At 59.8% G+C, this 55,546-nt stretch carries 55 protein-coding genes and 3 pseudogenes (1 of these 58 only partly in view); 26 read left to right on the top strand and 32 right to left on the bottom strand.

Translation table 11 applies throughout. The features are described 5' to 3' along the window. The 7 genes from E3W21_RS19050 to E3W21_RS19020 form a co-directional block, all read right to left on the bottom strand. On the bottom strand, nt 1–639 hold the 5' portion of the coding sequence (locus E3W21_RS19050) for an ABC transporter substrate-binding protein (RefSeq protein ID WP_134421447.1). The gene continues 414 nt to the left of window position 1, outside the view; 639 of the gene's 1,053 nt are visible here — the first part of the coding sequence; it begins with the start codon at nt 637–639; its stop codon lies beyond the left edge, outside the window. An 18-nt stretch (nt 640–657) separates the two neighbouring features. Next, nucleotides 658–1,773, bottom strand: a complete 1,116-nt coding sequence (locus E3W21_RS19045; RefSeq protein WP_134421446.1) for an FAD-binding oxidoreductase — start codon at nt 1,771–1,773, stop codon at nt 658–660. After that, the gene (locus E3W21_RS19040) at nt 1,770–3,125 is read right to left on the bottom strand and encodes an NAD(P)/FAD-dependent oxidoreductase (RefSeq protein ID WP_134421444.1); all 1,356 of its coding nucleotides are present in this window, start codon (nt 3,123–3,125) and stop codon (nt 1,770–1,772) included. The genes E3W21_RS19045 and E3W21_RS19040 overlap by 4 nt, the downstream gene beginning before the upstream one ends. Nucleotides 3,126–3,246: 121 nt before the next feature. Beyond that, complete coding sequence (locus E3W21_RS19035; RefSeq protein ID WP_134421442.1) at nt 3,247–3,537, bottom strand: (2Fe-2S)-binding protein; 291 nt, start codon at nt 3,535–3,537, stop codon at nt 3,247–3,249. A 7-nt stretch (nt 3,538–3,544) separates the two neighbouring features. Next, complete coding sequence (locus tag E3W21_RS19030) at nt 3,545–4,339, bottom strand: ABC transporter permease (RefSeq protein ID WP_134421440.1); 795 nt, start codon at nt 4,337–4,339, stop codon at nt 3,545–3,547. A 6-nt stretch (nt 4,340–4,345) separates the two neighbouring features. Continuing rightward, nucleotides 4,346–5,215, bottom strand: a complete 870-nt coding sequence (locus E3W21_RS19025; RefSeq protein WP_134421438.1) for an ABC transporter permease — start codon at nt 5,213–5,215, stop codon at nt 4,346–4,348. Next, entirely contained in the window at nt 5,212–6,231 is a 1,020-nt protein-coding gene (locus tag E3W21_RS19020) for an ABC transporter ATP-binding protein (RefSeq protein ID WP_134421436.1), read from the bottom strand. Before E3W21_RS19020 ends, E3W21_RS19025 begins: the two co-directional genes overlap by 4 nt. Before the next feature lie 244 nt (nt 6,232–6,475). On the opposite strand from E3W21_RS19020, the gene E3W21_RS19015 reads away from it, so the two are divergent. Then, nucleotides 6,476–7,312, top strand: a complete 837-nt coding sequence (locus tag E3W21_RS19015) for an IclR family transcriptional regulator (RefSeq protein ID WP_134421434.1) — start codon at nt 6,476–6,478, stop codon at nt 7,310–7,312. Nucleotides 7,313–7,421: 109 nt separating this feature from the next. Here the strand turns inward: E3W21_RS19015 and E3W21_RS19010 are convergent, their stop codons facing one another. Next, complete coding sequence (locus E3W21_RS19010) at nt 7,422–8,174, bottom strand: anti-sigma factor (protein WP_134421432.1); 753 nt, start codon at nt 8,172–8,174, stop codon at nt 7,422–7,424. After that, on the bottom strand, nt 8,171–8,677 hold the full coding sequence (locus E3W21_RS19005; RefSeq protein ID WP_134421463.1) for an RNA polymerase sigma factor: 507 nt from the start codon (nt 8,675–8,677) through the stop codon (nt 8,171–8,173). Before E3W21_RS19005 ends, E3W21_RS19010 begins: the two co-directional genes overlap by 4 nt. A 317-nt stretch (nt 8,678–8,994) precedes the next feature. Between E3W21_RS19005 and E3W21_RS18995 the strand changes: the two genes are divergently transcribed. Next, nucleotides 8,995–10,080, top strand: a complete 1,086-nt coding sequence (locus tag E3W21_RS18995; RefSeq protein WP_134421430.1) for a catalase family peroxidase — start codon at nt 8,995–8,997, stop codon at nt 10,078–10,080. Beyond that, entirely contained in the window at nt 10,077–10,622 is a 546-nt protein-coding gene (locus tag E3W21_RS18990; protein WP_134421429.1) for a cytochrome b, read from the top strand. The genes E3W21_RS18995 and E3W21_RS18990 overlap by 4 nt, the downstream gene beginning before the upstream one ends. Before the next feature lie 96 nt (nt 10,623–10,718). Here the strand turns inward: E3W21_RS18990 and E3W21_RS18985 are convergent, their stop codons facing one another. After that, nucleotides 10,719–11,870 (bottom strand): M14-type cytosolic carboxypeptidase, encoded by a 1,152-nt coding sequence (locus E3W21_RS18985; protein WP_134421427.1) that lies wholly within the window; start codon nt 11,868–11,870, stop codon nt 10,719–10,721. A gap of 483 nt (nt 11,871–12,353) precedes the next feature. Beyond that, nucleotides 12,354–12,695, bottom strand: a complete 342-nt coding sequence (locus tag E3W21_RS18980) for a DUF6124 family protein (protein ID WP_134421425.1) — start codon at nt 12,693–12,695, stop codon at nt 12,354–12,356. Nucleotides 12,696–12,824: 129 nt separating this feature from the next. Here E3W21_RS18980 and E3W21_RS18975 point away from each other — a divergent pair, with 129 nt between their 5' ends. After that, nucleotides 12,825–13,475 carry a LexA family transcriptional regulator gene (locus tag E3W21_RS18975; RefSeq protein ID WP_134421423.1) on the top strand — a complete coding sequence of 217 codons (651 nt, stop codon included), beginning with the start codon at nt 12,825–12,827 and terminating at the stop codon, nt 13,473–13,475. A gap of 39 nt (nt 13,476–13,514) precedes the next feature. Here the strand turns inward: E3W21_RS18975 and E3W21_RS18970 are convergent, their stop codons facing one another. The 4 genes from E3W21_RS18970 to E3W21_RS18955 all read right to left on the bottom strand — a co-directional run bounded on the left by E3W21_RS18970 (nt 13,515) and on the right by E3W21_RS18955 (nt 19,184). After that, complete coding sequence (locus E3W21_RS18970) at nt 13,515–15,470, bottom strand: acetyl/propionyl/methylcrotonyl-CoA carboxylase subunit alpha (protein WP_129437000.1); 1,956 nt, start codon at nt 15,468–15,470, stop codon at nt 13,515–13,517. After that, nucleotides 15,470–16,285: a gamma-carboxygeranoyl-CoA hydratase gene (locus E3W21_RS18965; protein ID WP_129436999.1), complete on the bottom strand. Its 816-nt coding sequence runs from the start codon at nt 16,283–16,285 to the stop codon at nt 15,470–15,472. Before E3W21_RS18965 ends, E3W21_RS18970 begins: the two co-directional genes overlap by 1 nt. A 115-nt stretch (nt 16,286–16,400) precedes the next feature. Continuing rightward, a complete protein-coding gene (locus E3W21_RS18960; protein WP_134421422.1) occupies nt 16,401–18,008 on the bottom strand; it encodes a carboxyl transferase domain-containing protein in 1,608 nt (535 codons plus the stop codon). Nucleotides 18,009–18,020: 12 nt separating this feature from the next. Then, nucleotides 18,021–19,184: an isovaleryl-CoA dehydrogenase gene (locus E3W21_RS18955; protein WP_129436997.1), complete on the bottom strand. Its 1,164-nt coding sequence runs from the start codon at nt 19,182–19,184 to the stop codon at nt 18,021–18,023. A 293-nt stretch (nt 19,185–19,477) separates the two neighbouring features. Between E3W21_RS18955 and E3W21_RS18945 the strand changes: the two genes are divergently transcribed. Then, entirely contained in the window at nt 19,478–21,175 is a 1,698-nt protein-coding gene (locus tag E3W21_RS18945) for an AMP-binding protein (RefSeq protein WP_134421420.1), read from the top strand. Nucleotides 21,176–21,857: 682 nt separating this feature from the next. Here the strand turns inward: E3W21_RS18945 and E3W21_RS18940 are convergent. The 3 genes from E3W21_RS18940 to E3W21_RS18930 form a co-directional block, all read right to left on the bottom strand. Beyond that, nucleotides 21,858–22,757 (bottom strand): hydroxymethylglutaryl-CoA lyase, encoded by a 900-nt coding sequence (locus E3W21_RS18940; protein WP_134421418.1) that lies wholly within the window; start codon nt 22,755–22,757, stop codon nt 21,858–21,860. Nucleotides 22,758–22,900: 143 nt separating this feature from the next. Then, nucleotides 22,901–23,302 (bottom strand): MerR family DNA-binding transcriptional regulator, encoded by a 402-nt coding sequence (locus tag E3W21_RS18935; protein ID WP_134421417.1) that lies wholly within the window; start codon nt 23,300–23,302, stop codon nt 22,901–22,903. A gap of 210 nt (nt 23,303–23,512) precedes the next feature. Next, on the bottom strand, nt 23,513–24,442 hold the full coding sequence (locus E3W21_RS18930) for a LysR family transcriptional regulator (RefSeq protein ID WP_046047541.1): 930 nt from the start codon (nt 24,440–24,442) through the stop codon (nt 23,513–23,515). 165 nt (nt 24,443–24,607) lie between these two features. On the opposite strand from E3W21_RS18930, the gene E3W21_RS18925 reads away from it, so the two are divergent. After that, complete coding sequence (locus tag E3W21_RS18925; protein WP_134421416.1) at nt 24,608–25,837, top strand: acyl-CoA dehydrogenase; 1,230 nt, start codon at nt 24,608–24,610, stop codon at nt 25,835–25,837. A 134-nt stretch (nt 25,838–25,971) separates the two neighbouring features. Here the strand turns inward: E3W21_RS18925 and E3W21_RS18920 are convergent, their stop codons facing one another. Next, nucleotides 25,972–26,778, bottom strand: coding sequence for a TatD family hydrolase (locus E3W21_RS18920; protein WP_129436991.1), 807 nt, complete (start codon nt 26,776–26,778; stop codon nt 25,972–25,974). Nucleotides 26,779–27,013: 235 nt separating this feature from the next. On the opposite strand from E3W21_RS18920, the gene E3W21_RS18915 reads away from it, so the two are divergent. The 3 genes from E3W21_RS18915 to E3W21_RS18905 all read left to right on the top strand — a co-directional run bounded on the left by E3W21_RS18915 (nt 27,014) and on the right by E3W21_RS18905 (nt 29,529). Next, a complete protein-coding gene (locus E3W21_RS18915) occupies nt 27,014–28,435 on the top strand; it encodes a transglycosylase SLT domain-containing protein (protein ID WP_134421415.1) in 1,422 nt (473 codons plus the stop codon). 103 nt (nt 28,436–28,538) lie between these two features. Continuing rightward, nucleotides 28,539–28,973 (top strand): DoxX family protein, encoded by a 435-nt coding sequence (locus E3W21_RS18910; RefSeq protein WP_129436989.1) that lies wholly within the window; start codon nt 28,539–28,541, stop codon nt 28,971–28,973. 247 nt (nt 28,974–29,220) lie between these two features. Further along, nucleotides 29,221–29,529, top strand: a complete 309-nt coding sequence (locus E3W21_RS18905; protein WP_046056997.1) for a hypothetical protein — start codon at nt 29,221–29,223, stop codon at nt 29,527–29,529. An 18-nt stretch (nt 29,530–29,547) separates the two neighbouring features. Here the strand turns inward: E3W21_RS18905 and greB are convergent, their stop codons facing one another. From greB to E3W21_RS18890, 3 genes are read right to left on the bottom strand one after another with little or no spacing between them, the layout of a single operon-like run. After that, nucleotides 29,548–30,045 (bottom strand): transcription elongation factor GreB, encoded by a 498-nt coding sequence (gene greB, locus E3W21_RS18900; RefSeq protein ID WP_134421414.1) that lies wholly within the window; start codon nt 30,043–30,045, stop codon nt 29,548–29,550. 34 nt (nt 30,046–30,079) lie between these two features. After that, nucleotides 30,080–32,584 (bottom strand): ABC transporter permease, encoded by a 2,505-nt coding sequence (locus tag E3W21_RS18895; protein WP_134421413.1) that lies wholly within the window; start codon nt 32,582–32,584, stop codon nt 30,080–30,082. Next, nucleotides 32,584–33,267, bottom strand: coding sequence for an ABC transporter ATP-binding protein (locus tag E3W21_RS18890; protein ID WP_033057202.1), 684 nt, complete (start codon nt 33,265–33,267; stop codon nt 32,584–32,586). Before E3W21_RS18890 ends, E3W21_RS18895 begins: the two co-directional genes overlap by 1 nt. Before the next feature lie 10 nt (nt 33,268–33,277). On the opposite strand from E3W21_RS18890, the gene E3W21_RS18885 reads away from it, so the two are divergent. The 3 genes from E3W21_RS18885 (at nt 33,278) to E3W21_RS18875 (ending at nt 35,307) form a co-directional block, all read left to right on the top strand. Then, nucleotides 33,278–33,883: an arylesterase gene (locus E3W21_RS18885; RefSeq protein ID WP_129436986.1), complete on the top strand. Its 606-nt coding sequence runs from the start codon at nt 33,278–33,280 to the stop codon at nt 33,881–33,883. A gap of 56 nt (nt 33,884–33,939) precedes the next feature. Further along, nucleotides 33,940–34,233: a hypothetical protein gene (locus E3W21_RS18880; RefSeq protein WP_003226812.1), complete on the top strand. Its 294-nt coding sequence runs from the start codon at nt 33,940–33,942 to the stop codon at nt 34,231–34,233. Between the two features lie 102 nt (nt 34,234–34,335). Next, on the top strand, nt 34,336–35,307 hold the full coding sequence (locus E3W21_RS18875) for a L,D-transpeptidase family protein (protein ID WP_056740322.1): 972 nt from the start codon (nt 34,336–34,338) through the stop codon (nt 35,305–35,307). Nucleotides 35,308–35,431: 124 nt separating this feature from the next. On the opposite strand, the gene oprI is transcribed toward E3W21_RS18875, so the two are convergent. Beyond that, a complete protein-coding gene (oprI, locus tag E3W21_RS18870; RefSeq protein WP_002553018.1) occupies nt 35,432–35,683 on the bottom strand; it encodes an outer membrane lipoprotei OprI in 252 nt (83 codons plus the stop codon). 639 nt (nt 35,684–36,322) lie between these two features. On the opposite strand from oprI, the gene E3W21_RS18865 reads away from it, so the two are divergent. Continuing rightward, a complete protein-coding gene (locus E3W21_RS18865) occupies nt 36,323–36,610 on the top strand; it encodes a GNAT family N-acetyltransferase (protein WP_008057026.1) in 288 nt (95 codons plus the stop codon). 71 nt (nt 36,611–36,681) lie between these two features. On the opposite strand, the gene E3W21_RS18860 is transcribed toward E3W21_RS18865, so the two are convergent. Both E3W21_RS18860 and E3W21_RS18855 read right to left on the bottom strand, forming a co-directional pair. After that, nucleotides 36,682–37,758, bottom strand: coding sequence for a 3-deoxy-7-phosphoheptulonate synthase (locus E3W21_RS18860; RefSeq protein ID WP_056740324.1), 1,077 nt, complete (start codon nt 37,756–37,758; stop codon nt 36,682–36,684). A 182-nt stretch (nt 37,759–37,940) separates the two neighbouring features. Next, nucleotides 37,941–38,384, bottom strand: a complete 444-nt coding sequence (locus E3W21_RS18855) for a PilZ domain-containing protein (protein WP_129436984.1) — start codon at nt 38,382–38,384, stop codon at nt 37,941–37,943. Here E3W21_RS18855 and E3W21_RS18850 point away from each other — a divergent pair. The 5 genes from E3W21_RS18850 to cysB all read left to right on the top strand — a co-directional run bounded on the left by E3W21_RS18850 (nt 38,383) and on the right by cysB (nt 42,337). Continuing rightward, nucleotides 38,383–38,769 (top strand): thioredoxin family protein, encoded by a 387-nt coding sequence (locus E3W21_RS18850; protein WP_134421412.1) that lies wholly within the window; start codon nt 38,383–38,385, stop codon nt 38,767–38,769. The two genes, E3W21_RS18855 and E3W21_RS18850, sit on opposite strands and share 2 nt — an antisense overlap. Beyond that, nucleotides 38,766–39,722, top strand: coding sequence for a putative 2-dehydropantoate 2-reductase (locus E3W21_RS18845; protein ID WP_134421411.1), 957 nt, complete (start codon nt 38,766–38,768; stop codon nt 39,720–39,722). The genes E3W21_RS18850 and E3W21_RS18845 overlap by 4 nt, the downstream gene beginning before the upstream one ends. Nucleotides 39,723–39,746: 24 nt before the next feature. Then, nucleotides 39,747–40,652: a 5'-nucleotidase gene (locus tag E3W21_RS18840; RefSeq protein WP_008148545.1), complete on the top strand. Its 906-nt coding sequence runs from the start codon at nt 39,747–39,749 to the stop codon at nt 40,650–40,652. 94 nt (nt 40,653–40,746) lie between these two features. Then, nucleotides 40,747–41,250, top strand: a complete 504-nt coding sequence (locus E3W21_RS18835; protein WP_134421410.1) for a universal stress protein — start codon at nt 40,747–40,749, stop codon at nt 41,248–41,250. Nucleotides 41,251–41,362: 112 nt separating this feature from the next. After that, nucleotides 41,363–42,337, top strand: coding sequence for an HTH-type transcriptional regulator CysB (gene cysB, locus E3W21_RS18830; RefSeq protein ID WP_008148549.1), 975 nt, complete (start codon nt 41,363–41,365; stop codon nt 42,335–42,337). Between the two features lie 9 nt (nt 42,338–42,346). Here the strand turns inward: cysB and E3W21_RS18825 are convergent, their stop codons facing one another. Beyond that, on the bottom strand, nt 42,347–42,829 hold the full coding sequence (locus tag E3W21_RS18825) for a GreA/GreB family elongation factor (protein WP_129436979.1): 483 nt from the start codon (nt 42,827–42,829) through the stop codon (nt 42,347–42,349). Between the two features lie 14 nt (nt 42,830–42,843). Beyond that, complete coding sequence (locus E3W21_RS18820; RefSeq protein WP_129436978.1) at nt 42,844–43,251, bottom strand: hypothetical protein; 408 nt, start codon at nt 43,249–43,251, stop codon at nt 42,844–42,846. A 124-nt stretch (nt 43,252–43,375) separates the two neighbouring features. Between E3W21_RS18820 and earP the strand changes: the two genes are divergently transcribed. Continuing rightward, the gene (gene earP, locus E3W21_RS18815; protein ID WP_134421408.1) at nt 43,376–44,518 is read left to right on the top strand and encodes an elongation factor P maturation arginine rhamnosyltransferase EarP; all 1,143 of its coding nucleotides are present in this window, start codon (nt 43,376–43,378) and stop codon (nt 44,516–44,518) included. Nucleotides 44,519–44,566: 48 nt separating this feature from the next. Continuing rightward, on the top strand, nt 44,567–45,136 hold the full coding sequence (locus E3W21_RS18810) for an elongation factor P (protein ID WP_028619992.1): 570 nt from the start codon (nt 44,567–44,569) through the stop codon (nt 45,134–45,136). Nucleotides 45,137–45,303: 167 nt separating this feature from the next. Here E3W21_RS18810 and E3W21_RS18805 read toward each other — a convergent pair. Then, nucleotides 45,304–45,948: pseudogene (locus tag E3W21_RS18805) on the bottom strand (alpha/beta hydrolase); the annotation flags it as partial. Nucleotides 45,949–46,144: 196 nt separating this feature from the next. Continuing rightward, nucleotides 46,145–46,607, bottom strand: a pseudogene (locus E3W21_RS18800) (MarR family winged helix-turn-helix transcriptional regulator). Here E3W21_RS18800 and E3W21_RS18795 point away from each other — a divergent pair. Both E3W21_RS18795 and E3W21_RS18790 read left to right on the top strand, forming a co-directional pair. Continuing rightward, nucleotides 46,593–46,967: pseudogene (locus E3W21_RS18795) on the top strand (LysR family transcriptional regulator); the annotation flags it as partial. The pseudogenes E3W21_RS18800 and E3W21_RS18795 overlap by 15 nt on opposite strands. Nucleotides 46,968–47,019: 52 nt before the next feature. Then, a complete protein-coding gene (locus E3W21_RS18790; protein WP_129436972.1) occupies nt 47,020–47,769 on the top strand; it encodes a sulfite exporter TauE/SafE family protein in 750 nt (249 codons plus the stop codon). Here the strand turns inward: E3W21_RS18790 and E3W21_RS18785 are convergent. After that, nucleotides 47,759–48,613 (bottom strand): LysR substrate-binding domain-containing protein, encoded by an 855-nt coding sequence (locus E3W21_RS18785; protein WP_129436971.1) that lies wholly within the window; start codon nt 48,611–48,613, stop codon nt 47,759–47,761. The two genes, E3W21_RS18790 and E3W21_RS18785, sit on opposite strands and share 11 nt — an antisense overlap. Before the next feature lie 95 nt (nt 48,614–48,708). Between E3W21_RS18785 and E3W21_RS18780 the strand changes: the two genes are divergently transcribed. Then, on the top strand, nt 48,709–48,924 hold the full coding sequence (locus E3W21_RS18780) for a DUF1127 domain-containing protein (RefSeq protein ID WP_129436970.1): 216 nt from the start codon (nt 48,709–48,711) through the stop codon (nt 48,922–48,924). Between the two features lie 64 nt (nt 48,925–48,988). After that, complete coding sequence (locus E3W21_RS18775) at nt 48,989–50,218, top strand: winged helix-turn-helix domain-containing protein (protein ID WP_134421407.1); 1,230 nt, start codon at nt 48,989–48,991, stop codon at nt 50,216–50,218. A 123-nt stretch (nt 50,219–50,341) separates the two neighbouring features. On the opposite strand, the gene E3W21_RS18770 is transcribed toward E3W21_RS18775, so the two are convergent. Beyond that, nucleotides 50,342–51,688 (bottom strand): class II 3-deoxy-7-phosphoheptulonate synthase, encoded by a 1,347-nt coding sequence (locus E3W21_RS18770; RefSeq protein ID WP_129436968.1) that lies wholly within the window; start codon nt 51,686–51,688, stop codon nt 50,342–50,344. 149 nt (nt 51,689–51,837) lie between these two features. Between E3W21_RS18770 and E3W21_RS18765 the strand changes: the two genes are divergently transcribed. Then, a complete protein-coding gene (locus E3W21_RS18765; protein ID WP_046053999.1) occupies nt 51,838–52,593 on the top strand; it encodes a spermidine synthase in 756 nt (251 codons plus the stop codon). Nucleotides 52,594–52,699: 106 nt separating this feature from the next. Here E3W21_RS18765 and E3W21_RS18760 read toward each other — a convergent pair whose 3' ends face one another. Further along, the gene (locus E3W21_RS18760; RefSeq protein ID WP_134421406.1) at nt 52,700–53,491 is read right to left on the bottom strand and encodes a crotonase/enoyl-CoA hydratase family protein; all 792 of its coding nucleotides are present in this window, start codon (nt 53,489–53,491) and stop codon (nt 52,700–52,702) included. Nucleotides 53,492–53,913: 422 nt separating this feature from the next. Here E3W21_RS18760 and E3W21_RS18750 point away from each other — a divergent pair. Then, nucleotides 53,914–55,546 (top strand): DEAD/DEAH box helicase (locus E3W21_RS18750; RefSeq protein WP_134421462.1); only part of this gene is annotated, 1,633 nt, incomplete at its 3' end.

Here is a 55,546-nt window from a genome sequence, read left to right as displayed (position 1 = left end):
AATGTACTCCAGCACGTTGCGCCCGACGGTGTTCGGCCACGCCTTGAAACCTGGCTCGACGTCGGTTTCGCTGCCGCCCTGAATCCGGTTGAACATCAGGAACCCGTGCAGGCCAAAGGTCGAAGACGCCATCGACTGGAACACCAGTTTGTCCTTGAAACGCGGGTCGGCCATGTCCATCCACGAAGTCGGTGCGGTCCAGCCTTTCTCCTTGAACAGACGCGTGTTGTACGCCAGCCCGGTCACGCCGAGGCTGACCGCCACCGCTTGATCCTTGATGCGGCCCTTGGCCGGAATCTGCGCCAGCGGTGCGCTGTCTTCGAGTTTGTCGCACAGCCCCATGGCGATGGCGCGGTACATGATGCCGTCGTCGAGGAACATCACATGCATCTGCGGGTTGCCTTTGCTGGCCTGGACCTTGGCCAGGATATCGGCGGAGGTGCCGGGCACGATCACCACTTTGACGTTGTTGGCCTTCTCGAAAACCGGCAGCACCTTGTCGGCGTAGAGCCGCTCCATAGTCCCGCCGTTCATGCCCAGGTAAAGCGTCGGTTCGGCCTGGGCCTGGGCCTGGGTGACCGTGAGCAGGGCGCTCAAGCAGGAGATACCGAGCAGAGCATTGCGTTTGACGTTATTCATTGGCGCGACCTTCCTCTATCAAGCAACGGAGATGGAGTGAAACCGGGTGATGGAAAACGCATCCAGCGACGCTTTTGAGGCGCCGCTGCAGATGATTTCGGTGAGCGCCTGGCCCACCGCGGGGCCGATCTGAAAGCCCGCACCGGCAAAGCCGAACGCGTGCAGCAGACCGGGTTGAGTGCCACTGTGGCCGATCACCGGTTGGCGATCGGGCAGGTAACCTTCGGTGCCGCTCCAGGTGCGAATCGCCTGGGCGCCTTCAAGAAACGGATAAAGCTCGACGGCCTGACGCAGGATCTCGATCACGGCGTGTTGACCGGGCCGGGCGCGGGCGCCGTCGAGGGCAAAACCCTGACCGCCACCCAACACGCAATTGCCGCGCGCGACCTGGCGCGCATAAATGCCACCGCCCTCGACCCCGGTGCTGGCGTTCATCACCAGCGGCAACGGCTCGGTGACCAGCATCGCCGGGTGCCCGGCGTGCATCGGCACCCCCTCACCGAATTGCTCAGCCAGGGTGCCGGCCCAGGCGCCGGCGCAATTCAGCAGCCAGGGCGCCTGCAACTCCAGACCGCTTTGCGTGCTGATGCGAAAGCGTTGCCCGTCGTGTTCCACCGCCGTCACTGGGCATTGTTCATGGACTTGTGCTCCATGTCGCCGCGCCGCCCGGGCGAACGCCGGGGAGACCAGTCGCGGGTTGGCGTGACCGTCATCGGGGCAAAACGAGGCACCGACCGCCACCTCGCCGACCCACGGAAAACGTGCGCGTAATTCACTGCGATCGAGTACCTGCAAATCGAGGCCAAAGCCCCGACTGCTGGCGGCATAGTCTTGCAAGGCGTGCAGGTCGTTGAGGCTGCGGGCCAGTTTCAGATGACCGCTACGCTGATATTCACCGTCGATGCCAATCAGCTGCGGCAGTTGCCCCCAGATGTCGTGGGCCCGCTGCGACAGCGGCAGTTGCGACAACGGTCGCCCCTGACGCCGTACGCCGCCGTAGTTCACGCCGCTGGAATGCGAGCCACAGAAGTCCCGCTCCAGCAGCGCCACGCGACGCCCGGCCTTGCTCAGAAAAAGCGCGGCGGAGGCACCGACAATTCCGCCGCCAATGATGACGGCATCGACTTCGATCATGACTCGACCTCCAGACCAAACGGTAGGGGTTTGATGGGGGCCTGAGCCCGAAGCCTGCCGATGTCGGACACGCCGCGCTGGCTTTCGCAGGCAATGATTTCCGCGGCGGCGGCGCCACACATCCGACCCTGGCAGCGACCCATGCCGACCCGGCAATGCGCCTTGACCCGATTGATCTCCCAATGGCCCTCGCGCACCACTTGGCGGATGTCGCCGGCCCGCACTTCTTCGCAGCGGCAGATCATCACGTCATTCGGGGCATCGGCGGCCCAATTCTCGGGAAAGATGAAGGCCCGTTCCAGACTTTGGCGGAAGGTATCGATCCGTCCCAGCGCCTGCTCCAATTGCGTCCCACGTTGCGGCGGGATCAGGTAACCGATGTCTTCGAGCAACGCCAGAGCCGCGCGTTCGCCGGCCATTTCGGCCGCGTCGGCGCCCATGATGCCGGCACCGTCACCAGCCAGGTAGACCTCGGCGACACTGCTGCGACCGGCGCTGTCACGTTGCGGCAGCCAGGCACGGTTGAGCGGGTTCCAGGTGAATTCACAGCCGAGCAAATCGGCGAGTTGGGTTTCACTGCGCAGGCCGTGGGCGAAGGCGACGGCGTCGCAATCGAGTTGCTGTTCACCCACTGAGTTGGACCAGTTCAGCGATTGCACACGTTGTTCGCCATTGATGCGTTTCAGGCTGGCCCCCTGATGCACCGGGATGCCGTAGGCGGTCAGCCAACTGCGGTAATAGATGCCTTTGGCCAGGGTGGCGGGCTGCGAGAGCAGGCCGGGCAGGGCGCGGGCCTGAGCGCTGAACGGCGAACTGTCGAGCACTGCGACGACATTCGCACCGGCTTTGGCGTATTGATACGCCACCAGGTACAGCAACGGCCCGCTGCCGGCGAACACCACACGTTCACCGATGGCGCAGCCTTGAAACTTGAGGGCGATCTGCGCTGCACCGAGGCTGTAGACCCCCGGAAGGGTCCAGCCCGGTACCGGCAGAATCCGGTCGGTGGCGCCCGTGGCGACGATCACACGGGAGAACGCCAACCGCGCGGCGCGGCCCTCATGCAAGGTGTCGAGCGCACCGTCCTCGGCGTTCCATACCAGGGTCTCTGGGCGGTAGTCGAGTTGCTTGCACAGCGTGTCGATCGTCTGGTGCAACGCGCTGGCCTTGCCAGCTTCGAAACCATACAGCTTGACCGGTGAACGCTTGAAGTTTGCCGGTTGGCGGCGATAAATCTGCCCGCCACCGCGTGCTGCTTCGTCCAGCAGCACCGGGCGAACGCCGTGGGCGACCAGGGTTTGTGCTGCACGAATGCCGGCCGGGCCTGCACCGATGATGATCACGGAATTCATATAGACCCCATGAAATTCAAGATCAAAAGATCGCAGGCTTCGCCAGCTCCTACAGGAGACCGCGTTCGGCGTAGGAGCTGCCGAAGGCTGCGATCTTTTGGGCGCACCGGATAAATGACCGTCATATGCTGCGCCCCGGTTCGCGGCTGACCTGTTGCCCGGCTTCGAGCAACGTCGAGCAGGCGCGCACGCGCCGGCTATCGCCCAGTCGAACCCAGCAGTCCTGACAGGCACCCATCATGCAAAACCCGGCGCGGGGTTCGGCGCTGAAGTCGCTACCGCGCAAGTGTTCGCTGCAGGTCAGCACCGCCGTCAGCAAGGTGTCGCCGAGCAGGCCGGTGGCAGGTGTGCCGTCGAGGGTAAAGTCCAGGGCCGGGCGGTCGCCTTCGGCCAGTCGTTTCAGCAGAGCCATGGCGCCCTCATTGTTTGCCCACCAGAACCCGATCGAGGCCGTAGACCCGGTCGAGCAAAATCATCGTCAACGCGGTCAACCCAATCACCAGTGCCGACACCGCCGCCATCATCGGATCGATGGATTCGGTGGCGTACACGTACATCCGCACCGGCAGGGTTTGCGTGGCCGGAGAGGTGACGAAGATCGACAGCGTGACCTCATCGAAACTGTTGATGAACGCCAGCAGCCAGCCACCGGCGACCCCCGGCAGAATCATCGGCAAAGTAATTTCCCGGAACAGCGTGAAGCGCCCGGCACCGAGCGATTGCGCGGCGTGTTCAGCGCTGCGATCCAGGCCGATGGCCGACGCCAGCACTAGCCGCAGCACGTACGGTGTGATCACCAGCACGTGGGCGAAGATCAGCCAGGCGAAGCTGCCATTCACGCCCATCAGCGCAAACAAGCGCAGCAACGCAACACCCAGCACCAAGTGCGGAATGATGATCGGCGACAGGAACAGACCGTTGAAAAAGTCGCGTCCGGGGAACTCGAAGCGCGTAATCGCCAACGCCGCCGGCACCGCAATCAGTGTCGCCAGACTGGCGGCGCTGAAGGCCAGGATCAGGCTGTTGTAGAACGCATCGACAAAGTCAGCACGCTCGAACACCGCGCGGAACCAGCGCAGGGAAAACTCCGTGGTTGGCAGGCTCAGGGTGTTTTCCGGGGTGAAGGCCACAAGGCAAACCACCACCAGCGGCGCCAGCATGAACAGCACTACGAGGGTATGGAACAGCAGGGCGAAAGGACCGTTCTTGGACATGACGAGTTATCCCAATGACTTCTTGTAGCGGCCTTCGATCATCCGGTTCCACGACAGCATGATCAGCAGGTTGAGCAACAGCAGGGCCACGGCGATGGCCGCGCCCATCGGCCAGTTGAGCTCCGACAGGTATTGGTCGTAGATCAGCGTGGCGACCATTTTTATCCGGCGTCCGCCGAGCAGGCCGGGGATGGCAAACGAACTGGCGGCGAGACCGAACACGATCAAGGTGCCGGAGAGCACACCGGGCATGATTTGCGGCAGCACCACTTCGCGCATCACGGTGAAGTGGCTGGCACCGAGGGACATCGCGGCTTGTTCGGCGGCCGGGTCGAGTTTTTGCAACGAGGTCCAGACCGGAATGATCATGAACGGCAGCATCACGTGGACCAGCGCAATCACCACCGCGAACGGCGTGTAGAGCAGTTTCATTGGCGAGCCGCCGAAGGCTTGCAGGGTCTGGTTGACCAGACCGTCGGCGCCGAGCAACAGGCTCCAGCCGAAGGTGCGCACCACCACTGAAATCAGCAGCGGGGTGAGGATCAGAATCAGGAAAATCGAGCGCCACGGCGTGCCCATGCGACTGAGGATGTAGGCCTCGGGCACGCCGATCGCCACGCAGAGCAGGGTGGTCAGGACACTGATCCAAATCGTGCGCAGAAAGATCTCGTAGAAGTACGGGTCGCCCAGCAGGCTGCTGTAGTGATCGAGGGTGTAGGCGTCGCCGTTGATCCCCGAGCTGTAGTCGAAGACGTTGAATGACAGCACCAAGGTCAGCAGCAGCGGGATAACCAGCAGGCTGAGGTACAAGGCCAGGGCGGGTGCCGACAGCCAGTAACCCTGGCGTCCCTGGCGAATGGCGACAAGCGTACTCATGCCGGCACCTCGTCGACACTCAGCACCCGCAGCAACGTTGCGTCCCAATCGAGGCCGACCGCCGTGCCTTCGGTCAGCGGTGCCGAACCGTCGTTGCGGCGCACCACGCTGAGTTCGCCCAGGGTCGTCGATACGCCGTACAGCCATTGGCTGCCGAGAAAGAAGCGACTGACGATGTTGCCTTGCAGACGGCCCTGACCTTTTTCCCGCAGATCGATTTTTTCCGGGCGCAGGCTGAGGGTCAGATCGCCGCCACTGCTCACTTGGACGACGCCGGTATTGTCCCGTTCGCCGGGCAGCAGATTGGCCTTGCCGACGAACCCGGAAATGAACTCGGTGCGCGGGTGTTCGTACAGGGTGTAGGGAGCGTCGATCTGAGTGATGCGCCCGGCCTGCATCACCACCACCCGGTCGCTGATGGACAGCGCTTCGGACTGGTCATGGGTGACCATCAGCGTGGTGATCCCGACTTCGCGCTGGATGCGGCGGATCTCGAATTGCATCTCTTCGCGCAGATTGGCGTCGAGGTTGGACAGCGGCTCATCAAGCAACAGCACCGGCGGCTCGATCACCAGAGCCCGAGCCAATGCAACACGCTGACGCTGGCCACCGGAAAGCTCCCGGGGGTAACGCTCGGCATGCTGGTTGAGGCGCACCAGTTTCAGCACCCGGTCCACCCGCTGCTGCAACTCGCCGTTGGCCACTTTGCGCATGCGCAGGCCGAAGGCGACGTTGTCTTTCACGGTCATGTGCGGGAACAGCGCGTAACTCTGGAACACCACGCCCAGACCACGGCTGGCGGGTTTGGCGTGGGTGATGTCGCGATCGTCCAGCAGGATACGACCGCTCGTGACTTCGACGAAGCCGGCGATCATTTGCAGGGTGGTGGTTTTGCCGCATCCGGAGGGGCCGAGCAGCGAGACGAACTCGCCTTTCTCGACCGAGAGGTTGGTGGCAACGACGGCGTCGATCTCACCGTAACGTTTGCCGAGTCCTTCAAGTTGCACAAAAGCCATAACTGCGCTCCACCTGAGATTGTTATGCGTCGCCCGAAGGCGCGCTTTTTTGTATGGGCAGATACGAAAAGGTCTTGCTGGGTGCGTTGGCGCTCGACTTCAGTCGGCTGCCGCTGTTGTTCGAATCGCCCCTGTCTGGACGCAGAGTAGGACGAAGAATAGGATGGGCTCAATGGCCTATTTCACTGAGGCGATGACTATTTTCAGTTTCATTCGGTGAGTAAATTAATACTCGAGAAAACCCATGACAGATTCCATTCAGCGGAATGAAAGCAAAAGTGATGTCGGTGTTGGCGCAGTCTCCAGACTGTTTGCCGTGCTGCGTAGTCTGGGTGACACCGTCGAGGGCGGGGAGCGGGTGACGCAACTGGCCCATCGCATCGGATTGTCACAACCGACCACGCATCGATTGCTGCGCAGCCTGATGGATGAGGGCATGGTCGAGCAGGATGCGCGCAGCAAACGCTATCGCTTGAGTCTGGAGTTTTTCGCCCTGGCGGCTCGTGCCGGGAACACTGGAAACCTGCGCGAACTGGTGCGTCCGGCGCTGCTGCGGCTGTCGGCGTCGTTGGGGGATTCGTTGTTCTTGCTGGCGCGCAGTGGTTTTGATGCGATCTGCCTGGATCGTAGCGAAGGGCCGTTTCCGATCCGCACGTTTACCGGTGACATCGGCGGGCGGGTGGCGTTGGGCGTGGGGCAGGGCAGTCTGGCGATTCTGGCGTTCCTGCCAGAAGAAGAGCGCGACACGGTGATTCACTACAACTTGCCGAGGCTCAAGGATTTCCACCTGTACGACGAGGTGTTCCTGCGCTCGGAAGTCGAGAATGTGCGCAAACTGGGTTATGCCGGGCGCAACACCGGCGTGTTGCAGGGCATGGCCGGGGTGGCAGTGCCGATTCTGGATCGTGAAGGGCGGGCGGTCGCGGCATTGAGTGTGGCCACCGTCAGTGATCGGCTGGGGCCGGATCGCTTGCCGACGGTGGTGGAAATGCTCAAGCGCGAAGCGGCACTGATCGGGCCGCGGATCAATCCGTTCGACCCGTTGCTGCGTAGGCCTTCGCAAGTGTTCGGGCAGGGTTGAAATCTGGACAAATCCAAGCTCGCGAATGCGGTTGATCAGTCAATATTAATGTCGACTGTCACACCGCATTCGCGAGCAAGCCCGCTCCCACAGGGGATTGGTGGTGTGGTTAGAACTGGACGGTTTGTTTGAGCATCTGCGCCGCCGGCGTATCGCTCGGGCTGACCATCGCGTAGTTGTACCCGCCCCCCGACCAGTACTCGGCCTGCAACTCGCCATCGCTGCGACTGCCCCTCGGTAACAGGTAGTTTTTCGGACCCGGTGGGCGGACGTAGAAACTGACTTTATGCCCGTCCTGATCTTCGTAAACCACCATCGCCGCCGGCCCTTGCTCGGTGCTCAGCAAGCGTCCGCTGACCGGTTTGAAACCGGCGCCCGAGAGGTCAGGCAAGCGATTGGCTTGAGTGAAATAGCGGTCAAGCCAACCCTGCATATCACCGTCGTCGCTGACTTTGTAATCGGCCGGCAAGATGCCTTGCTGGGCAATCAGACGATAGGCCTGCAGGGCATCGGTCATCGGCGGCGTGGCACTGATGAGCGTCATCTCCCGAGCTTGCCAACCGCTGAACCCGCCGACGCTGACCGCGATCAGCAACACGGCGGCGCTGGCCAGGTGACGGCGCGATTGTCGTTTGAGGCGTTGGCGAATCAGCGCCGGGTCGAGGTTCGGGTTGGCCGGTTGCTGCAGGGCGCCGCTCAATGCCGCGCGCAGTTGCTGGGCGTCCTGCTGCCAGGCACGCACGTGTGCAGCCACTTCAGCGTTGCTGGCCAGAAAAGTCTCCACCAGACGTCGGTCGGCATCGCTGAGTTGATGGTCGACGTAGGCGTGCAGGTCACGCTCGCTTGGGGGCATGCTGATCATTTGAGTATCCGCAGAGAAGGGCTGGTGATTTCGCCGTCGCTGAGCTGGCGCAAGGCCTGGCGGGCACGGGACAGGCGGGACATCACGGTGCCGGTGGGGACGTCGAGAATCTCGGCGACCTCTTTATAACTCAAGCCTTCGACCGAGACCCAGAGCAGCAGGGCACGTTGTTCGGTGGTGAGTTGATCGAAGGCTTTCAGGGTCGATTGGGCGATCACGGTGCGTTCCACCGACGGCTGTGTATCGTCACGCCCGGTAAAGAATTCGAGCATCCGCGCATAACGCCGGGAGCGCCGGTGAGCATCGAGAAACTGTCGATACAGAATCGAAAACAACCAGGCGCGCAAGTCGCCCTCGGGGCGTTTGTCGCCCCAACTCGACAGCGCGCGCTCAAGGCAAGACTGCACCAGGTCGTCGGCGCTGCTGGGATTGCGCGTCAACGACACGGCAAACCGGCGCAATCTGGGAATGATTTCTCGCAGTTGTTCGTCGATATCGTTCATGAAGTTCTGGCTAGTCACTACGCTGTGGTGAGTGTCCGGTCTCACAAATACGTTTCCTGTTTGGCGGCGTCTGTTGTCGCCATACTGCGTTGCCGCTCCTCGCCATAGCGGGCTATGACTCGTCGCGGCGCCTTGTCTGGCAACAACAGCCACTCGCCAAACAGGAAACGTATTTGTGAGACCGGACACCAGGAAGACGCCCGGCGTTCGAGGTTATTCCACGCCTGAAAAAATAAATACCGCGTGATGGAATAAACCGCCGTGGGGTTCGTCTGCTTGATCCTTCTCACTTGTGGCCGATGGCCCTGGAGTCTTTCATGGTAGATCGCTCATCACCGCCAACCCGGCCACCCTTGAGTGGCGCGAGCGTGACATTACGTCTGGCGGGTATCGCTGTGGTGGTTGCCGCAGTGGCCGGGGCTTTTGCCTACGTCAACGGCACCTTTGACCCACAGCGTCTGACGCCGAAAAAACTGATCAATGTGCTGGAGACCAACAACGTGCACCCGGGCTTCCGGCGTAACCACTCCAAAGGTGTATGCGTGATCGGGCACTTCGAGAGCAGCGGTGAGGCGCGCAGCTATTCCAGCGCTCAGGTGTTCTATGTAGCGCGGACCCCGGTGGTCGGGCGTTTCGCATTGCCGGCCGGTAATCCTTATGCGCCAGACAACAGCGTGCCGATCCGCAGTCTGGCCTTGCGATTCACCCAGGCCAACGGCCAGCAATGGCGCACCGGGATGAACAGCATGCCGGTGTTCCCGGTGGGCACGCCCGAAGCGTTCTACCAATTGCAACAAGCTCAGTCACCGGACCCGGCCACCGGCAAGCCGAACCCCACTGCGGTGCCGGCGTTCTTCGGCTCGCATCCGGAAGCTGCACCGTTCCTGGCCTGGATCAAAACCGCCAAGCCGTCGGCCAGTTACGTGACGGAAACCTACAACAGCGTCAATGCGTTTTACCTGGTGAACTCGGCCGGGCAACGGCAAGCGGTGCGCTGGAGCATGGTGCCCGTCGCTCAGGATGCAGCGGGTGCTACGGCGCCTGAGGGTGGTGATTTCCTGGAAAAGGACTTGGTACAGCGCATTTCCGCAGGGCCGCTGCGTTGGCAGCTGAATATCACCCTGGCCAACCCCGGTGATCCGGTCAATGACGCCAGCAAGGCCTGGCCCGAGGGTCGCAAAGTGTTGAACGCCGGCACCCTGGTGCTCGAAAGCACCCAGCCGCAACTCAATGGCGAATGCCGTGACATCAACTATGACCCGCTGGTACTGCCCGCCGGCATAGAAGGTTCCGACGACCCATTGCTCGCCGCTCGTTCAGCGGGGTACGCCACTTCCTACTTGCGTCGTACCAGCGAAGTCAGCCAGTTGCCCTCTGCGAATAAACAGGAGTCTCGTCAATGAGCGCTCAAGCGAACCACTTCGCGCCTTTAGCGCGATTGCTGCACTGGCTGATGGCGCTGATGATCATTGCCATGCTGTTTATCGGCGCGGGCATGGCCGCTTCGGTGTCCGAGCGTCATCAGTGGCTTATTCATCTGCACAAACCTTTGGGCGTCGCGATTCTGCTGTTGGTGATCGTGCGCCTGGCCGTGCGCTTTTCCACTCAACAGCCACCGCTGCCGGCGGATCTGCCGGGTTGGCAAGCGCTGGCGGCCAAGGCTTCGCATGTCTTGTTGTACGCGTTGATGCTGATCCTGCCGCTGCTGGGCTGGGCGATGATTTCGGCGGCCGGCGACCCGGTGATGCTCAGCAGCTCGTTGCAGTTGCCACCGATCGTACCGGCGAATGCGCAGGTATTTGCGATCCTGCGCAAGGCTCACGGGTATCTGGCGTATTTGTTGTTCCTGACGGTGCTGCTGCATTTGGCGGCGGCGTTGTTTCACGGTTGGGTGCGCCGCGATGACGTGCTGGACAGCATGTTGCGGGGCAAGGATCGCCGCTAAAAGATCGCAGCCTGCGGCAGCTCCTACAAAGATTCGTGCGGTTCACACGATCGGCGTAGGAGCTGGCGAAGCCTGCGATCTTTTGATTCTGATCATTCAGCGCAAGGTATCGACCATGTCAGCAACGGTGGTCAGCACATCCTTGGCCAATTGTTTCGAGCGTTTGCCAGACCAGCCGGTCAGCGCATTTGGCGCATCGTTGTTGTCCTTGAAGGGCATTTCGAGGGTCAGCGACAGGCAGTCGAATTTCTCGCCGACGCTGTTGCACGCCAGGGTCATGTTGGCTTTGCCCGGTTCGTCGCGGGTGTAGCCATGCTTGGTCTGGAAGTCCTTGGTCAGGTGCTTCAGATGACTGCGGAAGTGCTCTTCGAGTTTTTCGATCCGTGGCGTGTAACCCGGGTTGCCTTCGCAGCCGGCGGTGAACACGTAGGGGATTTCTTCATCGCCATGGATGTCGAGGAACAGGTCCACGCCGTACTTTTCCATCTGCTGCTGAACGAACAGCACTTCCGGGCTGATTTCCTGGCTGGCGCTCTGCCAGGCGCGGTTCAGGTCCTGGCCCATGGCGTTGGTGCGCAGGTGACCATGGAAAGCGCCGTCCGGGTTCATGTTCGGCACCAAATACAGATCGGCGCTAGTCAGCAGTTTGTTCAATAGCGGATCGTCGTGTTTTTCGAGACGTTCGATCACGCCTTCCATGAACCATTCGGCCATGTGTTCGCCGGGGTGTTGCTGGGCGATGATCCAGACCTTGCGTTGACCTTCGGCGCCCGTGCCTTTACGCAGCAGCTGGATATCCCGACCTTCGACGCTCTTGCCGGTGGCCAGCAGTTCGGTGCCGGCCTTGGTCAGCGCTTGCTCGATCAACCAGTCATGGCGACCGCGGCTGTAGGGTTCGAAGTAAGCAAACCAGGCGTGGGTGGCGGTGGCCTCAAGGCTGAAGCGCAGGCAGTCACCTTCGAAAATGGTCGGCACCCGGAACCAGTTGACGTGGTCGTAGGACGCCACCGCCTGATAACCATCCCAGGCTTTATTGTAGGAGGACTTGCTGGCATTGTTCAGACGAAACCAGTGTTCCTGACCGACGTGCAGACCGCTGGCCTTGAAGTGGAACCACTGAAAGTGTTGGCTGCAGGTGTCTGGCTTGATGGCCAGCAGGGCTTGCAACGGATTGCTGATGTCCAGCACTTCAATGTTGCCACTGTCGAAGTTGGCACTGATATCGAAAGAGGATTTAGCCACGGTCATAGTCGATTCCTGAATATGATTTTTATGGCTGTTACTTTACACGCTGGGAAGGGAAAAACCGGGGGAAATTCTGGGCTGAAGCGGGGGGCGTCCTCCTTGACGCCGACGCAGCTTAGAGACTGTGCGATTGATTCTCAAGCGCTATTTTTGATTAGTTTGGGCCAATGATGCCGGGCTTCTCTTGCCAACGGATATTCTTTTGATATCATCCGCGCCATTCGAATTTGCAGCACCTAAAGACTTCATTAGCCTGAAGGTAAAGCCAGAATAACTGGCAAAAAAAGACCCGGCAAAAAGCCGGGTCAAAAACCGTGATTAGCCTGATGAGGAGATAGTCCAGGAGACCGACCTAAGGTCACTTGGACAATCGACTGATCTCGCGACCAGCTGCATGCAATAATAATCATTCTCGTTTGCAAGTCAAATGTTTTTACCTGCACGATTGGAAAATTCTTTCCCGTCCTCCTCGTCAGCACCCGTGTCTCACCCGTTCTGATCGCCCTCCAGGGATCGATCCACCATCGCCTTGGCCATGTCGATCATGTGCACCGCCGAAAACGCCAGGTCCCGACTTGCGCCCTGCAAATTGCTGGCTGACTCGTACGCGATGGCGGCGGCACAACGTAGCAAATCCGTGGCATGGACCAGCGCCTCTTCGCAGCTGATGTTGCGGTTTACGTCAAAGAAAAGTTCTTCGACCACTTCCTCTGAAACAGCTGGTTTCAAGTAATAGTCCAGCGCTCGTTGCGCGGCGGCAGAGCCTTTTGGCGAGGTGAGGGAAGTGTCGATTTGCATGTCAGGCAGGTCGTTGCAGGGGATGGACATGGCGATGGCAAGCTCCGTGATAGATTCAGATCCGTGAACCAATCCTAGTACGTACTGTATTTATGACGAGAGATTAAATACTACAATTTGTGTTTTGATGGCCGGAGGCGCCCACGTATGGTGCCGCACATGGATAAATGGATTGAATTGGTCAAGGCCAAGATGAGTGAACTCAAAGTCACTCAAGAAGAACTCGCAGATCGCCTCGGGATGTCCCAGGGCGGCGTCGGCCACTGGCTGAACAAACGCCGCGACCCCGGCGTCGTCAACATGAACCGTGTGTTGAAGGCGCTGGGCATGGATTTTCTCGAAGTGGCGCTGGTGATCCGCGAACCACTCATCCTGGAAGAGGAGGAGATGCCTCTGGCGCTGAAGTACAACCCGTACTTCCGCTACCCGGTCAGTGACTGGAAGGAGCCGGCGCAGCTGCGCGATGGTGAGGTGACGGTGTATCGCAAGGAGGAACGCTTCGAGCTGACCGACTACCACGCCCAGGGCCCGGCCTTCTGGCTGAGTGTGGTGGGCGATGCGATGACCGCGCCCACGGGTATCAGCATTGCCGAGGGCATGATGATCCTGGTGGACCCGGCCATCGTGCCGGAACCCGGAAAGCTGGTGATCGCCCAATGGCCCGACAGCGCCGAGGCGACCTTTCGCAAACTGATAGAAGAGGGCGGGCAGCGTTACCTGGTCCCGCTCAATCCGACGTATCCGAAAGCCCTTTACACCGAAGAGTGCCGAATTATCGGCGTGGTGGTTCAGGCGACAGCCAGGTTCTAATCAGATCGGTCCTCGCAAGACGTAGGACCGATCTTCATTTCATGCTTCTTCAAACTCGACCAACGCACTGCCTTCGCTGACCATCTCGCCTTCCTGGCAATACAGCGCCTTGATCACCCCGGCGTGTGGTGCACGAATGCTGTGCTCCATCTTCATCGCCTCCAGCACCACCAACTGCGCCCCGGCTTCGACCGTTTGCCCGGCTTCCACCAATACCCGCACGATGCTGCCATTCATGGGGGCGGTCAGCCCGCCGTGATGGCTGTGACTGGCCTCGACGGCGCTGATCGGGTCGTAGGACTCGATGCGGCGCAATTCACCTTCCCATTGCAGATACAGAACGTCGCCTCGGCGGATTGCCCGATGCTGGCGGCGCAGGCCGTTGTGCTCGGTCAGCAGTTGTTCGCCCTTGAGTTGAGCGGTGTGGGCATCAGCGGCGCCCAACGTCAGCGCTCGATCCTGGCCTTCACAACTCAAGTGCAGTGTGATTTCTATCGGCAGTCCGGCACGGAAACCATTGCTGTTGGCCCAAGGCGAAACCGGGTCATCGGCTCGTGGAGAACTCGGCTGGCTTTGGGCAAACGCCTGGGCGGCGGCTTGCCAGAATTCGTCACTGAGGTCCGAGGCGACTGGCAGCAGTTCTTCCTGATAACGCGGAATGAACCCGGTATCCAGTTCGGCCGCAGCAAACGCCGGATGGCCGACGATCCGGCGCAGGAAGTTGATGTTGGTCTTGAGCCCGCCAATGGCGAACTCATCGAGCATGCTCAGCAGCCGCAGTCGCGCCTGTTCACGATCCTCGCCCCAGGCAATCAGTTTGCCGAGCATCGGGTCGTAGAATGGCGAAATCTCGTCGCCTTCTTCGACACCACTGTCCACCCGCCGTCCCGGACCTTGCGCGGATTCACGATACAGCTCCAGTCGACCGGTCGCCGGCAGGAAATCATTGCCCGGGTCTTCGGCATACAACCGCACTTCGATGGCATGGCCGATCAGCGGAACCTCGGCTTGGGTCATCGGCAGCGCTTCGCCACGGGCCACACGAATCTGCCAGGCCACCAGATCGAGGCCGGTGATGGCTTCGGTGACCGGGTGCTCGACCTGCAGGCGCGTGTTCATCTCCATAAAGAAGAACTCACCCCGCGAATCCAGCAGAAACTCCACGGTACCGGCGCCGACGTAACCGATGGCTTGCGCCGAACGCACGGCGGCTTCGCCCATGGCGCGGCGCAGTTCCGGGCTCAAGCCTGGAGCGGGTGCTTCTTCAACGACTTTTTGGTGCCGACGCTGGATCGAGCAGTCACGTTCGTTGAGGTACAAGCAGTTGCCATGCTGGTCGGCGAAGACCTGGATTTCCACGTGGCGCGGTTTGAGCAGGTACTTCTCCACCAGCATCCGCGAATCGCCGAACGAGGATTTCGCTTCACGCTGGGCCGAGGCCAGGGCTTCGGCCAACTGGCTGACATCCTCGACCACTTTCATGCCTTTGCCGCCGCCCCCCGCGGTGGCCTTGAGCAGCACCGGATAACCGATGCGTTCGCAGGCGTCGCGGAAGGTGTCGAGGTCCTGAGCCTCACCGTGATAGCCGGGCACCAGCGGCACGCCGGCGGTTTCCATCAAGGCTTTGGCGGCGGATTTGCTGCCCATCGCGTCGATGGCCGAGGCGGGCGGGCCGAGGAAAATCAGGCCGGCTTCTTCGATCGCGCGGGCGAACCCGGCGTTCTCGGAAAGAAAGCCATAACCCGGATGAATCGCCTGAGCGCCACTGGCTTTGGCGGCGGCGATCAGTTTGTCGATTTGCAGATAACTGTCGGCGGCTTTGCTGCCACCGAGGTCGACGCGGATATCCGCTTCGCGGCTGTGTCGGGCTTCACGGTCAGTGGCGCTATGAACGGCCACGGTGGTCAGGCCCAGGGCTTTGGCGGTGCGCATCACCCGGCAAGCGATTTCGCCGCGGTTGGCCACCAGCAGGGTGGTGAGAACAGGTGCGCTCATCAACGCGGCTCCTTGGTGGTGGTTTCGGCTTGCCAGCTCGGCGGACGTTTTTGCAGAAAGGCCCGCAGGCCTTCCTGACCTTCGAGGCTGACGCGGATGCGGGCGATGGCGTTTTCGGTGTAGCGGCGTAGTGCCGGGGTCAGTGCGCCGTGGCCGACTTCGCGCAGCAATTCCTTGCTGGCGCGCATGGCGGCCGGGCTGTTGAGCAGCAGGTTGTCGATCCACTGTTCGACTTTTTGCTCCAGCTCAGCGATTGGATAACTCTCCGACAACAAGCCGATTTCCCGCGCTCGTTGTCCGCCGAAACGCTCGGCAGTCAGCGCATAGCGACGTGCCGCGCGTTCGCCGATGGCTTGCACCACGAACGGACTGATCACCGCCGGGGCCAGGCCGATGCGCACTTCCGACAGGCAGAACTGCGCGTCATCGGCGCCGATGGCCATGTCGCAGCAACTGATCAGGCCCAGCGCACCACCGAATGCAGCGCCTTGCACCACCGCCAGCGTCGGGACTTTCAGCTTGGCGAGGTTGTACATCAACTCCGCCAGTTCCCGGGCGTCGTCGAGGTTGGTGTGGTAATCGAGTTCGGCCGATTGCTGCATCCAGGCCAGATCCGCGCCGGCGCTGAAATGCTTGCCGCGTCCGCGCACCAGCAGAAACCGCAGGCTGGTGTCGCTCGACACTTTGTCCAGCGCGAGGATCAGTTCGCGGATCATTTCGGCGTTGAACGCGTTGTTCTTTTCTTCACGGCTGAGCCACAGGGTCGCGAAACCACGCGGGTCGGTCAGCAGTTCGAGGGTGTTGAAGTCGCTCATATTTGTCCGTCTCCACAACTCATGTGGGAGCGGGCTTGCTCGCGAAGAACGATAACGCGGTGCATCAGATAGACCGCGGTGAATCCTTCGCGAGCAAGCCCGCTCCCACATAAAATCACATCCGGAACACGCCGAAGCGGCTCGGTTCTATTTGCGCGTTCAGCGAAGCCGACAACGCCAGGGCCAATACATCGCGGGTTTGCGCCGGGTCGATGACGCCGTCGTCCCACAAACGGGCGCTGGAGTAGTAGGGATGACCCTGTTCTTCATACTGGTCGAGGATCGGTTGCTTGATCTCGGCTTCCTGCTCGGCACTGAAACCGTGGCCACTGCGTTCGGCCTGCTCGCGTTTCACCTGCACCAAAACACCCGCGGCCTGCTCGGCGCCCATCACGCCGATGCGTGCGTTCGGCCACATCCACAGGAAGCGTGGATCGTAAGCTCGCCCACACATGCCGTAGTTACCGGCACCGAAACTGCCGCCGATGATTACAGTGAATTTCGGCACCTTGGCGCACGCCACGGCGGTCACCAGTTTGGCGCCGTGCTTGGCGATGCCGCCGGCCTCGTATTTCTGGCCGACCATGAAACCGGTGATGTTTTGCAGGAACAGCAGTGGAATGCCGCGCTGGCAGGCCAGTTCGATGAAGTGCGCGCCTTTCTGCGCGGCTTCGGCGAACAGAATGCCGTTGTTGGCGAGGATCGCGATCGGGTAACCGTGCAAGTGGGCAAAGCCGCACACCAGGGTCGTCCCGAACAGCGCTTTGAATTCGTCGAACACCGAACCGTCCACCAACCGCGCGATCACTTCGCGCACGTCGAACGGCTGCTTGGCATCCGCCGACACCACGCCGTAGAGCTCGTCGCTGTTGTACAGCGGGGCGATGGGCGTGCGCTGTTGCACTTCGCCGAGCTTGCGCCAGTTGAGGTTGGCGATGCTGCGTCGCGCAATGGCCAAGGCGTGTTCATCGCTCTCGGCGTAGTGGTCGGCCACCCCGGAAATCTTGCAGTGCACATCGGCCCCGCCAAGGTCTTCGGCGCTGACCACTTCACCGGTCGCGGCTTTTACCAGCGGCGGGCCGGCGAGGAAAATCGTCGCTTGCTCGCGCACCATGATTGCTTCGTCGGCCATGGCCGGCACGTACGCGCCACCGGCGGTGCAGGAGCCCATGACCACCGCAATCTGCGGGATGCCCATAGCGCTCATGTTGGCCTGGTTGAAGAAGATCCGCCCGAAATGCTCGCGGTCCGGGAACACTTCATCCTGACGCGGCAAGTTGGCGCCGCCGGAGTCCACCAGATAGATGCACGGCAAGCGATTCTGCTGGGCGATGGTTTGGGCGCGCAGGTGTTTTTTCACGGTCAGCGGGTAATACGAGCCACCTTTTACGGTGGCGTCGTTGGCGACGATCATACATTCGACGCCTTCCACACGACCGATCCCGGCAATCACGCCAGCGGCCGGAACGTCTTCGCCATAAACCTCGTAGGCCGCCAATTGGCTGATTTCGAGAAACGGCGAACCCGGATCGAGCAGGCGATTGATCCGTTCACGAGGCAGCAGTTTGCCCCGCGAGGTGTGGCGCTCTTGCGCCTTCAGCCCGCCACCTTGCTGCACTTTAGCGAGCAGGGTGTGCAGGTCGTCGACCTGTTTGAGCATCGCCGCGCTGTTGGCCGCGAACTCCGCCGAACGGGGGTTGAGCTGGGTATGCAGGATAGCCATGGACAGCTCCGTTTAGCGGGTTTCGTTGAACAGTTCGCGACCGATCAGCATGCGACGGATCTCACTGGTGCCGGCACCGATTTCGTACAGCTTGGCGTCACGCAGCAGACGACCGGCCGGGAATTCGTTGATGTAGCCATTGCCACCGAGAATCTGGATCGCGTCGAGGGCCATTTGCGTGGCGCGTTCGGCGCTGTAGAGGATCACGCCTGCGGCATCCTTGCGGGTGGTTTCTCCGCGTTCGCAGGCCTGGGCTACTGCATACAGGTAGGCGCGGCTGGCGTTGAGTTGGGTGTACATGTCGGCGACTTTGCCCTGGATCAGCTGGAATTCGCCGATGCTTTGGCCGAACTGCTTGCGGTCGTGGATGTACGGCACGATCAAGTCCATGCAGGCCTGCATGATCCCGGTCGGGCCGCCGGACAGGACAACGCGTTCGTAATCGAGGCCGCTCATCAGCACTTTCACGCCACCGTTGAGCACGCCGAGGATGTTTTCTTCCGGTACTTCGACGTCGTCGAAGAACAGCTCGCAGGTGTTGGAACCGCGCATGCCGAGCTTGTCGAATTTGTTGCTGCGGCTGAAGCCTTTGGAATCACGCTCTACGATGAACGCGGTGATGCCGTGAGGGCCTTTTTCCAGGTCGGTCTTGGCGTAGATCACGTAGGTGTTGGCGTCCGGACCGTTGGTGATCCAAGTCTTGCTGCCGTTCAGGACGTAGTGATCGCCGCGCTTGTCGGCGCGCAGTTTCATCGACACCACGTCAGAACCGGCATTCGGTTCGCTCATGGCCAGGGCGCCGATGTGTTCGCCGCTGATCAGCTTCGGCAGATATTTGGTTTTCTGTTCGTGATTACCGTTGCGGTTGATCTGGTTGACGCAAAGGTTGGAGTGCGCGCCATAGGACAGGGCGACCGACGCCGAACCACGGCTGATTTCTTCCATGATCACCACGTGGGCCAGGTAACCCAAGCCAGCGCCGCCGTATTCTTCCGGGACGGTCACGCCCAGCAGGCCCATGTCGCCGAATTTACGCCACAGGTCGGCGGGGAACAGGTTGTCAATGTCGATCTGAGCGGCGCGTGGTGCGATCTCTTTGGCGACGAAGGACTGAACCTGATCGCGCAGCATGTCGATGGTTTCACCGAGGGCAAAGTTCAGGGATGGGTAGCTCATGGGTCACCTTTTGGCTTTTTTGTAGGGTAGGGAGGGCAGTGATGTGGCTCTCACCTTTACGTTAACGTAAGCCTGTGACGAATGACTGTCAATCACCCTTTACGTTAACGTCAACTTGAGCGAGAGTAGAGCCAGTTCAAGATAGAACGCGGACCAACCCTGTGGGAGCGGGCTTGCTCGCGAAAGCGGTGTGTCAGTCAAAGTTAATGTCGACTGACACGACGCCTTCGCGAGCAAGCCCGCTCCCACAGGTGACCGTCGGCAACCCATAAATAAAGACAATAGGGGTCGTCATGGATCAACCCAGTGCAAGCCCGCAGCGCAGTTACACCCGTGGTTCCCAGGACAAAGCCTTGCTGGCGATGACCATCGGCCAGGCGTTCGATAACACCGTCGCGCAGTATCCGAGCGGGGAGGCGCTGGTCGTGCGCCATCAACAGTTGCGCTACACCTGGCAGCAATTGGCCGAAGCCGTGGACCTGCATGCCAGAGCGCTGTTGGCGCTGGGCTTGCAGACCGGTGATCGCCTGGGTATCTGGGCACCGAACTGCGCCCAATGGTGTATCAGTCAGTTCGCCAGCGCGAAAATTGGCGTGATTCTGGTCAACATCAATCCGGCCTACCGCAGCTCCGAACTCGAATATGTGTTGAAGCAATCCGGTTGCCAATGGCTGGTCTGCGCAGGCGCCTTCAAGACCTCCGACTATCACGGGATGCTGCAAGGCCTCGTTCCCGAGTTGGCTGAGCACTCCATCGGAAAATTGCAGAGTGAACGACTGCCGGAACTGCGCGGTGTCATCAGCCTTGATGCTCAGCCGCCATCGGGTTTCCTGCCGTGGTCGCAATTGACCGATCTCGCGGGGAGCGTGTCGGCAGAGCAATTGAGCGAACGTCAGCACAGCCTGCATTTCGACCAGGCGGTGAACATCCAGTACACCTCCGGCACCACTGGTTTCCCGAAGGGCGCGACCCTCAGTCACTACAACATTCTCAATAACGGTTACATGGTCGGCGAAAGCCTCGGCCTGACCGCGAGTGATCGTCTGGTCATCCCGGTGCCGCTGTACCACTGCTTCGGCATGGTCATGGGCAACCTCGGTTGCATGACCCACGGCAGCACCATGATTTACCCCAACGATGCGTTCGATCCACTGCTGACATTGACCACCGTCGCCGAAGAAAAGGCCACCGCGCTTTACGGCGTACCGACCATGTTCATCGCCATGCTCGATCAGCCCAAGCGCGCTGAATTTGATCTGTCGAGCCTGCGCACCGGGATCATGGCCGGGGCGACCTGTCCGATCGAAGTGATGCGCCGGGTCATCAGTGACATGCATATGAGCGAAGTGCAGATCGCCTACGGCATGACGGAAACTAGTCCGGTGTCGTTGCAGACCGGTCCGTCAGACGAACTGGAATTGCGCGTCACCACCGTTGGTCGCACCCAGCCGCAACTGGAAAGCAAAATCATCGACGAGGCGGGCAACCTGGTGCCGCGCGGCACTATCGGTGAGCTGTGCACCCGCGGCTACAGCGTGATGCTCGGTTACTGGAACAACCCGCAAGGCACCGAGGAAGCCATCGACCAGGCTGGCTGGATGCACACCGGTGATCTGGCGAGCATGAACGACGAAGGCTACGTATGCATTGCCGGACGTAACAAGGACATGATCATCCGTGGCGGTGAGAATATTTACCCGCGGGAGTTGGAAGAGTTCTTCTTCACCCATCCGGCAGTCGCGGATGTGCAAGTGATCGGGATTCCGTGCTCGCGGTATGGCGAAGAGATTGTCGCCTGGATCAAGTTCCATCCGGGCCACAGTGCTACCGAGCAGGAGCTGCAAGCCTGGTGCAAGGAGCGCATCGCGCACTTCAAGACACCGCGTTACTTCAAGTTCGTCGAAGAGTTTCCGATGACGGTGACGGGGAAGATTCAGAAGTTTCGGATGCGCGAGATCAGCATCGAGGAATTGCGCGATATCAAAGGCTGACCACAATCCCCTGTGGGAGCGGGCTTGCTCGCGAAAGCGGTGTATCAGCCGACGAAAATGTTGACTGACACACCGCTTTCGCGAGCAAGCCCGCTCCCACATTTGGAGAGGGGGAAAGTCAAACGCCAGAAAGCACAAAGGGGAGCCGAAGCTCCCCTTTAATTTTGTCGTTGCGCGTGCTCTTTTTTTATTATTGAGGGGCGGTCTTTTGTTGTTTTTGGAAACCGTGGCCCTTTACCGCTGTTTTTGTCGATCCCCATCCGGGATCAAGAGCAAACGTATTTTTTTGAGCGCTGATCTACTTTTTCGCTAAGCGATCCAACCAATTCGGTAGCTACCTGAAGGTAGTTTTATTGTTCTCTGCCTGGTTGCGGGTTACTCCGAAAAGCACCCTGAAAAGCACATCCTCTCCAAAAAAATCTGTTAGCTGCGTCTCTGCCGTGTTGTTTTTGTTATGTCAGAGTCGTTACGTCTTATTTTTATTAGGTTTGCCGCTTTTTTTGTTCTTGTTATGCAGTAGAGATAGCAGAAGCCGTGCCAACTTTTAAAAAGCCTTTAAAATCAATGCCTTAAGTTTTTATCGGATTTTTCGTTCAGTCAAAACCCGACAATTTGTTTCCGTGTTACTCGCTTGCGCCCCACGTTTCAGACGCAGCGGTAACACCCGGACACATCCGCGCACTCACTGTGCGCTACGAGCCTTGGCCACGCGCGAACCGGTCGGTCGCCCCAGCACCGTGCAAATCTGCTGACCGGCCAGAATCAAGGCGTCCAGGTCGATACCGGTCTCGATTCCCAGGCCATTGAGCAGGTAAACCACGTCTTCGGTGGCGACGTTACCGCTGGCGCCCTTGGCGTATGGGCAGCCACCGAGGCCGGCGATGGAGCTGTCAAACACCGAGATGCCTTCCAGCAGGCTGGCGTAGATGTTGGCCATGGCCTGGCCATAAGTGTCGTGGAAGTGCCCGGCCAGTTTTTCACGGGGTACGTCGGCCGACACCACCTCGAACATCTTGCGGGTCGCGCCAGCGGTGCCGGTGCCGATGGTGTCGCCCAGGGAAACTTCATAGCAGCCCATCGCATAGAGCTCGCGAGCGACTCGAGCGACTTGTTCCGGCGCGACGTTTCCTTCGTAAGGGCAGCCCAGCACACAGGACACGTAACCGCGCACGCTGACCCCGTGTTGCCTGGCGGCGTCCATGATCGGCACGAAACGCTCCAGGCTTTCGCTGATCGAGCAATTGATATTGCGCTGGGAAAACGATTCCGACGCGGCGGCGAACACCGCGACTTCCTTGACCCCGGCTGCAATGGCGTCTTCAAACCCGCGCAGGTTGGGGGCGAGTGCACCATAAGTCACGCCAGGCTTACGCTGGATCTGCGCGAAGACGTCGGCGGAACCGGCCATTTGCGGTACCCATTTGGGCGAAACAAAACTGCCGACTTCTATATAGCCGAGACCGGCGGCGGTCAGCGCGTCGACCAGTTGCACCTTGTCCGCAACGCTGATGGGTTGGGCTTCGTTTTGCAGACCGTCGCGTGGGCCGACTTCGACCAGGCGTACGTGAGTGGGTAGGGACATGGGATTGACCTATTGTTATGGACGAACACTGTTCAAATGTGGGAGCGGGGTTGCTCGCGAAAGCGGACTTACATTCAACATTGATGCTGGCTGACTGATCGCTTTCGCGAGCAAGCCCGCTCCCACATTAGATTTGTGTAGACCTACTGAATGACCTGCTGGTTTTTGATCGTCTGTTCCAGCGCCTGGGTGCAACGCTCCTGCGCGGTGTCCAGTTCCAGCTTCATCTGTTCGATGTCGAGCATCTGCTGCTCGAGCTGTTCACGACGTTCGGCGATTTTGGTCAGCATGGTTTGCAGCTGTTTCTGATTGCCGCCGGAGGGATCGTAGAGTTCGATCAGCTCGCGGCATTCGGCCAGGGAGAAACCAATGCGCTTGCCCCGCAGGATCAGCTTCAGGCTGACCTTGTCACGGGGCGAGTAGATGCGTTCCTGACCGCGTCGCTCGGGGCTGAGCAGGCCTTGCTCTTCATAAAAGCGAATGGCCCGGGTGGTGATGTCGAGCTCGCGGGCGAGGTCGGAAATGCTATAGGTCTGGCTGCTCATGGAAGCGCTCGAAAAAGGTCATGGCGCTAAGCTAATGTCAGGTTGACGTTTACGTCAAGCAGCATGAATCTTCAGTGTTCTTGCGGGCCCATTCGCGAGCAAGCCCGCTCCCACATTTAACCCAGTTCTTTCAGAAAGAATGCGATCGAATGGGGGAGCGGGCTGCTCCGGGCGGCGTTCCGACGAAGAACGATGACGCGGTGCCAAGTCCTACACTTTGTCGAGCTTCTTCTCATGTGCCGTCACCTGCTGGCACAACTCGATCATCTGCTCGCGCATCCAGCGGTTGGCCGGGTCCTGGTCGGTGCTTTCGTGCCAGTAGAGGTGGGTTTCTACCGGCGGCACATCGTTGACCGGCAGGTTCACCGAGTACAAATCATGGCGACGGGCAAAGCGTTCCGGCACGGTCATCACCATGTCGGTCTGCTGCAATACCTGGGATGCCATCAAGTAATGCTGGGATCGCAGGGCGATCTTGCGCTGAATGCCCATTTTGCCCAAGGCCAGGTCGACATGGCCCAGACCACTGCGACGGCTGGAAATATGGATATGGGTCAGCGACAGGTAATCATCGAGGGTGAATTTCTCTTTGCCCGCCAGCGGATGGCCCTTGCGCATGGCGCACACGTAACGGTCTTCCATCAACTTGACGTGGCGCACTTGCGGGTCGGTGTTGAGCGGCGCATCGACGGCGAAATCGAGGCGCCCGGCCGCCAGTTCCTTGGTGGTTTCGCGGCGCTTGGACAGAAAGCTTTCAATGATCACCGTCGGCGCCAGGCGCCGCAGGCGCTGGAACAGTGCCGGCAGGATCACCGCTTCGGTGAGGTCGGTCATGCTGATGCGGTAGGTCTTGACCGCCTGCAACGGGTTGAAAATACGGCTTTCCTGCACCGACACCCGCAGCAAGGAGAGGGCGTTGCGCACCGGTCCGATAATGTTCTGCGCCATGGGCGTCGGGACCATGCCCTGAGCGGTACGCACGAACAGCGGATCATTGAAGGTCTCCCGCAGACGGGCCAGAGCGTTCGAGACCGCCGGTTGAGTAATGCCGACAATCTGCCCGGCGCGGGTCAGGTTGGCTTCGGTGTAGATCGCGTCGAAGACGATGAAAAGGTTGAGGTCGACCTTGCTCAGATTCATTGCGCTGCACTCTTATTGTTGGGCTCTCGATCAGCCGATCATATATCGGTGATGAATGTTAATACACGCCGAGAATAGGCTAGGTAAATTTTCGTAGCTGTTCTAGCATCGATTGCATGACCTGAACAACTCATCAAAACCCTCCGTTAAAAGGTAGAGCTGCCCATGGATTTCGCTTATTCGCCCAAGGTGCAAGAACTGCGTGAGCGCGTGACCGCGTTCATGGACACCTACGTATATCCCGCCGAAGCGGTGTTCGAGCGCCAGGTCGCCGAGGGCGATCGCTGGCAGCCGACCGCAATCATGGAGGAGCTCAAACTCAAGGCCAAGGCTGAAGGTTTGTGGAATTTGTTTCTGCCGGAGTCCGAACTCGGCGCCGGCCTGACCAACCTCGAATACGCGCCGTTGGCCGAAATCATGGGCCGTTCGCTGCTGGGGCCTGAACCGTTCAACTGCTCTGCGCCCGACACCGGCAACATGGAAGTGCTGGTGCGCTACGCCAATGAAGAACAGAAGCAACGCTGGCTCGAACCGTTGCTGCGCGGCGAGATCCGCTCGGCGTTCGCCATGACTGAACCGGACGTGGCTTCCTCCGACGCCACCAACATGGCCGCCCGTGCCGTGCGTGATGGCGACGAATGGGTGATCAACGGCAAAAAATGGTGGACCTCAGGCGCCTGCGATCCACGCTGCAAGATTCTGATCTTCATGGGCCTGAGCGATCCTGACGCGCCGCGTCATGCGCAGCACTCGATGATTCTGGTGCCGGTGGATGCCCCGGGCGTGAAGATCGTTCGTCCGCTGCCAGTGTTCGGTTACGACGACGCACCTCACGGCCACGCCGAAGTGCTGTTCGAAAACGTCCGCGTGCCGTACGAAAACGTCCTGTTGGGCGAAGGACGCGGCTTCGAAATCGCTCAGGGTCGCCTTGGCCCGGGTCGGATTCACCACTGCATGCGTTCAATCGGCATGGCCGAACGTGCATTGGAACTGATGTGCAAACGGGCGGTAACCCGTACTGCGTTCGGTAAACCTTTGGCACGCCTGGGCGGCAACATCGACAAGATTGCCGATTCGCGAATGGAAATCGACATGGCACGCCTGCTGACGTTGAAAGCGGCGTACATGATGGACACCGTTGGCAACAAGATTGCGAAGAGCGAAATCGCTCAGATCAAGGTTGTTGCGCCGAACGTGGCCTTGCGGGTGATCGACCGGGCGATCCAGATCCATGGCGGGGCAGGGGTGTCCAACGATTTCCCGCTGGCCTACATGTATGCGATGCAGCGCACCCTGCGTCTGGCCGACGGCCCGGACGAAGTGCACCGCGCGGCGATCGGCAAGTTCGAGATCGGCAAGTACGTGCCTAAAGAGATGATGCGCAACAGTCACTGATAATGTGGGAGCGGCGGTGCGACGATTCGACTTGCTCGCGAAAGCGGTGTGTCAGTCGACAAAAATGTTGACTGATGTACCGCCTTCGCGAGCAAGTCGAATCGTCGCACCGCCGCTCCCACAGGTTCGGTTCGTCAGTCGACCATTGGCAACCCATAGAACGCTCGCGCACACGCCGTGCTGTGAGCCGCCAGATCTTCCTCGCTTTCCCCGCGATGCAATGCCACTTCCCGCAATACTTCGGTCAGATACGCCGGTTCGTTGCGACCATTCTTCGGCTTGGGTCGCAGACTGCGCGGCAACAGATACGGCGCATCGCTTTCCAGCATTAGCCGTCCCCGTTTGATCTCTTTCACCAGTGGATGCAGGTGCGTGCCCCGGCGCTCATCACAGATCCAGCCGGTGATGCCGATGTGCAAATCCAGATCGAGATAACTGAACAGCGCCTTCTTTTCGCCCGTGAAGCAATGCACCACGGCGGCCGGCAATTGATCACGGTAATCGCGAAGGATTTCCAGCAAGCGCTGACTGGCATCGCGCTCGTGGAGGAACACCGGCAATTGCAACTCGACCGCCAACTCCAAGTGCTTTTCCAGGACTTTTTCCTGCTGCGGGCGCGGCGAGAAATCACGATTGAAATCCAGCCCGCATTCACCCACTGCCACGACGTTCGGCTCCTTGAGTAAACTGCGCAGACGCTGGGCGCTGTCGGCGTTCCAGTCGCTGGCGCCGTGGGGGTGAAGGCCGGCGGTGGCGAACAGCCGCTGAGCCGTTTCGTCCAGTTGCCGGCACAGTTCCAGCGCCTGTTCGCTGCCCTCGACACTGGTGCCGGTGAGCACCAATTGGCAGACCCCGGCCGCGTAGGCGCGGTCGAGTACAGCCTGGTGTTTGTCGGCAAAACTGGGGTTGGTCAGGTTGACGCCGATATCGATGAGTTGCATGGTGCTACCTCGGACCAAAGGCCGGAAAGCATATCAGAGCTGTAGATTTATAAGAAAAGCCAAGAACTACAACGAGTTAAAGCTGTCTCTTGATGCCGCGAGACAGGTCAGGGTGGCTAGCGTGCCATCACTGTGCCAGTCTTTCGCACTTTGCCAGCGCTCAAGGCGCTCTGTTTCTGTCGTTCGATTTCATGAAAACTCTTGAGATCGGCCCAGTATTCTTTCTGGAGAGTGGATGATACGTCCCTCGGTTTTGCTACTGCTGTGTTGTTCGTTGCTGCTGCCGATGCCGGCGGTTGCGCGTCTGGCCGGGCCGCTGCAAGCCGTGCCTTCGACCAAAGTGCGCGACTTGGCGGAAATCCGCAGCAGTCGTGTGCTGCGGGTGTTGGTCAACCAGAGCCGCAACAGCTCCGGCGAAGTTCAGGGCCAGGCCATCGGTGTTGAATACCACCGCTTGCGTGCCTTCGAGCAGTACCTCAACGGTCACGCCCGCGACGGTCAGGAAATCACCCTCAAGATCATACCCAAGGCCAAGGATCAACTGATCGGCGCTTTGCAGCGCGGCGAGGGTGATCTGGTCGCACCGGGGGAGCTGCTCGACCTGCAACCGGGCCACGCGGTCAGCACCAGTGAACCGATTGCCAGCAACATCCCGTTGGTATTGGTCGGGATCAAAGGCGAGCGACGTTACACCCATCTCGAACAACTCTCCGGCAAAACCCTGGCGTTGCCCACCGGCAGTGCCGCCGGGGACGCGGTCAGCCAGATCAATCAAAAGCTCGCGCTGCTTAAACTGCCACTGGTGACAATCGAGTGGGTCGATCCCAGTTTGGCGGTCGAGGATGTGCTGGAAATGGTCCAGGGCGGAATCTTTCACCTGACGATCGTCGAGCAACCCATCGCCGAGCGCTGGGGCAAGATCCTGCCCAAGTTGCGTTTCGATCGCCAGGTGCTCATCAGTGAACCGGGCGAAGAATTCTGGTTCGTGCGCCGCGACGCCTCAATGTTGCGGGCGAGCATTGATCGCTTCCTGACCGGTTACAAGAAACCATCGGATCAGGATGCCGCGTTCCTGCGGATCTATCGACGTCTGTATCAAGTGCACTATCCATTGGCCAAGGCTGATCGGCAGCGCCTCGAGAAACTTCGCCCGGTGTTGCAGAAGCACGCTGAAGCCCAAGGCATGGACTGGTTGAATCTGGCTGCCCTGGCGTTCAAGGAATCAGCCCTGCAACCCAACGCCCGCGGTGGCAGCGGCCCTACCGGCCTGATGCAGATCACCCCGTCCGCCGCCCAGCGGGTGGGGGTCAACAACATTCAGAATCTCGACGCCAATGTGCAGGCCGGGGCCAAGTACCTGGCGATGATCCGCCGCAAATTCTTTGCCAGCCCCAAACTCAACGAGCGCGAGCGCATGGCGTTCGTGCTGGCGGCCTACAACATGGGGCCGGAGCGCGTTCAGGGCATGCGTGCCGAGGCTCGTCGGCGCGGTTTGAATCCCAATCAGTGGTTCTTCCAGGTGGAGCGCATCGCCATGGAGCAGGTGGGAATGGGCGCCGTCAGCTATGTTAATAGCGTGAACAAGTATTACCTGGCGTTCGATCGGGAGCGGGAGTCGTTGGAGCCCCAGGGGCAGAAAGTTGCGTCACGTAAATAATCGAATAAACTGATTGTTATGGCGAATTTATTGCGCTTTTAACATGAGATTTACTGATTAATATAGCGGCCAACCAACACACACTGACAACGGATGACACAGCATGAGCACACTGATCAACAAGGTACTGTTTACCCGCGCTGGCTACGGCCTGACCGTTTTGCGGATCTTCGTCGGCATCATCTTCGCTGCCCACGGCTCGCAGAAACTCTTTGGGGCGTTCGGTGGTTACGGCCTGGCGGGCACCGCGCAGTACATGGAAAGCATCGGCCTGGCGCCGGGTTACCTGATGGCGACGCTGGCCGGTGGTACTGAGTTCTTTGCCGGTCTGGCCTTGATCATCGGCTTGCTGGTTCGCCCGGCAGCCCTCGGCCTGACCATCCTCTCACTGGTGGCGATCTTCTCGGTGCATCTCCCTCATGGTCTGTTCATGGTCAACAACGGTTATGAATTCGCCCTGGCCCTGCTCGGCGGCAGCATCGCGGTGCTGATCGAAGGCGCCGGCAAGCTCTCGGCTGACCGCGCTATCGCTGGCTGACCGCTCTGGCTTAGTGAAAAGGCTCGCATTGCGCGGGCCTTTTTGTTGCTCGTCATTCTTGACACTGTCCGGTCAGCTTCTCTAGGATGCTGCCCATGCGCCGATTTAAACAGCTACTTGCGGGGCGCCAGGTGACTCATTCAGTTGCCGATAGAAGCTTGAAACAGGCTTCGAAATACCGCTAAAGCGCTGGTTCGGTGTTGCCTCTCACCTGCCATGCAGACTTTTGAGGCTGAGACACGACACAATGAATGCACTAAGCCCTGTTATACGCCCCGCGCCGATCACGGCACACCTCACCCAGCGCAATCCAAAAATCCTGCTTGGCGGCAAACATCAGCCGACACTCTTGCGTTATCTCGATGGCTGGCCACGTCGCACCGGTGGGCCTGCGGCCTTCCTGATCCAGTTTGTCGAAGAGGGTGAATCGCTGGCTCGATTTGCCAGCGACAGTTTCGATCTGGCGGTGATTCAATCGCCCAGCCTCGAGGACGCCCCCGAAGTGATCAAGCAATTGACTCGCGTTGCCCGACAGGGGCTGATTACCCGCCGTTGAGGCTCAGAGCGCTATGGCTCAGAGATAGTCGATCGCCACGATATACACGCACTGCTCACCGGTCGGTGTCTGGACCCGAACCTCGGCGTCCAGCGCCTTGCCGATCAGGGCGCGCGCCAACGGCGAATCGATGCTGATAAGGCCCAGTTTCAAGTCCAGCTCATCCGGCCCGACAATGCGGTAGCGCGACTCTTTGCCGTCCTCGTCTTCAATCGTGACCCAGGCGCCAAAATAGACCTTGTTCGGATTGCTCGGTTTTTCGCTGACGACTTTGAGCGCTTCCAGCCGCTTGGTGAGAAAGCGCACGCGACTGTCGATCTCGCGCAGCATCTTTTTTCCGTAGGTGTATTCGGCGTTTTCCGAGCGATCGCCCTGTGCCGCGGCCTCGCTGACTGACTGTGTCACCTGCGGCCGTCGAACATGCCAGAGCTCATGAAACTCGGCCCGCATCCGCGCTTCACCTTCGGGGGTGATCAGCGCGGTGCCAGCGGTGCGGGGAGGGCGATAACGGCTCATGGCAACTTCTTTTGGTAGAGAGAGCTTGAGTCTATCAACCCTCGCGCAAGACTGTCAGGGGGCTGGCGTTCAGCGCACGGCGCGTACCAAACACACCGGCTCCCCCGATCAGCACCGCACCGATCAGTGGCAGCACCAACAACCACGGATGCGGGTGCCACGGCAGGTCGAAGGCGTAGCGGTAGAGCACCAGACTCACCAGTTCCGAACCCAGCGCTGCCAACAATCCGCTGACCGCTCCAAGCAAACCGAACTCGATCCGCCGGGCCTTGACCAACAGTTGCCGCTCGGCCCCTAGCGCTCGCAACAAGGCGCCTTGGCGAATGCGTTCATCGAGCGTCGCTTGCAAGCCTGAAAACAACACCGCCATCCCCGCCGCCAACACGAACAACAGCACGTATTCCACCGCCAGGGTGACTTGGGCGAGGATGCTGCGCAGCTGCTCGAGCAAGGCTTCGACTTGCAAGATGGTCACCGCCGGAAACGCCCGGGACAGATCCACGATCTGCTGATCATGACCGGCCGCCAGATAAAAACTGGTCAGGTAGGTTGCAGGCAGATCCTTCAGTGTGCCGGGCTGGAAGATCATAAAGAAGTTAGGCTGGAAGTTGTCCCAGTTGATCTCCCGCAGGCTGGTGACTTTCGCTTCGCGATTGACGCCGCCCACAGTAAAGACCATGTGATCGCCGAGCTTGAGCTTCAGGCTTTCGGCGACTTTGCCTTCTACCGATACGCCGGGTATTTCGTCCGGCGTCTGTTCGGCCCACCAGTTGCCCGCAGTGAGTTTGTTGCCCGCCGGCAAATCCGCCGCCCAAGTCAGACTCAGGTCGCGCTGGATCGCTCGGTCACCGGCCGAATCCTTGCTGACGATTTCCTGTACCGGCTCGCCGTTGACGCTGATCAGCCGTCCAGGTATCACCGGGTATAGCGGCGCCGATTGCGCCGACAGTTTGTTCAGGCGATCAATGAACGCCTGTTTGTCCGCTGGCAGAATGTTAAGCGCGAAATAGTTAGGCGCGTTTTTCGGTAGCTGGTTCTGCCAGGTGTCCAGCAACTCGCCGCGCAGCAATGCGATCAGCGCCATGGACAGCAGAATCAAGCCGAAGGCCAGGGATTGCCCCGCGGCCGCCAGTGGATGACGCAGCAATTGGCCTAGCCCGAGGCGCCACGGCAAAGAGGCGCGCGCCAGCATTCGGCGCAGACTCTTCAGAAGCAGCAACAGCAAGCCGCCAAGCACCAATGCTGCGATCACGCCGCCACCGAGCAGGGCGAAGGTCAACACCAGGTCCAGGCTCAGACGCCACATGATCAGCCCGAGGGCGCCCAATGCCGCGCCGTAAACCATCCAGGTGCTAGAGGGAATTGGCAGCATGTCCCGACGCAATACCCGCAATGGCGGAACCCGGCCCAGTGCCGCCAGTGGCGGCAAGGCAAAACCGGCCAACGCCACCAATCCGGTGCCAATCCCGGCAATGGCAGGAAACAGACCGCCCGGTGGAACGTCGGTCGGTAATAAATCATGCAGCAGCGCGAACAGCCCCAGCTGCGCAAACCAGCCGATGAGGGCGCCACTGATACTGGCGAGCAGCCCGAGCACCGTCAGCTGCAAACTGAATAACACCATGGTTTCCCGCCGCGACAACCCCAGACAACGCAGCAATGCACTGGCATCGAATCGGCGGGTGGCGAAGCGAGTGGCCGACAGTGCCACCGCCACACCCGACAGCAGAACTGCCACCAGACTGGCCATGTTCAAGTACCGCTCGGCCTTGCCCAAGGCACCGCCGATCTGTCGATTGCCATCACGGGCATCCTGCAAACGCTGGTTGGCGGCCAAGCCGGGTTTGATCAATTGATGATAGGTTTCCAGCGCCTCGGCTTTACCGCGCCAAAGTTCGCGGTAACTGACCCGGCTGCCGGGTTGCACCACGCCGGTCGCGGCGAGGTCGCTGAGGTTGATCAGCACCCGCGGCGTCAGGCTGTAGAAATTGCCGGCGCGGTCCGGTTCGTAGGTCAGCACTCGCGCCAGTTTGAGGGTTCTCATGCCGACGTCGATGCTGTCGCCGATCTTCAGGTCCAGCGCAGTCAACAGTCGCGCTTCGACCCAGGCTTCACCGGGTTTCGGTCCGCCACCGGGTTCTTCCGGGGCGAAGGGCGCCGGGGCACTTTTCAGTTCGCCGCGCAGTGGGTAGACGTCGTCGGCAGCTTTGATGCTGGACAGCTGAATGCCATTGTCAGTGGCGATGACGCTGGAGAATTCCACCACCTGAGCGTGTTCGAGGCCCAGCTCTAGGCCGCTTTTAATCTGTTCGGGCCGCGCCGGTGAACTGCCTTCAAGCAACAGGTCGGCACCGAGAAACTCAGTGGCGCGCAGCATCATGGCACCGTTCAGGCGGGCGCCGAAGTAACCGATGGCGGTACTCGCCGCCACGGCCACCAGCAAGGCGAAAAACAACACGCGCAACTCACCGGCGCGGGCGTCGCGCAGCAGTTGGCGGATGGCAAGACTGAACAGGCGCAACAGCGGCAGGCGTGCCATCAAGGCTCCAGAGGGGCGACCAGCAGGCCGGCTTCAAGGCGGATCAGGCGTCGGCAGCGATGTGCCAGGCGTTCGTCGTGGGTCACCAGCACCAGGGTTGTACCGCGTTCCTGGTTGAGTTCGAACAGCAGATCGCTGATGCGTTCGCCGGTGTGGCTGTCGAGGTTGCCGGTTGGTTCGTCGGCGAACAGCACATCGGGTTCGGCGGCAAACGCACGGGCAATCGCCACGCGTTGCTGTTCGCCGCCCGAAAGCTGGCGTGGCGAATGGGTCAGTCGCTGGCCCAGGCCGACCCGTTGCAGTAACTCGGTGGCGCGTTCACGGGCGTCTTTGCGGCCATCGAGTTCCAGCGGCAGCATGACGTTTTCCAGGGCATTGAGACTGTCGAGCAGTTGAAAGGACTGAAACACAAACCCGACATGCTCGGCCCGGATACGTGCGCGTTGGTCTTCATCGAGATTGCTCAGGGCTTGCCCGGCGAGGGTGACGTCGCCGCTGCTCGGCAGGTCGAGACCGGCGAGCAAGCCGAGGAGGGTGGATTTGCCGGAACCGGAGGCGCCGACAATGGCCAGGCTGTCGCCCTTGTTCAGTTCCAGGCTGAGTTCGTGCAGGATAGTCAGTTCACCTTCCGCGCTGGGAACCACTTTGCTGAGGTTCTTCGCGGTGAGAATGCTTGCGCCCATGGAGAATCCGATGCGTGTGTGGTTTTTGAGTGCTGGCCTGGCCTTGATGTGCATGGCCCAGAACGCAGCGGCGGGTACAGTCCTGATCGTTGGCGATAGTATCAGCGCGGGTTTCGGGCTGGATACCCGCTTGGGGTGGGTCTCCCTGCTCGAGCAACGGCTCAAGCGCGAAGGTTTTGACGATAAGGTGGTCAATGCGTCCATCAGCGGCGACACCAGCGCCGGAGGCCAGGCGCGCCTGTCCGCGCTGCTTGCAGAGCATAAGCCTGAGTTGGTAATCCTCGAGTTGGGCGGCAACGATGGCCTGCGTGGATTGCTGCCGACGCAATTGCAACAAAACCTTGCAGCAATGATCGACAGCTCCCGCGCCAGTGGCGCCAAGGTGCTGCTGCTCGGCATGCAATTGCCACCCAACTACGGCGTTCGCTATACCGAGGCCTTCGCGAAGGTCTACAGCACGCTGGCCGAAGAGAAAAAGATCCCGTTGGTGCCGTTTTTTCTCGACGGCGTGGGCGGTCATCCAGACTTGATGCAGTCCGACGGACTGCACCCGGCTGTCGGGGCTCAGGACAAGTTGCTGGAAAATGTCTGGCCGACACTGAAACCGCTGCTTTGACGCTTTTCTAGTGGCGGTGTTTCGGCTAAGGTGGCGCCCCCGATTTGGAGCCCCCGATGCCGCGTCCTGCCTGGTCACTTTTTGCCTACCAACTGATCGAGCCTGACGAACAGCTGGATCTGTTCGCCTGCCAGGAAGTGCGGGTACATCTGGTGACCCGTCAACTGGAGTTGGGCGGCTCGGCGGACCGGACCTTGTGCGGCAGCCTGTTGCCAGCACAACCGCGCTGGTCGAGCGTCGATCGCCGTGTGTTTCAGGATCAGCGCCTGTGTTCGCTGTGCCGGGCCATTCTGGAATCGCAAAAACGCGGCACATCGCCGATCTGGCCGGAACTGCGTTTCGAGCTTTAGAGCCCGATAGATTGCTTGCTATCGGTCAACTCCCCGATTTTCCAGATGCCGGTGTACAATCCCGTTTTTATACCCTTGTCGATCATGCGAAGGATTTTCCGGATGTTGCCGCGCTTTCCTGCCGTCACCCGCTACCTGTCTCTCGCCGCCCTCTGTGTGGCGGGTCCCGTAGCAGCATTGGAGCTGCCCCTGCCACCGCCCGGTGAAGACATCGTCGGTCAGGTCCAGGTGATCAAGGCCAAGTACGAAGATACCTTCGCTGACCTTGGCACCACCTACGATCTGGGCTATTCGGAAATGGTCGCGGCCAACCCTGGCGTCGATCCATGGCTGCCGGGTGCTGGCACCGAAGTGGTGCTGCCGACGCGCTTCATCCTGCCACCGGGCCCGCGTGAAGGCATCGTCATCAACCTGGCCGAGTACCGCCTCTATTACTTCCCGAAAGGCCGGAACGTGGTGTACACCTTCCCGCTGGGTATCGGCCGTGAAGGCTGGGGCTCGCCGATTGCCCATACCAGCATCACCGCCAAGACGCCGAACCCGACCTGGACCCCTCCAGCGTCGATCAAGGCCGAGCACGCCGCCGATGGCGATCCACTGCCGAACGTGGTGCCGGCCGGCCCGGACAACCCGTTGGGGCCGTTCAAGTTCACGTTGGGCACGCCGGGCTACCTGATCCACGGTTCGAACAAGAAGTTCGGCATCGGCATGCGCACAAGCCACGGTTGCTTCCGCATGTTCAACAACAACGTGCTGGAAATGGCGAGCATGGTGCCGGTAGGCACGTCGGTGCGCATTATCAGCGACCCGTACAAGTTCGGTGTCAGTGGCGGCAAGGTGTATCTGGAAGCGCACACGCCGCTGGACGACAAGGGCAATCCTTCTGTGGTCGACAAACACACCGCGGTGATCAACGCGATGCTCAAGCGTGAGGACATCACCAACAACCTGCGCATGAACTGGGATGTGGTCCGCGACGTGGTTGCCGCCGAAGATGGTCTGCCGGTGGAAATCGGAGTGCCGAATTCCTCGGCGCCGATGGTGACGAGTGCGCCGATCGACCCGTTGCAGTAATGTTTGAAAGGAACCCGCCGATGCTGACCGCGTCGGCGGGTTTTTTATTGCCGGTACGAAATTGCGGGCAATAAAAAAGCCGACCCAAAAAATGGGTCGGCTTGATAACAATCCCGAAGGATTATTACTTGCGGCTAGCTTTGTCCAGCATGCGCAGAGCACGCTCGTTAGCTTCGTCAGCAGTCTGTTGTGCTTTTTGAGCAGCAGCCAGAGCTTCATCAGCTTTACGGTAAGCTTCGTCTGCACGAGCCTGGGAGCGAGCTGCTGCGTCTTCAGTAGCGGTCAGACGTGCTTCGGTTTCTTTCGATACGCTGCTGCAACCGGTAGCCAGAACTGCGGCCAGAGCCAGAGCAGAGAATTTCAGAACGTTGTTCATCGTGTTCCCCTTCAAGGACTTTCTATTAAGTTAGCTGTCTCCTCAGAGTGAGGAAATAGCCGGCGTACATACTACCCATTACTTGTCGTAAGTAAACTGACGTAAAGCAAGAAGCCAAAAAAATTGTAGGCGTTGATTCTTTTTCGAGCAACTTTTAACTGCATTGTTTAAAAAATATCCAGCTGGGAGGCCCGAGCTGAGCGAGCCGCCGAAGAAAAGTTTCGCGCGCTCACAGCTCTTTTCCGAGTCTTGGCTAAAGTCTGTCTAGATGGATTCGTCTACACTTTTTTTCGGATTTTGCGTGGCGCCTCTCATATCTTTCTCCATGTTCAGGTGACTTTAACAAAGGGCGCTCGTCTTAAGTCTCAATATCCGGCAATGTTCAGGCTATTGACCTACACAGATCTTCGGTCGAGCCGTCTCTGCGTCACCCGGAGCAGCACCCGCCAATCGGCGTGATGACGAGCGTACCTTGAGCATTTCTGCCAATAGTGCCTACTATTTGATACGTGCTCGGTTGTGCGAGATTGGTACAGCTCTTCTCGGTGTCCATTCAGGCACGGGGTGGCGTAGATGTTCCTTCGCCGGAAAAACATCGGTAAGGTAGGGGTCAGAATTCCAGACCCGCGAGGAGTAGTGATGAGCGAGGCGTTGTCCATCCACCATGACCAGGCTGGTCATCAGTTCGAGACCAATGTGGACGGTCATCGTGCCTACCTGACCTATATGGATCTGGGGAAACAGACCCTGGATATCTATCGCACCTTTGTGCCCAACGCACTGCGTGGTCGCGGCATTGCGGCAGCCTTGACCGAGAAGGCGTTGGAGTACGCTGAAGAAATGGGTTACACCGTCATTCCATCGTGTTCCTACGTGGAACGCTACATGGAGCGCCACCAGCGGCATGCAGCCAAGCTGAGCCAGTAACCTTTCACAGAATCGAACGCATAAAAAAACGCCGGGTTAAGCCCGGCGTTTTTTTGTGCGGCGAAAAGTGATCAGCTGCGATCGCGTTTCGGCAGCACGTCCTTGAGCTTGGCATGCATGCTGCGCAAGGTGTTTTCGGTGGCGGACCAGTCGATGCAGGCATCGGTGATCGACACGCCGTATTGCAGGTCGGCGAGGTCTTTCGGGATCGCCTGGCAGCCCCAGTTCAAGTGACTTTCGACCATCAGGCCGATGATCGACTGGTTGCCTTCGAGGATCTGGTTGGCGACGTTCTCCATCACCAGCGGTTGCAGGGCCGGGTCCTTGTTGGAGTTGGCGTGGCTGCAATCGACCATGATGTTCGGCTTGATCTTCGCTTTGTTCAGCGCTTGCTCGCAGAGCGCGACGCTGACCGAATCGTAGTTCGGCTTGCCGTTGCCACCGCGCAGTACCACGTGACCGTAGGCATTGCCCTTGGTGGTGACGATCGACACGCCACCTTCCTGGTTGATACCCAGGAAGCGGTGAGGGCTGGACACCGATTGCAGGGCGTTGATAGCGACCGTCAGGCCGCCGTCGGTGCCGTTCTTGAAGCCTACTGCCGAGGACAGGCCGGAGGCCATTTCACGGTGAGTCTGGGATTCGGTGGTGCGCGCACCGATGGCCGACCAGCTGATCAGGTCCTGCAAGTACTGCGGGGAGATCGGGTCGAGGGCTTCAGTTGCGGTCGGCAGGCCCATCTCGGCCAGATCCAGCAACAACTGACGACCGATGTGCAGACCGTCCTGAATCTTGAAGGAGTCGTCCAGATACGGATCGTTGATCAAGCCTTTCCAGCCGACGGTGGTGCGTGGCTTCTCGAAATACACGCGCATGACCAGATACAGGGTATCGGACACTTCGGCCGCAAGCGCCTTCAGGCGCTCGGCGTATTCGTGGGCAGCCTTGATGTCGTGGATCGAGCAAGGCCCGATGACAACAAACAGGCGGTGGTCGGTGCCATCAAGAATGTTGCGAATGACTTCGCGGCCCTTGGTGACGGTGCGCAGGGCAGCGTCGCTAAGAGGGATATCACGCTTGAGCTGATCGGGAGTGATCAGCGTCTCGTTGGAAGCGACGTTTAGGTCGTTGATCGGTAAATCAGCCATCGTTTACTCGTCAGGTCACGGGTGCCGGCCGCCAGCGAACCCGCGCGGCGGAGCACAGCAAATTAAGCGCGTCGGGGAGCAGAACCTTAGCGCGTTACACCGTGGCTCGACAATGGGCAGACACCGGTTTAAGGGGCATTCTCAATTAGTTTCCGCGGGGAAACCAATTGAGGATGCCCCTCCTAATCCAGCACAACCTGCGCAAATGCCCTGCGAACCGTCTCGTGGGAGAACTCGTCGGCATGCTCCTGGACCCATTCAAGGGCCAGGGCCTGAGTTTCCTGCAGATCGTCATGCGCGTCATGCAGGCGGCAGTAACGTTCGATCTGGCACACTTGCTCGCCCATCCGGGCACTGAACATCATCTGTTCGTCAACGAAGGCAATGCCTACCAGATAGCCGCGCTTTCGTCGCAGGCACCAGGCTACATAGCCCAGAAAACGCATGTCGGGGTTCAAGGTCGGCATGCGAATTTCCAGCGCCGTACCGTGGCGCCACGCCCGGTGATAATTGCAAGCCATGCCCCCGAGGCTGATAGTGTGCAGCTGTTGCCGTGAAATACACTCAGGTTTGAGCAACGTTAATTCGACGGGCACATCGTCAGGGTGAGGAATAAAACGTCCCATGAACACGGACTCCATGTGTCGGCCATCTGACATTGTTCCACCCAGTATAGTGGTCGAATTGGAACTGACTGATTTCGACGCCGACCAACGGCTGCTGGCGATGAGCGGTGTGTCGCTGGTCATTTTCACCAGCGTCGGCTGCGCCAGTTGCCGATTTGCCCGTGAGCAATTGCCACGACTCGATCTGGACGTCGATCGGCTGTGCTGGATTGATGCCGGGAACAATGGCGGGGTGGTCGAGCGTTATCAGGTTTTTTATTTGCCGGCGCTGTTTGTGGTGCGCGACGGTGAATTTTTCGGGGCACTAAAATCGCGCCTGACCTGCACCGAGCTCAATGCAGCCGTGGGTCAGGCGTTGAGTCGAATTGCAGAGGAGTTGCCATGATGGGGGCAGTGACCAAACCGACAATCGGTATTATCGGAACCGGTGCGATCGGCGGGTTCTACGGGTTGATGCTGGCGCGTGCCGGTTTCGATGTGCATTTTCTGTTGCGCAGTGAATTCTCAGCGGTGGCCGAGCGGGGGTTGAAGCTCGACAGTGCGGTGCACGGCGCGCTGACGTTGAATCCGGTTCAGGCGTATTCGACGGCCGAAGACATGCCGCCCTGTGACTGGTTGCTGGTGGGCGCGAAAACCACCAGTAACGCGCAGTTGGCGCCGACGATCATTCAAGCCGCGGCACCGAATGCCAAAGTGTTGTTGCTGCAAAATGGCCTGGACGTTGAAGACAGTCTGCGAGCGTTGCTTCCGGATTCGCTGCACGTGCTCGGTGGGCTCTGCTATATCTGCGTCCATCGCGACGGACCAGGCGTCATCACCCATCAGGCGCTCGGCGCGGTGAATGTTGGCTATCACAGCGGCCCCGCAGCCGATGATCAGGCGCGCATGGCGATTGTCGAGGAGGGCGCCGGGCTGTTCCGCACCGCCGGTATCGATTCCCAGGCCATGGCGAACCTGCATCAGGCGCGCTGGCAGAAACTGGTCTGGAATATCCCTTACAACGGTCTGTCGGTTCTGCTCGGGGCAAGCACCACGCCGTTGATGGCCGATGCCGACAGTCGGGAACTGATCAGGGCTCTGATGGCGGAAGTGGTTCTGGGAGCAATCGCCTGCGGTCACGACGTACCGGCCGGTTATGCCGATCATCTGTTCATGGTGACCGAGAAAATGCCGGACTATTGGCCGAGCATGTACCACGATTTTCTGCACAAACGACCGCTTGAGCTGGATGCGATTTACGCCCGGCCACTGGCGGCAGCCAAGGCCGCAGGATGCGAGTTGCCGCGAATCGAAGCTTTGTATCGCAGTTTGAGTTTTATCGATCGACGTAACACTTGAGTCGATCAACCTTGGGAGAAGGGCATGGCAAAAACGATCGACGACAAACTGGTGCTGGCGATTTCGTCGCGTGCGCTGTTCGACCTGAGCGAAAGCCACAAGGTCTATCTGTCGAGCGGCGTCGAAGCCTATCGGCAATATCAGATCGAACACGAAGACGAAATCCTCGAGCCCGGTGATGCATTCCCGTTGGTACAAAAACTCCTCAACTTGAACACCAGCCTTGGCCGCGCCCGGGTCGAGGTGATCCTAGTGTCGCGCAACAGTGCCGACACTGGCCTGCGGGTTTTCAATTCGATCCACCACTATGGCCTGGCGATTTCCCGCGCGGCGTTTGTCGGCGGACGCAGTCCTTATCCGTACCTGAAGGCGTTTGGCTGCGACCTGTTTCTTTCGACGCATGCCGAAGACGTGCGCAGTGCGCTGGATGCCGGGTTCGCCGCAGCGACCATTCTGTCGGGTGGCGCCAGCCGTGCGGCCAGTGATGAATTGCGCATTGCCTTCGATGGTGACGCGGTGCTGTTTTCCGATGAATCGGAGCGCGTCTATCAGTCCGGTGGTCTGGAAGCGTTTCAGGCCAGCGAGCGTGAAGCCGCCCGCGAGCCGTTGCGCGGCGGGCCTTTCAAAGGCTTCCTCGCCGCCCTCAATCTGTTGCAGCGCGAGTTCCCGGAAGACGCCTGTCCGATCCGCACCGCGCTGGTGACCGCGCGATCGGCGCCGGCCCATGAGCGAGTGATCCGTACCTTGCGCGAATGGGACATTCGTCTGGACGAGTCGCTGTTTCTCGGCGGCCTGACCAAGTCGGCGTTTCTCGAAGCCTTTGCCGCCGACGTGTTTTTCGACGATCAGGCCGGTCATTGCGAGTTGGCCCGCGAGGTGGTCGCCACCGGCCACGTGCCGCACGGCATAAGCAACGAGCAAAAGGTTTAAGCCCACGGTTCAACGCGTTACGCGAAACGTCGTACTCGCCAAGGCACTGCTAAGCTGAATCAATCTCCGCCATGTTGGCACTCAAGGAGGTCATATGATTCATTCGATGCTGTACGCCACTGACCTCGGCCTGTACGCACCTTTGGTGATGCAGCATGCCTTGGCGCTGGCGCGAACATTCAATGCCGATCTCTACGTGGTGCACGCCGTTGAACCGATGGGGCTGTTTGCCGAGTCGGTGCTTCAGAGTTACCTCGATGAGCAGGCGCTGAATGAGTTTCACAGCCAAGGACTGAACACGGTGATTGCCAACATCGAGCAGCGGGTGCTCGACAGCTTTCGTGAAGAATTGGGGGATGAAGGGTCGCAGGACCTGGAACGGATCAAAGCAGTGCGGGTGCTTCAGGGCGATCCGTCGCAGGTGATTCTCGACCAGGCGCAGAAACTCTCCGTGGATTTGTTGATCGTAGGTAGTCATAGCCATGGTGCTGGCGCGGAAACGCCTTTGGGCCGCACTGCAGCGCGGGTGTTGCAACTGTCTCGGGTGCCGGTCTATCTGGTGCCACTGGTGGAACGTCGTCGCAAAGGGGATCGCTAGAGCACCAATAGTGGCAGTTTGATAAAAAGTTCTAGATTTATTCGTCAAACCATTAATATAGTTATATACCGTCGCTGATGCCCGTGGCGTCTACCTGCTTTGAGGGATTCATATGAAGCTTCAACAATTGCGCTACATCTGGGAAGTGGCGCACCACGACCTCAACGTTTCCGCTACAGCCCAAAGCCTTTACACGTCACAACCGGGCATCAGTAAGCAGATCCGTCTGCTGGAAGACGAATTGGGGGTTGAGGTTTTCGCTCGCAGCGGCAAGCACCTGACCCGCGTCACCCCGGCCGGCGAGCGAATTATCACCACCGCCGGCGAGATCCTGCGCAAGGTTGAAAGCATCAAGCAGATTGCCCAGGAGTTCTCCAACGAGAAGAAAGGCACCCTGTCGATCGCCACCACGCACACCCAAGCGCGTTATGCGTTGCCACCGGTGATCAGCAATTTCATCAAGCAATACCCGGACGTTGCCCTGCACATGCACCAGGGTTCGCCGATGCAGATCGCTGAAATGGCCGCTGACGGTACCGTGGATTTCGCCATCGCCACCGAAGCCCTGGAGCTGTTCGGTGATCTGGTGATGATGCCGTGCTATCGCTGGAACCGCTGCGTGGTCGTGCCACAGGGCCACCCGCTGACCAAGCTGTCGAAGTTGACCCTCGAAGCCCTGGCCGAATACCCGATCGTGACGTACGTGTTCGGTTTCACCGGCCGTTCGAAACTCGACGAAGCGTTCAGCCATCGCGGCCTGACACCGAAAGTGGTGTTCACCGCTGCCGACGCCGACGTGATCAAAACTTACGTTCGCCTGGGTCTGGGCGTGGGCATCGTGGCGAAAATGGCGGTCGATGCCAAACTCGATAGCGACCTGGTCATGCTTGATGCCAGTGACTTGTTCGAATCCAGCATTACTAAAATCGGTTTCCGTCGCGGCACGTTCCTGCGTGGCTTCATGTGCGACTTCATCGAGAAGTTCGCCCCGCACCTGACCCGCGAAGTCATGGCCAAGGCCATTCAGTGCCACAACAAGCAGGAACTGGAAGAGCTGTTCGACGGCGTCGAACTGCCGGTCCATTAATCTCCCTTTCTATACCACCTCGGTGACAGAAAACTGTTGCCGAGCTCCCGCCACGAGAATCTCCACCTCGTCCCCTTCGAACTTGCCCAGCAGACTCTTGCCCAGCGGTGAGCGAGGGGTGATGACGGTAATCCATTGCCCCACCACGTCGACCTTCAAACCCGCCGCGTCGGGGGCCAGAAACAGCCATTGCTCACGACCCTTTTCATCTTCCAGACCGAGCAGGGCACCGACTTCGATGCCGCGCTGATCGTCGTAAGGTCGCAGCGTCAGGTTCTGGCAAAGCGTCAGTGACTGCCTGATTTCCTCCACCCGTTTGGCTTGCCCGGCTGCCAGATAAGACGCCTCCAGCCCTAGCGTGTCGTACTTGTTCTCGGCGATGTTTTCTTCGTGGGTGGCGGTTTCGTAAGCGGTTTGTGCGGCACGCTCGGCGATGTCGAGGTCGATCCGCAGCTTGTCGAGAATCAGTTGGTGGACGGTCGGCTTGTGCATAGAGAGCTTCTTGATCAATCGCAGAATTGCTGGACGTTGGCGCGGCTTTTTTCGCTCGGTGCAGTCTGGTCCTGTTGCAACCAGAACTGGCATTTGGGGTTCGATAAATTGCGGTTGTTGCTGCGGGCCTGATCAAGCCTTTGCTGCTGCTCGTTCTTGCGCAGGTTCTCTTCGTACTGTTCGAACAACGGGCTCTGAGCCGGAATGTCCGGCACCGGTTGCACCACCGGTGGTTTGGCCAGTTGCTGCACGGCCTCTGCCACGGGAGCCAGATGCTCGCTGAACAACAGTCGGGAGGCAAGCCAGCACGTCAGCGCGATCGCGATAAACCCCAGCCACACACCCAGGGCAATGCTGCCGGTCAGTTGCAAGGCGTTGAGCTGGATCGACAACGGGCGGCGCGGGTTGGGACGGTAGGGCATGGCTGCCTCCTGGCGGGTGGTCGCGGGCGAGTGGCGATTGTCGCATGAAGATTAATCGCCGTCGGCTCTTCTGCACGGGGTAATTTATGAGGACAATCGGCGCTTTTGCCAACGGGAGCCTGGAATGCCTGAAATGAAAGCCCGCTGGGATATTTTCTGCGCGGTGGTCGACAACTTTGGGGACATCGGCGTGACCTGGCGTCTGGCCCGACAACTGGTGGCCGAACATTCGGTGGCGGTGCGTTTGTGGGTCGATGATCTGCGGGCCTTCGAGCGCTTGTGCCCGGACATTGACATCAACGCCTCACAGCAATGGCAGCAGGGCGTCGAAGTGCGTCAGTGGACGGCCGACTGGCAGCCCACTGAAGCCGCTGATGTGGTGATTGCCGCGTTCGCCTGCCAATTGCCGAGTGCTTACATGGAGGCCATGGCCGAGCGGGAAAAACCGCCGCTGTGGATGAATCTCGACTATCTGAGTGCCGAGGACTGGATCGTCGGCTGCCACGGTTTGCCGTCGGTGAAGTACAAGAACGTACAAAAAATCTTTTTCTTCCCAGGGTTTCAGAAGGGCACGGGTGGCTTGCTGCGTGAAAGCGGATTGCTCGAGCGTCGTCAGCAGTTTCAGCAAAACCCCGAGGCTCAGCGAGAATTCCTGCAAGGTTTGGGGATTGATCGCGCGCAAGGTGCGCAGTTGATCTCGCTGTTTGCCTACGAAAATAATGGGCTGGCCAGCTGGCTCGATGCAATGGCTGCCGACTCTACGCCCACTTATCTGCTGGTGCCCGAAGGTCGGATTCTTGGGGATGTCGAACGTTGGCTCGGTGTGGACGGTCTGGTGGCCGGCGCAGTGCATGTGCGCGGTGAATTGACCGTGCAAGTGCTGCCGTTCGTCCGACAGGATCAATACGATCACCTGCTCTGGTGCTGCGATTTCAATGCCGTGCGCGGTGAAGATTCCTTTGTCCGCGCCCAATGGGCGGGCCGGCCGCTGCTCTGGCACATCTATCAGCAGGACGAAGACATCCACCTGGACAAGCTCGACGCCTTCCTCGCTCTGTACACCAATGGCCTGTCCGAGCCTGCCCGCGAGGCGATCAGCGGTCTTTGGCGGGCGTGGAATGCGGGTGACAATATGACCGGGCACTGGCAATCGACCCGAAAACACTGGCCAGAACTGCAAAAACACGCCGAAGCGTGGTGTCTGGAACAGGCTTTGCAGGCAGATCTTGCCGCAGCGCTGGTACAGTTTTATGTAAATTGGATATGATACGCGGCCTAGATTTTTGTAAATCCCATCCAAATTCGGATATTCGCAATGAAAACTGGTAAAGAACTGAAACCCGGTACCGTGATCCGTCTCGAAAACGATCCTTGGCTGGTTCAGAAAGCTGAATTCACCAAGTCTGGTCGTAACAGCGCGATCATGAAGACCAAGCTGAAAAACCTGCTGACCGGTTACAAGACCGAGATCGTTTACAGCGCCGACGACAAGCTGGACGACGTAATCCTCGACCGCAAAGAAGCGACCCTGTCCTTCATCAGCGGCGACACCTACACGTTCATGGACACCACCGACTACACCATGTACGAGCTGAACGCTGAAGACATCGAAGCCGTTCTGCCTTTCGTTGAAGAAGGCATGACCGATGTTTGCGAAGCGATCTTCTTCGAAGAGCGTCTGGTTTCCGTAGAACTGCCGACCACCATCGTGCGCGTAGTTGACTACACCGAAGGTTCGGCTCGCGGCGACACTTCCGGCAAGGTGATGAAGCCTGCCAAGCTGAGCAACGGTACTGAGCTGCAAGTTGCTGACTTCATCGAAATCGGTGACAAGATCGAGATCGATACCCGCGAAGGCGGATCCTACAAAGGCCGTGCTAAATAAGCACTGCTTCAGGTACAAAAAAGCCCGACCATTGAGTCGGGCTTTTTTGTGGCCGATATGAAGATCAAAAGATCGCAGCCTCGTTTCACTCGACAGCTCCTACAGGAGATACGCGATCCCAATGTAGGAGCTGTCGAGTGAAACGAGGCTGCGATCTTTCGCTTTATCTATTTCAAATGTTGCTTCAGTTCTTCAGAGGCTTGCAAGAGCGCCGAACGCACCGCTGGCACCTGGCTCACCACGTTGAGCAACCCGTAGTCGTGGATCAAGCCGTTGTAGCGAACCGACGTGACCGGCACGCCAGCCTCATCCAGTTTTCGGGCATAGGCTTCACCTTCATCGCGCAACACGTCGGCGCCGGCTGTCTGCACCAGGGCAGGTGGCAGGCCCTTGAGTTGCGCGGTGGTCGCCCGCAGCGGCGAGGCGTAGATCTCGTTACGCTGTTTGGCATCGGGGGTGTAGTTGTCCCAGAACCACTTCATCATGTTTTTGGTGAGGAAGTGCCCCTCGGCAAACTGGTTGTAGGACGCCGTCTCGAAGCTGGCGTCGGTCACCGGCCACAGCAGCACCTGGAACTTGATCGCCGGCGTGCCCTTGACTTTGGCCATCAGCGCAACCACTGCCGCCATGTTGCCGCCAACGCTGTTGCCGGCCACGGCCAGGCGTTTGCCGTCGACGTTGATCTCTTTACCGTGCTCGGCCACCCATTTGGTTGCGGCGTAAACCTGATTGATCGCCACCGAGTAATGCGCTTCCGGTGACGGGGTGTAATTGACGAACACCGCCGCCGCCCCCGAACCGCAAGATAAATTTTAAAAAAAGTTTGGCAATGGTCGGAAAGTGCAGGAGCGATTGCTGCAAAGACTGTTGAGTTAGAGCTGTTTAGGCAGAATTTTTTGACAGTGATTTTTTTCGAGGAAGGGGAAGGCGAACCGTATTCGTGAGAGCGCTGCAAAAAAAATGTGGGAGCAGGCCTGCTCCCACAGGGGATTTGTGATGGTTTGGAGATTAGAGACTGTCCTGCAGATTACTGCGCAGCGCTTGCAGCTCCGTTAGTAGTTTCTGCAGTCTCTCCAGCGTCATCCCGCTGGCGCCGAGGATGCGCTGGGGAATACCGCGCGCCTGCTCCCGCAATGCACGACCCTGTTCGGTGAGTTCGACAATCACCACGCGCTCGTCTTCACGGCTACGGGTGCGGCTGAGTAAACCTTCGACTTCCAGGCGTTTAAGCAGCGGCGTCAGTGAGCCAGGATCGGTCAGCAGTTGTGCGCTGATTTCGCCTACGGTCAAACCATCCTTTTGCCACAACACCATCATCGCCAGGTATTGCGGATAAGTCAGGCCCAGCGCTTGCAAGAGCGGCTTAATAGACCTTGGTCATCAGCAGCGACGTGGAATGCAGGGCGAAGCAGATCTGATTGTCCAGCAGCAGCTCTTCGCAGGTATCCGGGGTGTCATTCGCAGCACCCACGCAGTGCGCGCTACCCCGGCGGGTTTGGCATTTGCCGAGCGCGCGCGACGGATCGTTGCTGAACTGCGGCTGGCTCGGGCTGAGGCGGTATCCTTGAGCAGCGCACCGGAAGGCTTGATTCGGATCGATGCACCGGCAGCATTTGGACGGCGACATCTGGCGCCGGTGATTGCCGACTTTCTGATGCTCTACCCCGGCCTCGATGTGCAGTTGCACCTAATCGACAGTTTTGTCGACATGCAGGGTTTGAATCTGGGCAAGGTCGATCTGGTGCTGCGCGCCGGGCAAATGGCCGATACCCGGCTGGTGGCCACGCCGCCGAAGTTGGCACAGCCATTGTGCGTTGCTATGCGTTTCCCCGCCAGCGTCGACTGCGTAGGATGAACAGCCTGACGTGAAGGGAAAATAGCCTGTGATTGAGTTTTTGATGTACCTGGCGTTTGGCGCCGCCCTGGGCACCCTCGGTGGGTTATTCGGCATTGGCGGTGGTTTGATTGCGATCCCGTTACTGGGTGTGTTGTTCGGCCTCGATCAGCAGATTGCCCAAGGCACGGCGCTGGTCATGGTGGTGCCCAACGTGATGCTGGCGCTGTGGCGTTATCACCAGCGCAACCGGATTGAATTGCGCCACGCGCTGCCATTGGCTTCGATGGGGTTCTGTTTTGCCTGGATCGGTTCGATCTGGGCGGTGGGCATTGATGCGCAAACCATGCGGCTCGGATTTGTTGCGTTCCTGATTGCCCTGTCGGCCTACAACCTGGTGCGAATGTTCGCCGCCAACGCGCCGGCGTCTGCGCAGATGAATTATTCATGGCCATGGCTGGGCGTACTCGGCGCCGCCTCCGGCACCATGGGCGGGTTGTTTGGCGTGGGCGGGGCGGTGGTGGCAACGCCGGTGCTGACCAGTCTGTTCGGCACCAGTCAGGTGGTTGCGCAGGGTTTGTCGCTGGCGCTGGCATTGCCGAGCACGGGCGTTACGCTGGTGACTTACGCGGTGCACCATCAGGTGGACTGGATGATCGGCCTGCCCTTGGCAGTGGGTGGTCTGCTGAGCATCAGCTGGGGCGTGAGGATCGCCCACGCGCTGCCGGAGCGACTGCTGCGCGGGTTGTTCTGTGGTTTCCTGGTGCTCTGCGCGGTGATGCTCGCCCTTAAAGTTTGAAGCCTTCGACGATGTGTTCGGCCAGGCACTCAGTGATCGGCGACGGGTTGTGCAGGTTGCGCACCAGCATGATGCTGGCCTCGGGCAGAATCGGCAGGTCTTCGGCTTCACCGAGAATGCGCATGTCCGGGGTGACAAGGCTTTCCAGCTGCGCGGTCACCGCCAGGCCTGCACTGACCACCGCCATGATTGCCGACAGGCTGTCGCTGTTGTACGCCACGCGATAATCGCGACCCATGGCATCGAGCGCATTGCAGGCCCACAGCCTGCAGAAGCAATCACTGTTGAACATCGCCAGCGGCAGCGGCGTTTGCTCATGGGCGCTGAAACATTGCGCCTCGGCCCAGACAAAACGCTCCTTGCGCAGCAACTGGCCGATTTCGTTGCCCGGTTCGCGGGTGACGATGGTCAAGTCCAGGTCCTGGCGCAGCAGCAATTGTTTTGATGATTCGCAGTGCACCTCGATCTGGATCAGCGGATACGTTTGGGCAAATCGCCGCAGAATCCCCGGCAAAAACCGCATCACGTAATCGTCCGGCGTACCAATGCGCACCATGCCAACCATGTGCGGCTCGCGCAACGTATTGAACACCTCGCTGTGCAGCTTGAGGATGCGCCGGGCATAGCCGAGCAACACCTGACCCTCAGCCGTCAACCGCACCTGCCGTCCGTCGCGCTGGAATAATTGACGCTGCAACACATCCTCTTCAAGCCGCTTCATCTGCATGCTCACGGCGGACTGAGTGCGGTTGACCAACTCGCCGGCGCGGGTAAAACCGCCCTGGTCGGCAATGGCGACAAAGGTGCGCAGCACTTCGGTATCGATACTGGGGTAGGCAGACATTCATCAATCTCCGAGATGTGTTACATCAGAAACATTCGTTGGATTGATCTTAGCCCCAGCGCGACACTTGAGCCATCCAAACGGAGGGCAACAAGATGAAAGGTCAACATGAACATCCAGCCGTAGAAAAACACTCGATCCACCTGGTATCCGATTTGCTGCACAAATTCAGCCGCTGGTACGAACTTCACCGGGAGCGCGAGCTGCTGGCGAGTCTGAGCGACGAAGCGCTGAAGGACATTGGCATGAGTCGTGCGGATGTAGAGTTCGAGTCGGTCAAACCGTTCTGGAATGACCCGATGCACAAATGAGTCATGCACAACTACACAAACCGTCTCCCGGTGAGGTAGGTTGCGAGCAGACAAGGAGATGCTCATGCCCGCAACACTGTCCTTTTCCCTCAAACAGGCTCGGCGTTTGGCGCTGGCCGCCCAAGGGTTCAACGGGCGCCAGCCGCCAGCGGCGATCAAACCGGTTCAGCTCAATCGTCTGATCGAGCGGCTGGGCATTCTGCAGATCGATTCGGTCAATGCGTTGGTGCGTTCGCACTACCTTCCCCTGTTTTCCCGCCTCGGCAATTACTCATCCGACTTGCTCGACCAGGCTGCCTGGAGTTCGGGCCGGCGGCGCACGCTTTTCGAATATTGGGGGCATGAAGCCTCGTTGCTGCCCTTGTCGATGTACCCGTTGATGCGCTGGCGCATGCTACGCGCGACCCGCGGCGAAGATATCTATCAGCAACTGGCACGTTTCGGTCGGGAGCAGCAGGACACGATTCGCCGGGTGCTGGCCTCGGTTCAGGAACTGGGCGCGCTGGGTGCCGGAAGCCTGTCGACCCGTCAGGAACGGGCAGGGCCCTGGTGGGACTGGAGTGCGGAAAAGCATGCGCTGGAATGGTTGTTCGCCGCTGGTGAAGTGACCGTGGCCGGGCGGCGCGGGTTCGAGCGGCTTTATGATCTGCCGGAGCGGGTGATTCCTACGGCGATTCTTGCGCAGCCGCTGCTGTGTGAGGCCGAGGCCCAGCGCGGCCTGTTGCTGCATGCCGCGACAGCGTTGGGCGTCGGAACAGAAAAAGACCTGCGGGATTACTTTCGCCTGAGTCCCGGTGATGCCCGTCCGCGCTTGGCGGAACTGGTGGAGGCGGGTGAGTTGCTGGCGTGCGAAGTCCAGGGCTGGCGGCAACCGGCCTATTGTCTGCCTGAGCCGAAAGTGCCGCGCAAGGTCGAGGCCAGCGCCTTGCTTTCACCCTTCGACTCACTGATCTGGGAACGCAGTCGCACCGAGCGCCTGTTCGATTTTCGCTATCGGCTGGAGATTTATACGCCGCAGGACAAGCGGGTCTACGGCTATTACGTGTTGCCGTTTTTGCACAATGAGCGGATTGCCGCACGGGTGGATCTGCGCGCCGAGCGGGCGTCGGGCAGGCTGGCGGTGCACGCTGTGCATGAGGAAGAGCCGGGGCTGGATGACGAGGGGATGCTGGCGTTGGCGGTTAATCTGCGGCGGATGGCGGATTGGCTGGGGCTTGAGCGGGTTCAGTTGAATTGCCCGCGGGCGAGTGCGGCGCGGTTGCGGGTGGCATTGGCTCAGATTGATAGTGACTGAGCTGGCGCCTTCGCGAGCAAGCCCGCTCCCACATTAGACCGCGTCCGTTTGGACAACTCGGTCAACTGTGGGAGCGGGCTTGCTCGCGAAGGCGGTCTATCAGGCAATGAGTGGCTTACTGACTCAGCGCCGAACCTGCTTCAACGTCTCGGCAATAAGAAACGCCAACTCCAGCGACTGATCGGCATTCATCCGCGGATCGCAATGGGTGTGATACCGGTCCGACAACCCGTCTTCGGTAATCGGCCGCGCACCACCTATGCACTCCGTGACATTCTGCCCGGTCATCTCGATGTGGATGCCGCCGGCATACGTGCCTTCCGCTTCGTGAACCTGGAAGAACTGCTTCACTTCGCCAAGGATCTGCGCAAAGTCGCGGGTCTTGTAGCCGCTGCTGGCCTTGATGGTGTTGCCGTGCATCGGGTCGCAACTCCACAGCACTTGCTTGCCTTCGCGCTGCACCGCGCGGATCAACGCCGGCAAATGATCGCCGACCTTGTTCGCACCCATCCGCGCAATCAGGTTCAGACGGCCCGGATCGTTGTCCGGGTTGAGCACGTCGATCAGGCGAATCAGGTCTTCAGGGTTCATGCTTGGGCCGACTTTGACCCCGATCGGGTTGTTCACGCCGCGCAGGAATTCGACGTGAGCGCCGTCGAGCTGACGGGTGCGGTCGCCGATCCACAGCATGTGCGCCGAGCAATCGTAGTAATCGTTGGTCAGGCTGTCGCGACGCACGAAGGCTTCTTCGTAGTTCAGCAGCAGGGCTTCGTGGGCGGTGAAGAAACTCGTTTCGCGCAGTTGCGGCGAGCTGTCCATGCCGCAGGCGCGCATGAACGCCAGGGTTTCATCGATGCGATCGGCCAGGTGGCTGTACTTCTCGGCCAGCGCCGAGTTAGCGATGAAGTCCAGGTTCCACTTGTGCACCTGATGCAGGTCGGCAAAACCGCCCTGGGCGAAGGCGCGCAACAGGTTCAGGGTTGCGGTGGACTGGTGGTAGGACTGGAGCAAGCGTTCCGGGTCCGGCACGCGGCTTTTTTCGTCGAAACCGATGCCATTGACGATGTCGCCACGGTAGGCCGGCAGGGTCACGCCGTCGATGGTTTCGTCGTTGGCCGAACGCGGTTTGGCGAACTGCCCGGCCATGCGCCCGACCTTGACCACCGGGCAACCGGCGGCGAAGGTCATGACGATCGCCATTTGCAGCAGCACCTTAAAGGTGTCGCGGATTTTCGCGGCGGAGAACTCGGCGAAGCTTTCAGCACAGTCGCCGCCCTGCAGCAGAAACGCGCGGCCCTGGGTCACCTCGGCAAACTGACGGCGCAACTCCCGGGCTTCACCGGCAAACACCAGCGGCGGATAACTGGCCAGCGTTTGCTCGACGTGCAGCAAATGCGCTGCGTCGGGGTAGTGGGGTTGTTGCTGGATCGGCAGGGCGCGCCAGCTGTCAGGGCTCCAGGGTTGGCTCATCACGGTCTCTAGTGTTTTACGCTCGGACTGTCATGTTATCAGCAATTAGTGCGTGACCTGTTCCCGTCGCTTCGCGGACAATCGCGCTTTTGCCGCGCCACTCCGCGGTTTTAGTACGTTGCCGGGCACGGCGACGATCAGGAGACGAAATGACTGAGGAGCGCGTCGAGCATCTGCTCGCCGAGGTACAGGATGAGTTCGGCGTGATTCGCGTGCTGGAAGTGGCCGATTACCGTTTTCTCGAGTTCGGTGATGCCATCGAACAGAGCTGCGTGTTCACGGCTGACCCGAGCTGGCTCGAATACGATTACACCCGGGCGATGCTGATTGGCGCGTTGTGCCACGAGCAGCCGGAAAGCGCGCTGTTCCTCGGTCTCGGAGCCGGCACCCTGACCCAGGCCTGCCTCAAGTTCCTGCCGCTGGAAGACGTCGAAGCCATCGAACTGCGCCCCGACGTACCGCGCCTGGCCATTGAATACCTTGGGCTGGATGATGATCCGCGGCTGTATATCCGGGTGGGCGATGCGCTGGAACTGCTCGATACCGCTGAACCGGCGGATCTGATTTTCGTCGACCTCTATACCGATGTCGGGCCGGGTGTCGGGCATCTGGCGTGGAATTTCCTGGAAAACTGTCAAAAACGCCTGAACCCGGGTGGCTGGCTGGTGATCAATCAGTGGGCTACCGATGACGGCAAACCGTTGGGCGCCGCCTTGTTGCGCGGGCTCTATCACCGGCATTACTGGGAACTGCCGGTGAAGGAGGGCAACGTGATTCTGATCGTGCCTTCGGAGCTGGATCAGGAACTGGACATGGACGGCTTGATCGCCCGCGCTGAAGGGCTGGCGCCGCGTTTGGGGTATTCGTTGCAGTCGTTGATCAAGGCGATTCGCCCCGCGACCTAAGTTGTCGTCTGCAATGACCCCATCGCGAGCAAGCTCCCACATTGGAATGCATTCCCCTGTGGGAGCGAGCTTGCTCGCGATGGCGTTCTATCTGCCAATACAAATCTCAAACCCCTTTGAAGACGCCAGGTCGCTTTTCGATCATCGACCGAACGCCTTCCTTGGCATCCTCACTCGCCAGCAACTTCCTCACCAGCGGTGGCAATCCCTGCGCCGCCGCTGTTTCCCCTTCATAACGCGCCTGCCTTGCAGACATCAGCGTCGCCTGAACCCCAAGCGGCGCCTGCCGGGCAATCCGCTCAGCCAACTCAATCGCCCGTGGCAGCAGATCCTCACTGGCCATGACTTCCTGCACCAACCCCAGGTGCAACGCGTCATGGGCATCGAACTCATCGCCGGTCAGCAGCCAGCGCATGGCGTTGCCCCAGCCAGCGACCTGATGCAGGCGCAACGTGGCGCCGCCGAACGGGAAGATCCCGCGTTGCACTTCTTTCTGGGCGAAGCGGGTGTTGCTGGCGCACAGGTTGATATCGGCGGCCAGCATCAATTCGATACCGATGGTCAGGCAGTAGCCTTGCGCGGCGACAATCACCGGTTTGCTGACTCTGGGCCCGGCGAAAACGCCCCACGGATCACAGCCGCCGGGCGGTGCCTGCCAGCCTTCGGCGAGGGACGCGCTGGCACTGACCAGATCCAGCCCTGCGGTGAAATGCTCTCCATGGCCAAACACCACCGCCACCCGCGCCTCGCTGTCGGCCTCGAACTCGCCATAGGCCAGGCTCAGTTCGTTGAGCAGGTCGAGATCGAAAGCGTTGCGTTTGGCCACCCGATCCAGGCCGATCATCAGGACATGACCGTGCCGTTCACGGCTCACACGACTGGAGCAGGGCTGATTCATGGTGCATTTCCTCGGGCGGGGAAGGGTGTGTCAGACGGCAGGTCTGCGTCACAAGGGTGAACCGTTTTAGCGCGATCGTCAGCAGGGCTGGGCCTTGGAAAAATAGACCGTTGCCCGATTATCCGCAAAGCGTGTGACAGAACGCTGTACACGGCAGTTTTCCGACAAATAAAGCTCCCTTTTTGAGCGAATTCCGGTATAGTGCGCGCCGGCCTTTAACAGGGCCGCGTTTAGGTAGCGCAATTCCCCGAAGTCAGCTTCGGCTGCACATCCGCACAGCGGACTCTCCCTTGACGAATCTTTTTCATTCATTCGTTTTCGCAAATCCCCGCCGACAAAGCAGCCAGGGCGACTCTTGAGTCTTACACGGCATGCGCAGCTTTGGAGCATGGGTCTTTGCGGATGCACTTAGAGGCAGACCCATGACCCAGGAAACCGGCGGCTTCGCCGCTTTTAATCTTAATCCGAATATCCTTGCAGCCGTCATTGCGACTGGCTACGAAGAACCTTCGGCTATTCAGCATCAATCGATCCCGATCATCATGGCCGGTCACGACATGATTGGTCAGGCGCAAACCGGTACGGGTAAAACCGCCGCGTTCGCCCTGCCGATCCTGCATCGCATCGATCCTGCTAAGCGCGAGCCGCAAGCCCTGATCCTGGCGCCAACCCGTGAGTTGGCGCTGCAAGTAGCAACCGCTTTCGAAACCTACGCCAAGCAAATGCCGGGCGTTACCGTTGTGGCCGTTTACGGCGGCGCCCCTATGGGTCCACAACTGAAAGCAATCCGTAATGGCGCACAGATCGTTGTCGCCACTCCGGGCCGTCTGTGCGACCACCTGCGTCGCGACGAAAAAGTTCTGTCGACCGTGAACCACCTGGTTCTCGACGAAGCGGACGAAATGCTCAAACTGGGTTTCATGGACGACCTCGAAGTTATCTTCAAGGCCTTGCCTCCAACCCGTCAGACCGTATTGTTCTCGGCCACCTTGCCGCAGTCGATCCGTGCCATTGCCGAACGCCATCTGCGCGATCCGCAACACGTGAAGATCCAGACCAAGACTCAGACCGTTACCGCGATCGAACAGGCTCACCTGTTGGTTCACGCTGACCAGAAGACCTCGGCTGTATTGAGCCTGCTGGAAGTTGAAGACTTCGATGCCCTGATCATGTTCGTGCGTACCAAGCAAGCGACCCTGGACCTGGCCAGTGCCCTGGAAGCCAAAGGCTACAAAGCCGCTGCGCTGAACGGTGACATTGCTCAGAACCAGCGTGAGCGCGTGATCGAATCCCTCAAGGATGGCCGTCTGGACATCGTTGTGGCGACCGACGTTGCTGCTCGTGGTCTGGACGTTCCGCGTATCACTCACGTGTTCAACGTTGATATGCCGTACGACCCGGAATCCTACGTTCACCGTATCGGCCGTACCGGCCGTGCCGGTCGCGAAGGTCGTGCACTGCTGCTGGTGACTCCGCGTGAGCGCCGCATGCTGCAAGTGATCGAGCGTGTAACCGGTCAGAAAGTTGCCGAAGTTCGCCTGCCGGACGCTCAGGCTGTTCTCGATGCCCGCATCAAGAAACTGACCAACAGCCTGTCGCCGCTGGTGGCTGATGCCGAATCGACCCACGGTGATCTGCTGGATCGCCTGACTGCCGACATCGGTTGCACCCCGCGTGCACTGGCCGCTGCTCTGCTGCGCAAGGCTACCAATGCTCAAGCGTTGACCCTGGCTGCAATCGAGAAAGAACGTCCACTGGTGCCGAACAATGCACCGCGTGGCGATCGTCCAGAGCGTACCGGTGATCGTCCGGACCGTGGTGATCGTGAGCGTCGTGCTCCGGTTCCATTGGCCGAAGGTCGTGCCCGTTGCCGTACCGCGCTTGGTGCGCGTGACGGTATCGCTGCCAAGAACCTGCTGGGCGCTATCCTCAATGAGGGTGGTCTGGCTCGCGAAGCAATCGGTCGCATCCAGGTGCGTGACAGCTTCAGCCTCGTTGAGCTGCCGGAAGATGGTCTGGAGCGTCTGCTGACCAAGCTGAAGGACACTCGCGTTG

The organism is Pseudomonas sp. F01002 (genome assembly GCF_004402115.1).
Lineage (GTDB): Bacteria > Pseudomonadota > Gammaproteobacteria > Pseudomonadales > Pseudomonadaceae > Aquipseudomonas > Aquipseudomonas frigoris.
Note: the sequence above shows the minus strand (reverse complement) of the source record. Positions and strands in the feature narration are given on the sequence as shown.

Coding starts and splice junctions, on each gene's coding strand:
- E3W21_RS19045 (WP_134421446.1), bottom strand. CDS start 1,773: ATGATCGAAGTCGATGCCGTCATCATTGGCGGCGGAATTGTCGGTGCC.
- E3W21_RS19040 (WP_134421444.1), bottom strand. CDS start 3,125: ATGAATTCCGTGATCATCATCGGTGCAGGCCCGGCCGGCATTCGTGCA.
- E3W21_RS19035 (WP_134421442.1), bottom strand. CDS start 3,537: ATGGCTCTGCTGAAACGACTGGCCGAAGGCGACCGCCCGGCCCTGGAC.
- E3W21_RS19030 (WP_134421440.1), bottom strand. CDS start 4,339: ATGTCCAAGAACGGTCCTTTCGCCCTGCTGTTCCATACCCTCGTAGTG.
- E3W21_RS19025 (WP_134421438.1), bottom strand. CDS start 5,215: ATGAGTACGCTTGTCGCCATTCGCCAGGGACGCCAGGGTTACTGGCTG.
- E3W21_RS19020 (WP_134421436.1), bottom strand. CDS start 6,231: ATGGCTTTTGTGCAACTTGAAGGACTCGGCAAACGTTACGGTGAGATC.
- E3W21_RS19015 (WP_134421434.1), top strand. CDS start 6,476: ATGACAGATTCCATTCAGCGGAATGAAAGCAAAAGTGATGTCGGTGTT.
- E3W21_RS19010 (WP_134421432.1), bottom strand. CDS start 8,174: ATGATCAGCATGCCCCCAAGCGAGCGTGACCTGCACGCCTACGTCGAC.
- E3W21_RS19005 (WP_134421463.1), bottom strand. CDS start 8,677: ATGAACGATATCGACGAACAACTGCGAGAAATCATTCCCAGATTGCGC.
- E3W21_RS18995 (WP_134421430.1), top strand. CDS start 8,995: ATGGTAGATCGCTCATCACCGCCAACCCGGCCACCCTTGAGTGGCGCG.
- E3W21_RS18990 (WP_134421429.1), top strand. CDS start 10,077: ATGAGCGCTCAAGCGAACCACTTCGCGCCTTTAGCGCGATTGCTGCAC.
- E3W21_RS18985 (WP_134421427.1), bottom strand. CDS start 11,870: ATGACCGTGGCTAAATCCTCTTTCGATATCAGTGCCAACTTCGACAGT.
- E3W21_RS18980 (WP_134421425.1), bottom strand. CDS start 12,695: ATGTCCATCCCCTGCAACGACCTGCCTGACATGCAAATCGACACTTCC.
- E3W21_RS18975 (WP_134421423.1), top strand. CDS start 12,825: ATGGATAAATGGATTGAATTGGTCAAGGCCAAGATGAGTGAACTCAAA.
- E3W21_RS18970 (WP_129437000.1), bottom strand. CDS start 15,470: ATGAGCGCACCTGTTCTCACCACCCTGCTGGTGGCCAACCGCGGCGAA.
- E3W21_RS18965 (WP_129436999.1), bottom strand. CDS start 16,285: ATGAGCGACTTCAACACCCTCGAACTGCTGACCGACCCGCGTGGTTTC.
- E3W21_RS18960 (WP_134421422.1), bottom strand. CDS start 18,008: ATGGCTATCCTGCATACCCAGCTCAACCCCCGTTCGGCGGAGTTCGCG.
- E3W21_RS18955 (WP_129436997.1), bottom strand. CDS start 19,184: ATGAGCTACCCATCCCTGAACTTTGCCCTCGGTGAAACCATCGACATG.
- E3W21_RS18945 (WP_134421420.1), top strand. CDS start 19,478: ATGGATCAACCCAGTGCAAGCCCGCAGCGCAGTTACACCCGTGGTTCC.
- E3W21_RS18940 (WP_134421418.1), bottom strand. CDS start 22,757: ATGTCCCTACCCACTCACGTACGCCTGGTCGAAGTCGGCCCACGCGAC.
- E3W21_RS18935 (WP_134421417.1), bottom strand. CDS start 23,302: ATGAGCAGCCAGACCTATAGCATTTCCGACCTCGCCCGCGAGCTCGAC.
- E3W21_RS18930 (WP_046047541.1), bottom strand. CDS start 24,442: ATGAATCTGAGCAAGGTCGACCTCAACCTTTTCATCGTCTTCGACGCG.
- E3W21_RS18925 (WP_134421416.1), top strand. CDS start 24,608: ATGGATTTCGCTTATTCGCCCAAGGTGCAAGAACTGCGTGAGCGCGTG.
- E3W21_RS18920 (WP_129436991.1), bottom strand. CDS start 26,778: ATGCAACTCATCGATATCGGCGTCAACCTGACCAACCCCAGTTTTGCC.
- E3W21_RS18915 (WP_134421415.1), top strand. CDS start 27,014: ATGATACGTCCCTCGGTTTTGCTACTGCTGTGTTGTTCGTTGCTGCTG.
- E3W21_RS18910 (WP_129436989.1), top strand. CDS start 28,539: ATGAGCACACTGATCAACAAGGTACTGTTTACCCGCGCTGGCTACGGC.
- E3W21_RS18905 (WP_046056997.1), top strand. CDS start 29,221: ATGAATGCACTAAGCCCTGTTATACGCCCCGCGCCGATCACGGCACAC.
- greB (WP_134421414.1), bottom strand. CDS start 30,045: ATGAGCCGTTATCGCCCTCCCCGCACCGCTGGCACCGCGCTGATCACC.
- E3W21_RS18895 (WP_134421413.1), bottom strand. CDS start 32,584: ATGGCACGCCTGCCGCTGTTGCGCCTGTTCAGTCTTGCCATCCGCCAA.
- E3W21_RS18890 (WP_033057202.1), bottom strand. CDS start 33,267: ATGGGCGCAAGCATTCTCACCGCGAAGAACCTCAGCAAAGTGGTTCCC.
- E3W21_RS18885 (WP_129436986.1), top strand. CDS start 33,278: ATGCGTGTGTGGTTTTTGAGTGCTGGCCTGGCCTTGATGTGCATGGCC.
- E3W21_RS18880 (WP_003226812.1), top strand. CDS start 33,940: ATGCCGCGTCCTGCCTGGTCACTTTTTGCCTACCAACTGATCGAGCCT.
- E3W21_RS18875 (WP_056740322.1), top strand. CDS start 34,336: ATGTTGCCGCGCTTTCCTGCCGTCACCCGCTACCTGTCTCTCGCCGCC.
- oprI (WP_002553018.1), bottom strand. CDS start 35,683: ATGAACAACGTTCTGAAATTCTCTGCTCTGGCTCTGGCCGCAGTTCTG.
- E3W21_RS18865 (WP_008057026.1), top strand. CDS start 36,323: ATGAGCGAGGCGTTGTCCATCCACCATGACCAGGCTGGTCATCAGTTC.
- E3W21_RS18860 (WP_056740324.1), bottom strand. CDS start 37,758: ATGGCTGATTTACCGATCAACGACCTAAACGTCGCTTCCAACGAGACG.
- E3W21_RS18850 (WP_134421412.1), top strand. CDS start 38,383: ATGAACACGGACTCCATGTGTCGGCCATCTGACATTGTTCCACCCAGT.
- E3W21_RS18855 (WP_129436984.1), bottom strand. CDS start 38,384: ATGGGACGTTTTATTCCTCACCCTGACGATGTGCCCGTCGAATTAACG.
- E3W21_RS18845 (WP_134421411.1), top strand. CDS start 38,766: ATGATGGGGGCAGTGACCAAACCGACAATCGGTATTATCGGAACCGGT.
- E3W21_RS18840 (WP_008148545.1), top strand. CDS start 39,747: ATGGCAAAAACGATCGACGACAAACTGGTGCTGGCGATTTCGTCGCGT.
- E3W21_RS18835 (WP_134421410.1), top strand. CDS start 40,747: ATGATTCATTCGATGCTGTACGCCACTGACCTCGGCCTGTACGCACCT.
- cysB (WP_008148549.1), top strand. CDS start 41,363: ATGAAGCTTCAACAATTGCGCTACATCTGGGAAGTGGCGCACCACGAC.
- E3W21_RS18825 (WP_129436979.1), bottom strand. CDS start 42,829: ATGCACAAGCCGACCGTCCACCAACTGATTCTCGACAAGCTGCGGATC.
- E3W21_RS18820 (WP_129436978.1), bottom strand. CDS start 43,251: ATGCCCTACCGTCCCAACCCGCGCCGCCCGTTGTCGATCCAGCTCAAC.
- earP (WP_134421408.1), top strand. CDS start 43,376: ATGCCTGAAATGAAAGCCCGCTGGGATATTTTCTGCGCGGTGGTCGAC.
- E3W21_RS18810 (WP_028619992.1), top strand. CDS start 44,567: ATGAAAACTGGTAAAGAACTGAAACCCGGTACCGTGATCCGTCTCGAA.
- E3W21_RS18785 (WP_129436971.1), bottom strand. CDS start 48,613: ATGTCTGCCTACCCCAGTATCGATACCGAAGTGCTGCGCACCTTTGTC.
- E3W21_RS18780 (WP_129436970.1), top strand. CDS start 48,709: ATGAAAGGTCAACATGAACATCCAGCCGTAGAAAAACACTCGATCCAC.
- E3W21_RS18775 (WP_134421407.1), top strand. CDS start 48,989: ATGCCCGCAACACTGTCCTTTTCCCTCAAACAGGCTCGGCGTTTGGCG.
- E3W21_RS18770 (WP_129436968.1), bottom strand. CDS start 51,688: ATGAGCCAACCCTGGAGCCCTGACAGCTGGCGCGCCCTGCCGATCCAG.
- E3W21_RS18765 (WP_046053999.1), top strand. CDS start 51,838: ATGACTGAGGAGCGCGTCGAGCATCTGCTCGCCGAGGTACAGGATGAG.
- E3W21_RS18760 (WP_134421406.1), bottom strand. CDS start 53,491: ATGAATCAGCCCTGCTCCAGTCGTGTGAGCCGTGAACGGCACGGTCAT.